Below are 54,619 nucleotides of genomic sequence, written 5' to 3' on the forward strand. Positions count from 1 at the left end.
GGCGTGCTATGTTACATACGGCCGAGGGAGCACCGGCGTTGGCGCTTCCGATGCACCTACCTCCCCGCCAGGAAACCCCGCCTTACACGAGGCCGAACCGATCAAGCACGGAGCTACCCTCAACCCACCCCCTCCCGACCGAGCCACCCCACCGCCGGGCCCCCCCGCCGAGCCGCCCCTCCCCGCCGGTCCGCCCCGCCCGGTCACCCCGCAGCGCATGGTCGACTCGGCTTCCTGAAAACCGCGGCATCAACGCCACGCGGACACCCCGATTTGCAGGAAACCGAGTCGATCAAGGCGCCGGCGCGCCGGGCGGCGCGGGCCGCACGGACAGGCCAGGCCGCACGCGCGGGCGCGGTGGTCAGGGCAGCCAGGTGGGTAGCGGCTCGCGGGCGGCCAGCCACGACTCGGGCACGCCGCCCGCGGCGCCGACACCGGTGTATGCCGCCACCACGGCCCCGGCGATGGCGGCCGTGGTGTCCATGTCCCCACCGGCCCGTACGCACGTCCGGATCGCTGTCGGATAGTCGTCGAGGTGGGTGGCGGCCACCCAGAGGGTGAACCCGACGGTGTCCTGGGCGGTCACCCGGGAGCCGTTGCCGAGCGCCGCCACCACCGGGGGCAGTGGTCGGCCGAGCAGCCCGGCTGCCCGGTTCACGCTCCGGTGCACCTCGGTGCCCGGGTCGAGCGCGACGGCGATCCCGGCCAGCAGCCGCTCCGGGGCTGGGCGGTGACCGTCGAGGCGGGCTCGGGCGGCCATCGAGGCGGCGACCGCGACAGCGACAGCGCCGGCGATGCCCTCGGGGTGCGCGTGCGTCACCTCGGCGGAGGAGCGGGCCTGGGCCGCGGCACGCGCGGTCGAGTCGGCGAAGTAGGCGCCCAGCGGGCCGACCCGCATGGCCGCGCCGTTGCCGCAGGAGCCCTGACCGTCGAAGGCGGAGGCGGCGGCCAGCGGCCACGGGGTGCCGGTGCGGATCAGCCGCAGGATCAGCGTCGCACCGGCGCCGTAGCCCCGCCGCGGGTCACAGCGCTCGGCGAAGGCCAGGGCCAACCGGTCCCGGTCGATGCTGCCGCGGTCGGCAAGCTCGGCGAGGACCGAACACGCCATCTCGGTGTCGTCGGTCCACTCCCAGGGAGACGGCGGCAACGTCTGCAGGGTGAGATCCGCAGGTGCCGACCCCGGCAGGAAATACCGGGCGCCGAGCGCGTCGCCGGTGGAGAGACCGGCGAGGCTGTCCCGGGCGAGCGCCAGGCGGGCATCGGCGAACAGGGTGAACGACATCGTCGTACCAGCTTGCCCGCTCGCCAGGCACGCCGCAACGCGATCAACTTGCCAGGCCAAGTACGGTCTTGTCGTGGCCTCCGTGCTCCTGGTCGAAGACGATCACGTCGTACGCGGCGCGATGCTGCGGTCCCTCACCGACCGGGGGCATGCCGTGCACGCCGTGGGTACGGCGTTGGACGCGCTGCGCCGCGTCGCCGCGGAGACACCCGACCTGGTGGTGCTCGACCTGGGTCTGCCGGACCTGGACGGCTCAGACGCGCTGCGGATGCTGCGCGGCATCACCGACGTCCCGATCATCATCGCCACCGCCCGGGACGACGAGCAGTCGGTGGTCAAGCTGCTGCGTGCCGGCGCGGACGACTACATGGTCAAGCCGTTCACCGGGGCGCACCTGGACGCGCGGATCACCACGGTGCTGCGCCGGGCCGGGCGGGCCAGCCGGACGGTGCAGCCCGCGGTGCACAGCGTCGGTGGGCTCCGGGTGGACGTGGGCGAACGCAGCGCCCAGCTCGACGGGGAGCCACTGGCGCTGACCCGCAAGGAATTCGACCTGCTGGCGTATCTCGCCGCGCGACCGGGGCGGGTAGTGTCCCGCCGGGAACTCTTGGAGGAGGTATGGCGGCAGCCATCGGTCGGCGAGGATCAGACCATCGACGTTCACCTGTACTGGCTCCGCAGAAAGATGGGCGAGTCCGCGGCGAAGCCGCGCTACCTGCGCACCGTGCGGGGGGTCGGGTTCCGGCTGGTGGCACCGGACTGAGGACGGCGCTGGCCCTGCTCACGGCCGGCATGTGCAGTCTCGTCGCGCTCGCGTTCCTGATCCCCCTGGGCCTCAGCCTGCGTGAGCAGAGCCGGGACGAGGCGATCGCCGACGCGGCCCGGCGCAGCGCGCTGGTGACCGGCGCGCTGGCGGTGAGCACCGACCCGGCGGTCGTCGAGCGTGCCGTGGTGGCCAGCGCCGAGGGTGCGCGGACGCGGCCGGTGGTGCACGGGTTGGGCCTGGACGAGTCCGCCGGCCGGGCCGGTGGCAGTGACCTGGACCGGGCCCGTGCCGACCGGCGGTCGCTGGTCGTCGACGTCGACGGCGGTGTGGTCCGGCTCGACCCGGTGGTCCTCGGTGACCGGACGGCCGTGGTCGAGGTGTTCCTCCCGGACTCGACGCTGGGCGAGGGTGCCGGCGGCACCTGGTTGCTGCTGTTCGCGGTCGGCGCGGCGATGGCCGGCGCGGCGGTGCTGGTCGTCGACCGGGTCGCCGCCCGCGCGGTGGACTCGACCCGAGGTCTGGTCAAGGCCGCGCTGTCCATCGGCGACGGCGACCTGGGCGTACGGGTCGAGCCGACGGGTCCCCGCGAGCTGGCCGAGGCCGGGTACGCCTTCAACCGGATGGCCGACCGGCTCGACGCGGCCCGCACCGACGAGCGGGAACTGGTGGCCGACCTGTCGCACCGTCTGCGTACGCCGCTGACGGTGCTGCGGCTGGACGCGGAGGCGTTGGAGTCCGACGACACCAGCGTGGGTTCGTTCAGCCCGGCGGAGTTGGACCGGCTCCGGGGGATCCGGCGGATCCGGCAGGCGATCGTCACCCTGGAGGGTGAGATCGACGTGCTGATCAAGACGACCCGCAAGTCGGTGGCGCACGAGGCCGGCCCGGCCATGTGCGACGTCAGCGAGGTGGTCCGGGACCGGATGGTGTTCTGGGCGGCGCTGGCCGGCGACCAGAACCGGCCGCACCGGGTGAACGGGGCGCAGTTGCGCATCCCGGCGCCGGTGCCGCGGGCCGAGCTGGCCGCCGCGCTGGACGCGGTCATCGGCAACGTCTTCCGCTACACGCCGCAGGGCACCGCGTTCGAGGTCGCCGTGTCGCGACGGGACGGTTACGTGGCGATCCGCATCGACGACGCCGGCCCCGGCATCACCAACCCGGACCGGGCGCTGCGCCGGGGCACCAGTGACCAGGGCTCGACCGGGCTCGGTCTGGACATCGCCAAGCGGGTGGCGTTGCAGGCCAACGGGTCGGTGAGCATCGACCGCGCCCGGCTGGGCGGTGCCAGCGTGGTGATGCTGCTGGCCGACCCGGAGGCCACGCCCCGGCAGGTGAGCCGCTTCGGTCTGGTCGGCCGGATGGCCCGCGACGCCCGGGACACGAAGTCCAGCGGACGTCGGTGGCCACGTCAGCGGCCGACCGACGAGTGACCGCAACGGCCCGGGTTGTGGGCCGGCGCAAGTCTTCCTTAGATCGCGGTTAACGACCGCGTGTGACCGGCCGCGGGCTGACAGGATCAGTGCACGAACCCACCAGTTTCACCGGTCGAGCGCACCACGCACCCACGGCCGGTGAAGCCGCGCGCGCGGCGGGAGTCTCAGGTCCCCCCACACCAACGCTCCCGCCGCGCGCCCCGCTCCCCCCGGACGGCGCAACGCCCGCCCAGAGCAACCCACCGGCTCAGCCGCGTTCCGGCCGTCCAGCTCAACCCGCGGTGCTGAGGTACGCGTCGATCTCGGCGCTGATCCGCTGCTGGCCGGCGGGGTCGAGGAAGGACGCGGTCACCGCGTTGCGGGCCAGCCCGGCCAGACCCTCGCGACCGGCCCCGAGCAGACGGGCCGCCACCGCGTACTCGTCGTTGAGGGTCGTGCCGAACATCGGCGGGTCGTCGGAGTTGATGGTGACCAGCAGCCCGGCCTGCACCAGCTGGGGCAGCGGGTGCTCGTCGAGGCTGGCCACCGCCCGGGTCCGTACGTTGGACGTCGGGCAGATCTCCATCCCGATCTGCCGCTCGGCCAGGTAGGTGAGCAGCTCCGGGTCCTGTGCGGCGGAGATGCCGTGGCCGATGCGCTCGGCGCCCAGCTCGTTCAGCGCGTCCCAGATCGTCTGCGGCCCGGTGGTCTCCCCGGCGTGCGGCACCGAGCGCAGACCGGCCGCGCGGGCCTGGTCGAAGTAGGGCCGGAACTGCGGTCGGGGTACGCCGATCTCCGGGCCACCCAGGCCGAAGCTGACCAGCCCGTCCGGGCGTTCCTCCAGGGCGATGCGCAGCGTCTCCTCGGCGGCGGGCAGACCCGCCTCGCCGGGGATGTCGAAGCACCAGCGCAGTTCGAGGCCGAAGTCGGCCAGGGCGCGCCGGCGGGCGTCCTCGATCGCCTCGCAGAACGCCGGCGCGGGGATGCCCCGACGCACGTGCGAGTACGGGGTGATGGTCAGCTCCGCGTACCGGACCTGCTGGCGGGCCAGCTCCCGGGCCACCTCGTGGGTGAGGATCCAGACGTCCTCCGGGTCGCGGATGAGGTCCACCACGCTCAGGTAGACCTCGATGAAGTGCGCGAAGTCGCGGAACTCGAAGTAGGCGGCGAGCGCCTCCGGGTCGGCCGGGACGGGGGTGCGTCCCTCGTGGCGGGCGGCCAGCTCGGCGACGATCCGGGGCGAGGCGGAGCCGACGTGGTGCACGTGCAGCTCCACCTTGGGCAGGCCGGCGATGAAGGTGGGCAGGTCGGTCACAGGTTCTCCTGGGCATGGTCGCCGGTGCGGGCGACGACGAAGACGCGGCGGAACGGGAAGTACACCTGACCCTGCCGCACCGGGTACGCCGCGATGAGGCGTACCCCCAGCTCGGCCCGGAAGGCCGACCAGCCGGCGGCGTCCAGCGCGGCCCGGACCGGGCGCAGCGCCGTGCCTTCCATCCAGGTCAGCACCGGGTGCTCGGCGGCGGGTCGAGCCGGCAGCAGGTGCACGTAGGTAGTCTCCCAGGCGTCCACCGCGCAGCCGGCGGCGGTCAGCAGCGCCGCGTAGTCGGCCGGGTCGTCGACCGGGTCCGCGCGCAGCAGCGGGGCGATCTGAGCCCGCCAGGCCGGCTGGTCGGCGACCTCCCGCAGGGCCCGGTGCGACGGGGCGGCGAAGTTGCCGGGGACCTGCATGGCCAGCCACGCCCCGGCGGGCAGCTCGGCGGCCCAGCGGCGCAGCAGCTCCTGGTGACCCGGCACCCACTGGAGCGCGGCGTTGCTGACGACCACGTCCTCGTCGCCGGTCGGACGCCAGTCGCGCAGGTCGGCGACCGCGAAGTCGACGGGAGCGCCGAGGGCGACGGCCCGGACGATCATCTCGGGCGAGGAGTCCAGGCCGAGCACCCGGCTGGTCGGCCAGCGCTGGGCGAGGGTCGCGGTGAGCTGGCCGGGGCCGCAGCCGAGGTCGACCACGGCCCGGGGTCGCGCGGCGGGGATCCGCGCGACGAGGTCGTGGAACGGCCGGGACCGCTCGTCGCCGAAGCGCAGGTACGTCGTCGGGTCCCACATCGTCGCCTCCCAAACCGTACGTCCGTCTTGTTTCAAGGTACGGCTCGCGTGGCAGGCCGGCAACCCGATCACTAGGCTCGGGGCATGGAACAGCGCAGCTTCAACCGGCTCGGCCGGACCGTCGGCGCGGTCGGCCTGGGCGCCTGGCAGCTCGGCGCCGACTGGGGCACCGTCAGCGAGGCCGACGCGATGGCGGTGCTCGCCGCCGCCGTGGACTCCGGAGTGACCTTCCTCGACACCGCCGACGTGTACGGCGACGGTCGCAGCGAGCAACTGATCGGCCGCTTCCTGCGCTCCCGACCCGACGCCGGGCTCACCGTCGCCACCAAGATGGGCCGCCGCGTCGAGCAGCGGCCGGAGGCGTACACCCTGGCCAACTTCCGGCAGTGGACCGACCGTTCCCGCGCCAACCTGGGAATGGACACCCTCGACCTGGTCCAGCTGCACTGCCCGCCCACCGCCGTCTTCTCCTCCGACGAGGTCTTCGACGGGCTGGACACCCTCGTCGCCGAGAAGGCCATCGCCGGGTACGGGGTCAGCGTCGAGACCTGCGACCAGGCCCTCACCGCGATCGCGCGGCCGGGGGTGGCGAGCGTCCAGATCATCCTCAACGCGGTCCGCCACAAGCCGCTGGAGCGCGTCCTTCCGGCAGCCGCGGCGGCCGGCGTGGGCATCATCGCCCGGGTGCCACTGGCCAGCGGTCTGCTCTCCGGCCGGTACGACGAGCACACCGAGTTCCCCGCCGACGACCACCGCAACTACAACCGCAACGGCGCGGCCTTCGACGTCGGCGAGACGTTCTCCGGCGTGGACTTCTCGCAGGGCCTTGCCGCCGTACGCCGGCTAGCGCCGCTTGTCGGCACGGACCGCACGATGGCGCAGTTCGCGTTGCGCTGGGTGCTCGACCAGCCGGGCGTCACCGTGGTCATCCCCGGCGCGCGCGACGCTGACCAGGCCCGGCGCAACGCCGCGGCGGCGGACCTGTCGCCGCTGAGCGACGAGCAGCTGGCAGCCGTACGCGAGACCTACGACGAGCTGATCCGCCCGCAGGTGCACGACCGGTGGTGACCCGCACGCCCGGGGTGCTCGCGTCGCGCCGCCCGGCCGACCATGCTGGAGGGCGACGCGCCGCCTCGGGCGACGGAGAGGGGACGCGATGAGGGGCTGGCTTTCGCTCACCCTCGGCCTGCTGGCCGTCGTGATCGGTGCCGTGTGGACGGTGCAGGGCCTCGGCTACGTCAGCGGCAGCGTGATGACCGACGAGAAGATCTGGGCGGTGCTCGGCCCGCTCGTCGCGCTGGCCGGGCTGGTGGTGCTCTGGCTCGGCCTGCGCTCGCGCCGCCGACGCTGACCCGCTGGTCCTGCCCACCTGCAACGGGGAAAGCCCCGCAACCCTTGCGGGATGCGGGGCTTTCCAACGACCCTGGCTGGATCGTCCCACCGGCCGGCGGGGGCCGGCCATCTCACTCAGATGGGACGGACCTGCTCAGCCTGCGGGCCCTTCTGACCCTGAGCGATCTCGAACTCCACCCGCTGGTTCTCCTCCAGCGAGCGGTAGCCGCTGGTCTGGATGGCCGAGAAGTGGACGAACACGTCAGCACCCCCACCATCGACGGTGATGAAGCCGAAGCCCTTGTCAGCGTTGAACCACTTCACGGTTCCCTGAGCCATGTGTATCTCCCTCTAAAAACTGGCGGCCGTGCACGCCGTCCGGCCGATTGGCCGTTTTCGAGCAGCGGTGCCTGAGGCGGCCCCCGAAGGAGACTTCTCTCAACCCACGCCATCTCGCAACAGCGGGGACCAGCAAATCACGGAGGCAAAAAGTCTGTCACGACCTCTCCGACGAATTTCTCCGACATGTGACCTGACGGATGCCTCAGGTCCGCTGGGCGGCGTCCGAAGCCATGCGAAAGCCCCCTTCCCATCGATCTCGGGAAGGGGGCTGAGGTCGCTGTGTGGTCAGTCCGGCCAGCTGCCGGTCATCCGGCGGACGCCGACCGCGCCGCCCCGGTCCACGGCAGCCCGGACGACCGCGAAGATGGCCCCCTGCAACGCCGCGGCGGCCAGGATCTCCCCCCAGCCGCGATCCTCGTCGGTGGCGTTGGGCGCCTCACCGTCGCCCGCGGTGACCTTCCAGACCTGCCGGAAGATCGCCCCGGCCACCGTGCCCGCGGCGATACCCAACAACACGCCGACCGGCCGGTACGCGACCCTGCCGATGCTCCTGCTCACCTACGCCTCCCCCGCACGATCATCAGCACCACCACGGTGGCCACCGCACCGGCGGCGATCGCCGCCCACGGCACCGGGTTGCGTCGCACCAACTCGCCCTTGTCGTGCGCCTGTGCGCGCACCAACTCGCCCTTCTCGTAGGCCTGCGCGCGGGCCAACCCCGCGCCGCGCACGGCCTGCCCGCGAACCCGGGCGACGGTCTGCGCCGCCTGCTCGCGCATCCGCTCCTTCGCCTGTTCGGCGGACTCCTTCAGACGCGCCTTGACGTCGGCCTTCGCGGCCAACGCCTCCATCGTCTCGCCCAACTCGACCCGGGTGCGGCGGATCTCCTCGCGGAGCGCCTCCGTGTCGCCCGTCCCGTTGCCGGTCATTGCCGCCCCCTGTCCTTCACCGCGGCGGTGACGGTGTCCATGTCGGCCCGAAGGCTGCGGACCGTCGCCGCAGGCACCGGTGGGACCGCACGGCTGACCTGCTTCTTGCCCACCAGGGCGAGGATGCCGGCCACCAGGAAACAGGCCACCGCCACGATCAGCGCGGCGGCCCAGGCGGGCAACACCAGGTCGAGCAGCAGGATCGCCGTGGCGACCAGAGCGCCCAGGCCGAAGAACGCCAGAGCGCCGCCGCCGCCGAAAAGGCCGATGCCAATGCCCGCGTGCTTGCCCTTCTGGGTCAACTCCGCTCGGGCCAGCGCCAGTTCGTCCCGTACGAGACGGGAGACCTGCTCGGTGGCCCGCTGCACCAACTCGGCGGTGGAGGGCTCGCTCCCGTTCTGGGATGTGCGGGCGTTCGCCACGTCAGCCATGCTGTCCTCCTTTCCTCATCACCGCGCTGTATGCCCGGAGTCGCCGCCCGTCAATCCTAAAGCGCGCCGAGCAGCTCACCGTCCGCGTTGTCCGGACGCCGCGCCGAGGAGCCGGCACCCCGTCCCACTCTTGATCGCGCCACAGACGTCCGGCAGCACATCCCCCACCCAAGCCCGACCAAACCTCTCGCAACGGACCACCACCCCCGGTTCCGCAGCGATGACCATGGGGGTTGGTGGGGACATACCGGGCGGGGCGGCTCGGCAGGTCCATGGTCATCGCCGCGGTTCCGCCGCCCGGCCGTCGAACTTGCACGCTGCCAGGGTCTGATCGGGTGGTTCGTCCAGAATCTGGTCAAGGCCTCCCACCTGTCGAGAAGGTGGCGATGATCGACTCGGGTTTCGTGAAATCGGGGTGTCCAGGGCAAAGGGATACCGCGATTTCAGCAAACCCGTGTTGATCTAGCTATGTCGATGCTGGTGTCCCCGCCGCCTGCCCACCGACGTCCCCTGTCCTCGGCGACCGCGTCCCGCCGTCCAGCTTTGGGGCATAGCGCGGTCTGACCCGGCGGTCCGTTCAAAACCGGGCAAGATCGCGCTCGATCCTGGTTGTAGTGGCCTTGGCGGGGACGGATGCCACTACAACCAGGATGTTGCACGATCTTGGGGGCGAGACGGACGGACGCGGCGCGGGACGGACGGGCGAGGGGCGGGACGGGCGGACGCGGGGCGGGGCGGACGGACGCGGGGCGGGACGGGCGGGCGCGGGGCGGACGGACGCGGGGCGGACGGACGCGGGGCGGGTCAGGGGCGGGTTTCTTCGGGGCCCACGAAGGCTTCGCTGCGGGCGTCGCCGTCGTCGCTGCCGCCGAAGACGCGCGCGTCGTCGGGTGCCTCGGTGTCGGACAGGCGGCGCACCGGCCGCCTCGGCTGCACCCACTGCCAGGGCAGGTTGCTGCTGGCGTCGCCCAGCTCGGTACGCATCCGGGGCATCGCGGTCGGGCGGTTGTCGCGAATCCAGGCCACCAGGTGCTCGCGGACGAGGCAGCGCAGGTCCCACAGGCTGCCCGCGTCGGCGGCACTGACCAGCGCACGCAGTCGCACCATTCCGCCGATGGCGTTGGTGACCTGCAGAACGCAGACCCGACCGTCCCACAGCTCGGTGCCCTCGACCAGGCGGCGCAGCTCCTCGCGCATGGTCTGCACCGGCACCGCCCAGTCCACGTCGAACTCGGCGGTACCGAGCACCGCCGCCTCCGTGCGGGTCCAGTTCTGGAACGGCTTGCTGGTGAAGTACGAGGTGGGCAGGATCAACCGCCGGTCGTCCCAGATCTGCACGACCACGTAGCTGAGGGTCAGCTCCTCGATCCGACCCCACTCCCCCTCGACGACGACCACGTCGTCGAGCCGGACGGCGTCACTGAAGGCGAGCTGGAGGCCGGCGAAGACGTTGCCGAGCAGGCTCTGGGCGGCGAGCGCGGCCACCACACCGACCACACCGGCCGAGGTCAGCACACCGGCGCCGATGCCCCGCACGCTGGGGAACGTCATCAGCATCACGCCGATGGTCAGGATGACGATCACCGCGATGGTCAGCCGGCGCAGCATCACCACCTGGGTTCGGACCCGCCGGGCGTGCCGGTTGTCCGGCACGTCGACCCGGAAGCGGGCCAGCGCGGTGTCCTCCACGACGACCAGCAGCGAGGCCACCAGCCAGGCCACGGTGGCGATGACGGCCAGGACGAGCAGGTGCAGCAGCAGGCGCCGCCAGGTCTCGCCGACCGCGTACCCGGTGCTGAAACGGACGGCGAACTGCACGGCGAGGACCGTTCCGGCGACCTGGAACGGGCGGTGCGCGTGGTCGGTCAGCTCGGTCATCAACAGCGAGCGACGGCCGAACCGCCGGGTCAACCGGTGGACGACCTCGACCAGGAACAGGGCGACCGCCGCCGCGACGAGCGCGGCGACGGCCGTTTCGAGATAGTTCTGCACGGCTTCGGTGCTCCCCTTCGACAGGCGTCGGGCACTCCGGGCAAAAGCCCAAGAGTGCCCGACATCCGTGGTATCGACCAGCTCAGACCTTGCGGTACCGGGACTGGAGGAAGCAGTAGACGCCGAAGGCGGCGATGCCGAGGGCGACCAGGGTCAGCAGGAACACGCCGTAGGACTGCTCGCGCAGGGCGTGCAGCGCGGCGTCCAGACCGCGGGCCTTCTCCGGGTCGTAGTTCACCGCTGCCACGATGACCAGCAGACCGGCGATGCCGTACGCGACGCCCTTGGCGGCGTAGCCGGCGATGCCGAGGCGGCGGGCCAGCTTGCGGGTCTTCGGGCTCATCTCGCCGGTCTTCAGGTGCTTCTCGAACTTCTTGAGGACGCCGTAGATGACCAGGCCGACGCCGATCGCGGCGAGCACCAGCCCGGCCAGGCCGACCAGCCAGCGACCACCGCTGGAGGTCATCAGCTTGCCGGTCAGCGCCTCCTGCTGGTCGGCGCTGTTCGAGCCGACGTCCTTGAAGACCTTGAAGGCGGTCCAGGCGAAGTAGAGGTAGACGATGGTCCGGCCGGCCGAGGCGAGCCGCTCCACGAGCCGCTCCCGGCCCCGCTCGGCGCGGTGCCCGACCGCCGCCTCCAGCGCCTGCCAGATCGCCATCGCCAGCAGGCCGACCGCGACGGCGATGACCAGGAACTTGCCCAGGGGCTGTTCGGAGAGGGTACGCAGCGCGCCGGACTGGTCGCCGTCGTCGGACGACGTGCCGAACGCGATCTGCAACGCCAACCAGGCGAAGAGGAGGTGCACGATGCCGTAGCCGATGAAGCCGGCCCGGGCGAGGAGTTCCAGCCACCGGCTGTCCGCCGTACGGGAGGCGGTGGCTTCGGCGCTACGGGTAAGTGACATGCCGCCACAATCTCCGATTCTGGAGATCCCCAAACGTCGGCCACCGCCGCCCGCCCAGGTCAGCTGCCCGGGTTGCGCGCTACGCGAATCTTGACCTGTTGGTCGGTCACGCTGTCCAGGGTGACCCCGAAACCCCCGGCCTCGGCGGCCTGCTGGCCGGTGGTGAGGGTGAGCTGTTCGCCGGCGACCTCGACGGTCACCTGGTCACCCTCGGCGCCGACCAGCTTGGCCTCGACGCCCAGGATGGTGGTCCTCGCGTCGACACCCCGATCGAAGGTGACCGTGCAGGCGTCCACCGAACAGTCTGTGGAGGCGCCCTGGGAGCTGCAGCCGCTGAGCACGGCGAGGCCGAGCGCCAGACCGGCGAACAGACCGGCGGCGCGACGGACGGTGGGCATGGGCATGGTGGCGGGTCGGTTCGTCACCTCGCCAACAGTACGAGACGCCCGCGACGTCGGCGCCGATCGGTGATCACCCGGTGGCCGGCCAGGGCCCCGGGAGCACCGGCTAGGGTCCGGGACATGCCGTTCGACATCGCCCGCACCCGGGCCGCGTACCCCGCCCTGACCGAGGGCTTCGTCCACTTCGACGGGGCCGGGGGCACCCAGACCGCCGCCGGTGTGATCGACGCGGTCGCCGACGCCATGCGCGCGGCGGTCGGCAACCGCAGCGCCGCCAACGTGGCGGGCCGCCGGTCGTTGGAACTGGTGGCCGAGGCCCGCTCGGCGGTGGCCGACCTGCTCGGCGCCGACCCGGCCGGGGTGGTGCTCGGCCCGAGTGCCACCGCGCTGACGTACACCCTGGCCCGCACGCTCGGCGCGACCTGGCGCCCAGGTGACGAGGTGGTGGTGTCCCGGCTCGACCACGACGCGAACGTCCGGCCGTGGGTGCAGGCCGCCGAGGCGGCCGGCGCGACGGTGCGCTGGGCCGAGGTCGACCGGCAGACCGGTGAGCTGCCCGCCGCCCAGTACGCCGACCTGGTCGGCGAGCGGACCCGGCTGGTCGCGGTGACCGCCGGCAGCAACGCCATCGGCACCATGCCGGACGTGCCGGCGATCGCCAAGATCGCGCACGCGGTCGGCGCTCTCGTGCACGTCGACGGGGTGCACTCCGTTCCGCACGGGCCGACCGACCTGACCTCGCTCGGCGCCGACGTGCTGGTGACCAGCGCGTACAAGTGGTCCGGGCCGCACCTGGCGGCGATGGTGGCCGACCCGGCCCGCTGGGCGGCGCTGCGCCCGGCGAAGCTGATCCCGTCCTCCGACGCGGTGCCGGACCGGTTCGAGTACGGCACGCCGAGCTTCCCGCTGCTGGCGGGGGTGACCGCGGCGGTCGAGCACCTGGCCGGGCTGGACCCGGACGCGGTCGGGGACCGGCGGGCGCGACTGCGGGCCGGTCTGGCCGCCGCTCAGGCGCACGAGGAGGCACTGCTGGACCGGTTGCTCGCCGGGCTGGCGGAGCGGCCGGCGGTCACCGTCTACGGCTCGCCGGCCCGGCGCTGCCCGACGGTGTCGTTCCGGGTCGCGAGGATGTCGCCGGCGGCCACCCAGGAGGCGTTGGGGGCCGCCGGGTTCTGCCTGTCCGTCGGTGACTACTACGCCTACGAGTACTTCCAGATGATGGGTCTGCGGGACAGCGGCGGCGCGGTGCGGGCCAGCATCTACCACTACAACACCGTCGACGAGGTGGACCGGTTGCTCGGCGAACTCGACGCGTTGACCGCCAGCGCGGGGAGAATGGCCGGATGAGCACCCTGGTCGAGGACAACCCGGCGAAGCACCGCTTCGAGATCCTGGTCGACGACGCGTTGGCCGGCTTCACCGCGTACCTCATGCGCGGGGAGGTCCTGGTCTTCACCCACACCGAGGTGGACCGGGGCTTCCAGGGCAAGGGCGTGGGCGGCGCGTTGGTCAAGGGCACCCTGGACGAGGTCCGCGCCCGGGGCGCCACGGTGGTGCCGCAGTGCCCCTTCATGGCCGCGTTCATCGACAAGCACCCCGAGTACGCCGACCTGGTCGCCGACCTCCCGTAGGCGGGACGTCGGCTCAGCGGGCGCCGGTCAGCACCTCGGCGGCGGCCCAGCCACTGGCCCGGGTCGCGCCGTGGGTGGCCAGGTGCACCGACCCGGTCACCAGCTCCGGCACGCCCAGCTCGACCACGACCGCGTCCGGGCGGGCGGCCAACGCGCGTTGCACGGCGGAGCGCATCCAGTCGTGTCGGTGCAGGTCTCGGACCACCAGGACCAGTGGGCGGGTGCCCGCCCCGGCGCCCGGGTCGGCCGGCACGTCGGGCTCGGCGTAGCGGACCGTGCTCGTGCCGGGCAGCAGCTCACCCAGTGGCGCACCGATGCCCCACGGGGTCTCCGCGCCGATGGCGATGTTGCGCAACGGCTCGAACTCGACGACGTGCGCCGCGCGGGTCAACGGCAGCGCGCCGGCCGAGGGCCGGGCGGAGGTGACCCGGACGGCCCGGCGGGCGGCGACCAGCCCGACGTCGGCGGCGCCGCGCACTCCGGCCGACCCGGCGGTGCGGGCGGCCATCGTCCAGGCGGCGAGTTGCCCGACCCGCTTGGCGGCCTCGGCGAGGCGCTCCTCGGGCAGCTCACCGGAGAGGACCGCGGCCACGATGGCGTCGCGCAGCTCGCGCGCCGCCTGCTCGTCGGCCCGTTCGCCGCCGACGCAGATCGCGTCGGCTCCGGCGGCGAGGGCACGGACCGTCGCGCCGGCGAAGCCGTACCGGTCGGCGACCGCGCGCATCTCCATCGCATCGGTCACCACCACGCCGGAGAAGCCCATCTCGTCGCGGAGCAGACCGCCCAGGATGCGCTGACTCAGCGTGGCCGGCAGCTGCGGGTCGAGCGCCGGCACCAGCAGGTGGCCGGTCATCACCGCCTGCACCCCGGCGGCCACGGCGGCCCGGAACGGGGCCAGCTCGCAGGCGTCCAGCCGGGCCCGGTCGGCGGTGATGCGGGGCAGGTCGTGGTGTGAGTCGACGCGGGTGTCGCCGTGGCCGGGGAAGTGCTTGGCGCAGGCCGCGACGCCGCCGGCCTGGAGGCCGCGTACCCAGGCGGCGGTGTGCCGGGCGACCAGCGCCGGGTCGGCGCCGAAGGACCGCACGCCGATCACCGGGTTCTCCGGGTTGGAGTTGACGTCGGCGTCCGGGGCGTAGTTGAGGGTGACCCCCGCCAGGGCCAGCTCGACGCCGAGGTCCCGGGCGACCGCCTCGGTCAGTTCCGGGTCGTCGACGGCGCCGAGGGCGAAGTTGCCGGGCCGGGTGCTGCCGTGCACCGACTCGAGTCGGGTGACGTCGCCGGCCTCCTCGTCGATCGCCACGATGACGTCCGGCCGCTCGGCGCGCAGCGTCGCGGTGAGTGCCGCCACCTGCGCCGGGTCGACGACGTTGCGGGCGAAGAGCACCACCGAGCCGAGGCCCTCACCGAGCCAGCGACACACCCACGGCGGCGGGGTGGTGCCGACGAACCCGGGTTGCAGGACGGCGGCGGCGAGCGCCGGGAGGTGCCCGGCGGAGGCGGTCACCACGCCCCCTCAGGACGATCGGTCTCGATCGCCGGCGTCGGTGCGCCCCCGTCAGCCCACTGGTCGCGCTCGCTCATGCGGCCCCCGTACCCCATCTCTCGCGCGCCCTCGGCGCACCGCCACCGGCAGGCGGTCATGCCATGGTCACACCGGGCGATTCAATAGTCAATAAACCTTACAGTTGCCTGGCGGCCCACTCCCCGGGAGAGTGCGGGGATGGACCCCGCCCTGCTGGCCGACGCGACGAGCCCGGCCGACATCCCCGGCGTACGCCTGCTCGGCCTGGTGGTCGGCGCGCTGCTGCTGCTGGCCGCGATCCGGGCGATGTTCGGCCGACGCTGAACGGCCCGCACCGATCCGGGTCCGGCGGGCCGCGTGTGGCCGACCACGACCGGGGTACGGCATTCCCCATCAGCAGGTCCGCGCGCCGAAGGGGAAATCATGAAGATCGGATACTTTCTGTCCAGTGAGGAGTTCACGCCAGCCGAGCTGCTGGAGCAGGCGCGCGGCGCCGAACGGGCCGGCTTCGAGGCGCTGTGGATCTCCGACCACTACCACCCCTGGGTGGACGCGCAGGGCCAGAGCCCGTTCGTCTGGTCGATGCTCGGCGCGCTCAGCCAGGTCTGTTCACTACCGGTGACCACCGCGGTGACCTGCCCGACCGTGCGGATCCACCCGGCCGTGATCGCGCAGGCGGCAGCCACCAGCGCCGTGCTGCACGGCGGGCGGTTCGTGCTCGGCGTCGGCACCGGCGAGGCGCTCAACGAGCACATCTTCGGTGACGCCTGGCCCCAGGCCGACGTCCGCCTGGAGATGCTGGAGGAGGCCGTCGAGGTGCTGCGCGCGTTGTGGGCCGGCGGCTTCGTCAGCCACCACGGCAAGCACTACACCGTCGAGCAGGCCCGGATCTACACGCTGCCCGACACTCCCCCACCGATCTACGTCTCCGGCTTCGGGCCGAAGGCCATCGACCTGGCCGCCCGGATCGGCGACGGTTACGTGAGCACCATGCCCGACGGCGAGATGGTCCGGCGTTTCCGCGAGAACGGCGGCGGCGACAAGCCGTGCCAGGCCGGCTTCAAGGCGGCGTACGCGGACAGCGAGGACGAGGGCATGCGCATCGCGTACGAGCGCTGGCCGAACGCGGGGGTGCCCGGCGAGCTGTCCCAGGTACTCCCCTCACCGCGTCACTTCGAGCAGGCCGCAGAGCTGGTCAAGCCGGAGATGGTCAAGGAGGCGTTCGTCTGCGGCAACAGCGTCGACGCGCACCTGGAGATGATCGACCAGTACGCCAAGGCCGGCTTCGACGAGGTGTACGTGGCCAACACCGGCCCGAATTACCAGGGCCTGTTCGACCTCTACCAGCGCGAGGTCCTGCCCCGGCTGCGCTGAGCCCCGGATCAGAGCTGCGCTTTGGATCAGACGAGCCCATGATCGTCCGGGATGCGTTTCGGCGGTCATGGGCTCGGGTACCTCCGGCCCTCGATGAAACTGTCCACGCACTCGATGACGTTGCGCCGCGCCGCCCGCAGCCTTTTCGGCTGGAAGGCGCTGCGGCCCAACCAGTTGGCCGCCATGCGCGCGGTCATGAAGCGACGTGACGCCCTGGTGGTGTTGCCCACCGGCGCCGGCAAGTCGGCCATCTACCAGATCCCGGCCAGTCTGATCCCCGGCCCCACCGTGGTGATCTCTCCACTGCTGGCCCTTCAGCAGGACCAGATCGCCTCCCTCAACGAGCGGCAACGCCCGGAGCTGCGGGCGGTGCGGATCAGCTCGAACGAGTCGCCCACCCAGCAGGCCGAGGCGATCACCGAGATCCGCGAAGGCCGGGCGGAGTTCCTGTTCATCACCCCGGAGCAGCTCAGCAACCCGGACCGGATGGCCGAGGTCGCCGATCTGAAGCCGGCGCTGGTGGCGATCGACGAGGCGCACTGCATCTCCGCGTGGGGGCACGACTTCCGCCCCGACTACCTGGCGCTCGGGCACCTCATCGACGGCATCGGTCGGCCGCCGGTGGTCGCGTTGACCGCCACCGCCTCCCCTCCGGTACGCGACGACATCATCGCCCGACTGCGGCTGCGCGACCCGGAGGTGGTGGTCTCCGGGCTGGACCGGTCGAACCTGTTCCTCGAGGTCGCGCACTGCCCGACCGAGGACTACCGGTGGCGACGGCTGGTCGCGCTGCTGCGCGACGACGAGCGGCCGGGGATCATCTACGTGCCGACCCGCCGCGCCGCCGAGGAGTTGGCCACCCGGTTGACCGACGCCGGCTTCCCGGCGCAGTTCTACCACGGTGGAATGGCCGCCGGCGCGCGCCACGAACTGCACGAGGCCTTCCTCGCCGACCAGGTTCCGATCATGGTGGCGACCTCGGCGTTCGGCATGGGCATCGACAAGCCGAACATCGCCTGGGTGGTGCACATGGCGCTGCCCGACTCGCCGGACAGCTACTTCCAGGAGATCGGTCGGGCCGGTCGCGACGGGCAACCGGCCCGGGTGCTGCTGCTCTGGCAGGCCGAGGACGTGGGTCTGCAACGGTTCTTCAGCGGGGGCCTGCCCGACGTCGACGAACTGCGCGACCTGGCCGCGTTGCTGCGCCGCAAGCCGGCCACCAAGACCGAGCTGCGCGAGACCACCGGCCTCGGGCCGCGCAAGCTGGGCCAGTACCTCTCGCTGCTGGAGCAGATCGGCGCCGCGGAGCCGCGGGCACGGCAGCGCATCGGCGCCCCCCGCTACTCCCCCGCCCCGGTGGACGCCGCCGCGGCGGCGCTGGCCGAGGCGGAGCGTCAGCAGACGGTGACCCGGTCCCGCACCGACATGATGCGGGCCTTCGCCGAGACCACCGCCTGCCGGGGGCAGACCCTGCTGGCCTACTTCGGCGAGCAGATGACGCAGGTCTGTGGCCACTGCGACAACTGCCACAACGGCACCAGCGTGGCCGACCAGGGTGCCGTCGGGCCGTTCCCGGTGCACAGCCAGGTGCGTCACCCGGAGTGGGGACGCGGCATGGTGCTCTCGTACGAGGAGGACAAGATGACGGTTCTCTTCGATGAGGTCGGGTACAAGACCTTGTCGGTGCGCGTGGTGTCCGAACAGGGCCTGTTGACCCTGGACTAGCCTGACCCGGGCGCCGGTGTCGGGCCCGGTGGATCGACAAGCGCAGCACCGAGTGACCAAACAGAGCAGGGCGGAAGGGGCATTGCCGTGATCGAGCAACCGGCGTACACCGGTTTCGGTTTCTCCGACGGGGAGTGGGGGTTGCTGGTCGGCCTGCCGCAGTCGGTTCTGACCGCGGCGAGCGCCGCCGAGTCCGACGGCACCCGCCGGACGATGGCGGAGACCGCGGCCGGCCTGGAGACCATCGCCGCCGGCCGGGAGTCGGCCAGCCCGCTGGTCACAGCCGTCGCCGGCGAGATCGTCACCCGGGTCGGTGACCCGGAGACCGGTGAGGAGCTGCCGGTCATCGCGCCCGCCGACCCTCGGGCGTACATCGACGACGTGCTGCTGCGCGCCGGTGAGGCCTCCGCGCTGCTGGCCGCCCGCGTCGACGAGGGTGAGGCCGGCGCGTACAAGCACTGGCTCGTGAAGATCGCCGAGCAGGTGGTGGGCGCCGCCTCCAGCGGTGGGCTGCTGGGCATCGGGGGCGAGTCCGTCAGCGACTCCGAGCGGCGCTTCCGCGACCGACTCGCGCACGTGCTCATCGACTGACGCGCCCCCGCAGGTGGCGCAACCGGCGCTACCGCCGGGTGGAAGCGGTGCGCAACGTTGATCGACTCGGTTTCCTGGAAACCGTGGCATCCCCACGTCTGGGACGCCCCGACTTCCGGGAAACCGAGTCGATCATCCAGGCTCCTACGCCTTGGCCGGCGCCGGGCGCGAGGTCGGCTCCGGGTCGCCCGGCAGCGCCTCGGTCGTGGCCGCGTCGGCCGGCCGGACGCCGCGCAGCGCGACCAGCGCGGTGACCGCGCCCAGCACCATCGCCACCATGGCGGCGACCGCCGCGAGGTGCAAGCCGTCGGTGAACGCGACCCGGGCGGCGTGCAGCACCGTGTCGGCCAGGTCCGCCGGCAACGCCTGGGCCACCGCGAGCGCTCCCCCCAGGGTCTCCCGGGCGGCGTCGACGCTGTCGGCGGGCAACCCGGCCGGCAGGCCGTCGAGGGTCTCGCGCCGGTAGACCGCCGCACCCACGCTGCCGAGGATCGCCATTCCGAGCGCGCCGCCCAGCTCACTGCTGGACTCGGTCAGCGCGGACGCGACTCCGGCCTGCTCGGGCGGCGCCGCGCCGAGGACCAGCTCGGTGACGAGCGACATCACCATCACCAGACCACCGGCGTAGACACTGGCACCGACGAGCAGCAGCCACAGCGGCGACTCCGGCGTGACGCGGGTCAGCACCGCGAAGCCGAGCACCGCGATCCCGAACCCCGCTCCGATCAGGTACGCCCGCTCGACGCGCTGGGCGAGCGCGGCGGCGGCCGGCGCCACACCGCCCACCGCGAGGGACGGCACCAGGCTCCACAGCGCCGCGCGCAGCGGGCTCAGGCCGAGCACCAACTGGAGGTGCTGGGTGGTGAAGATGGCGAAGCCGACCAGCGCGAACATCGCCAGCAGGTTGACCGCGAGCGACCCGGCGAAGCCGCGGCGACGGAACAACGCGAGGTCGATCATCGGGTACGCCCGGGTGTGCTGTCGGTGCAGGAACAGCGCGCCCATCAGCAGGCCGGCGACGATGGCGAGCACCCGCGCCGGGCTGAGGCCCTCGCGGGCCATCTCCTTGATGCCGTAGATCACCGGCAGCAGCGCGCCGAGGGACAGGGCGGCGCTGAACAGGTCGAACCGCCCGGTCGTCGGGTTGCGCGACTCCGGCACCAGGAGCGGGGCGAGCAGGAGCAGCATCAGCATCGCCGGGATGTTGATCAGGAAGATCGAGCCCCACCAGAAGTGCTCCAGCAGGATGCCGCTGAGCACCGGGCCGAGCGCGATGCCGCCGGTGAGCGTGGCCGTCCAGATGCCGATGGCGGCGCCCCGCTGCTTGGCGTCGTGGAACAGGTTGCGCACCAGCGCGAGCGTGGACGGCATCAGGGTGGCCCCACCGATGCCGAGGACGGCACGTGCGGCGATCAGCGTCGCGGCGCTGTCGGCGTACGCGGCCAGCAGCGACGCCGCCCCGAACGCGGCGGCCCCGATCAGCAGGAGCCGACGGCGGCCGATCCGGTCGCCCAGGGCACCCATGGTGATGAGCAGCCCGGCCAGCACGAAGCCGTAGATGTCGAAGATCCAGAGCTGTTGGGTGGCGGTGGGACTGAGCTCTTCGCTGATGAACGGGACGGCGAAGTAGAGCACCGACACGTCCATGGAGACCAGGAGCAGCGGCAGCATCAGCACCGTGAACCCGATCCACTCCCGTCGGCCCGCCCGCGGTGCCGGTCTGGTCGTCGTCATGATCAGCTTCCTTTCTGCGTATGTCGTACGCTGTTATGCGTAGACCATACGCAGAACTAGGATGGCGAGGCAAGGAGGAAATGTGGCGGCACAGACAGACGACAGCGGGCCAACGATCCCGGCAGCCATCGAGAGCGCCTGGGGGCTGCGGGAACGACCACCCAAGGGCCCCCGGCCGGGCATGAGCGTGCCCGCCATCGTGGACACCGCCGTACGGGTGGCCGACGCCGACGGGCTGGCAGCCGTCTCCATGAGCCGGGTCGCCAAGGAGCTGGGCGCCGCCACCATGGCCCTCTACCGCTACGTCGGCTCGAAGGACGAGCTGCTGATGCTCATGGTGGACACCGGCTACGGCCCGTCACCCGGGCCGCCCCCACCGGACACCGACTGGCGCGCCGGCCTGACCCGGTGGGCCTGGGCCGAGCACGAGGTGCTGCGGCACCGCGGCTGGCTGCTGCACGTGCCGATCACCGGCCCGCCGATCACCCCGCAGCAGCTCGGCTGGATGGAGGACGGGCTGCGCTGCCTCGACGGCACCGCCCTCGGCGAGGGCGAGAAGATGTCCGTGCTGCTGCTGCTCACCGGGTACGTCCGCAACGAGGCCACCCTCACGTCGCAGGTCGCCGAGGGCGGCAGGGCGGCCGGCGTCGAGCCCAGCGAGATGATGCCGGCATACGGTCGGACGGTGGCCCGCCTCATCGACCCGGCCCGCTTCCCGGCCCTGCACCGGGTGCTGACCGCCGGCGTGCTCAGCCAGGACGACGACCCCGACGACGAGTTCGCCTTCGGCCTGGACCGGATCCTCGACGGCATCGAGGCCCTGGTCCGCAGACGAGCGGCCTGAGGGCACCGGGTTCTCCGACCGGGCCCACGTCAGCCGGGGGTTCCGGGCGGCGTACGGGGTGAGCCCGCAGGACCATCGCGACGGCGGCTCGCATCCGGCACGGATCGTCAACCGGCCGGCATCAATGGTCAACCGACTGCCGGCAGACTGACACCAGCGCGCCCACCGATGCTTGGTGGGCCGCCAACGGGGGCCGTGGCGCGGCGCCCGCCGCGACAGCGGCGGGCGGCCGCCCGGTGCACCCCGTCACGCCTGAGGCCCCGGTCCCGCCACTTCCCCCCAGGATCGTCGGCGGGGCCGGTCAGGTCTTCTCCAGCAACTCCAGGACGACCCGCTCGGCCTCCTCGCGTGGCGCCCGCGGATCGACCGACGCCACCACCCCGTCGTGGTAGAGGTCCACGACCCGCGGATCCACGTAGGACGTCCGCGCCACCGTCGGGGTGTTGCCCAGCAGCTCGGCCACCTCACGCATCACCGCGACCACCGCCTTTCGGCGGGCGGTGACCGAGCGGGCCGGGCCTGCGGTGGCCAACTCGGTGGCGGCGAGCACTGTGGCGTGCCAGGTGCGGAAGTCCTTGGCGGTCATCTCCCCGCCACTGGCGTCCCGCAGGTAGCCGTTGACCTCGTCGCTGCGCACGTCGCGCCACTCCCGGCCGTCCCAGTAGCCGAACAGCCGGTCCGCCCACCGCCGACGACGGCGCAGATTGACCAGCACCTGGCACAACTCCGGGTCCTCGATCCGGCGCACCTGCTCGATGCCACCCTTCGCCGGAAACACGAAGACCACGCAACCTTTCCGGGAGCGGGCATGCTCGGGGCGCAGGGTGGACACCCCGTACGTCGGGTCGTCACCGGCCGCGTACTGGTCGCTGCCGACCCGGAACATCCCCATGTCCAGCAGCCGGGCCACCGTCGCCAGCACCCGGTCCCGGCCCAGCCCCCGGCCGTCCAGGTCACGCCCCACCCGCTCGCGCAGCACCGGCAGCCGGCGTGCCACCTCCAGCATGTGGTCGAACTTCGCCTCGTCCTGCTTCTCCCGCCACCGGGGGTGGTAGACGTACTGCTTGCGCCCCGCCGCGTCGATCCCGATCGCCTGGATGTGCCCGTTCGCGTGCGGCGAGATCCAGACGTTCTGCCAGGCCGGGGGGATGACCAGTTCCTTCAGCCGGGTCAGCACCTCCGGGTCCCGGACCGGATCGCCGGACGGGTCGACGAAGAGCCAGCCCCGCCCGCGCCGACGCCGCCCGTACCCCGGTCGACCCGGGTCGCTACGCCGCAACCGCACCGGAGACACGCACCAGCCTTTCCACCTCAGCCACGGCGGCCAGCACCTCGTCGAGACGCAGGGCGGCCATCGTCGGGTGGCTTCCTACCCCGTCCCACCTGGGCCAATCTCCCTCGCCGGCCCAGAGCACCCGGTGCCGGGGCCGGTCCGGAGGCGGCCCCCACCACGTCGGAGGCACCGGCCCGAAGAGGACGACCGACGCGGTGCCGTACGCGGTGGCCAGGTGGGCGACCCCGGTGTCCCCGCTGACCACCAACCGGGCGTGCGCCACCAGCGCGGCGAGCGCGCCGAGGTCGGTCCGGCCGGCCAGCACGGCGTCGGGCGGCAGGCCGGCCGCCTCGGCCACCCGTTCGGCCAGCGCCCGCTCGTCGGCCGAGCCGGTGAGCAGCACCCGGTGCCCCTGCTCGGTGAGCGCCCTGGCCAGCGCGGCGAACCGCTCGGCGGGCCACCGCTTGGCGGGAACCTTGCTGCCCGGATGCAGCACGGTGACACCCGTGGGCGACCCGGCCACCCCGGGCCGACGCAGGTCGAGATCGGATCGGTCGGCCGTGATGTCGTACCAGGACAGCAGCCGGCACCACCGGTCCACCTCGTGTTCGTCGGCGGACCACCGCGGACCGTCGGTGTGGCCGGCCTCCGGATTGGCGAAGGCGAGCAGCCGGCCGGGCCGGGTGGCCGCGAGCAACCGGTGCGACTGCGGGCCGCGCCCGTGCAGGTTGACCGCGACCTGCGGGGCCGCCGTGACCCGGACGGGCCGGTCCAGCCCGGCCGTGTCCACCAGCCGGTCGACGCCACCGACCAGATCGACCAGCGGGGCCAACCAGGCGGGAGCGGCGAGCGCCAACTCCCGGGACGGGTACGCGGCCCGCAGCGCCCGCAACACGGGCACCGCGGTGACCAGGTCGCCGACGCCGAGGGCGCGCAGCACGAGGATCACGGGTACGACGTCTCCTGCTCGGCGCAGACCACCAGCTCGCGAACCGCGCAGCCGGGCGGCTGGTTGAGGGCGAACATGACGGCGGCGGCGGTGTCGGCGGGATCGTTGAGGATCGCGTCCGGCCCCGGCTTGTACTGCGGGTCGCGCTCGTCGAAGAACGCGGTGCGCATCCCGCCCGGGATCAGCAGGGTGACACCGACCTGCCCGGCGAGCTCGGCGGCGAGGGCACGGGTGAAGCCGACCACGCCAAACTTGGCCGCGCAGTACGCGGTGGCGTCACTGACCGCCTTGACGCCCAGCGTGGAGGCGACCGTGACGATGCGCCCCCGAGACGTCAGCAGGAACGGCAGCGCCGCCCGGATCACCGCGGCAGTGGCCAGCAGGTCCACCGCGACGATCCGGTCCCAGGTCTCCCCCGGCACGTCGGCGAGTCGACCCGGCACGTCCGTGCCGGCCGCGGTGACCACCGCGTCCAGCCCGCCGGCCTGCTCGGCGAGGTGCTGGGTGGCCACCTCGGCGGCCCGCGTGTCGGCCAGGTCGCACTCGGTCCAGGACACCCCGTCGGCCGGCGGCTGCCGGTCGAGCACGATCGGTCGGCCACCGGAGGCGGCCACCGCCGCGACCACCGCCGCGCCGAGCCCGCTGGCGCCACCGGTGACCAGGACGGTGGGCCCGGCTCCGGGCCGCGTGGCGGTCATCGGACCCGCTCCGCGAGCGTACGGACGATCATGTCGGTGGTGGAACGACCGTCCAGGTAGGGCACCACGACCGTGTTCCCGCCCCACCTGCGCAGGACCTCCGCCTCCGGCAGGGTGGCTGCGGTGTCCCCACCGCCGGTGGCGTAGTCGCCGCCCTTGACCCAGACGTCCGGTCGTATCCAGGACAACGCCGCGTCCGGGGTCGGCTCGTCGAAGACGAGGACCGCGTCGACACAGCTCAGAGCGGCCAGCAGCCGACTGCGGTCACCCTCGGACATCACCGGCCGCTCCGGCCCCTTCAACCCGGTCACGCTGGCGTCGGAGTTCAGGCAGACGATCAGGCAGTCGCCGAGCTGCCGGGCAGCCTCCAGGGTGGCCACGTGCCCGGCGTGCAGCAGGTCGAAGCAACCACCGGTCGCCACCACCGTGCCGCCTGCGGCCCGTACCTCACCCAGGAGCGCGGCGACCGCCGCGACTCCGACCCGGTCGGCAACCGGGCTGACCACGCCGGCGTTCGTGCGGCCGACCCTCGTTGGTGCCTGCGGGGATCGCAACCCGGACTCCCTCCTCGCGTTCGCCGCCGGAAGCGCCGCGGCCACTCCTCCACCCGCCACGAACCGGGACGCCTCGGCGACCGCCACCTGCACCGCCTCGGAGACCAGGGCGCCCTGAGCCAACGCGAGGCTGGCGGCGGCCGCGAAGCGGTCCCCGGCGCCGCAGGTGTCCCCCTCGGCGCTGCCGGGGGTCGGCACCACCAGCGGCGTCGACCCGGCGTGGCAGAGCAGTGCGCCGTCACCGCCCAGCGTCACCGCGACCGCGCCGGCCCGCCAGCGCCGCCGGAGCCCCTGCGCACCGCGGGACGCGGTGGCCAGCCGGGAGGCGCCGGGCAGTGCGGGAACCAGCTCGCGCACCTCCGACTCGTTCGGGGTGGCCAGGTGGACGCCGGGCACCGCCGCCGGGCCGCGCGGATGGGGATCCCACACCACCGGCGCGCGGGTCGCGGCCAACGCGTCACGCAGCGCGGGTTGCCGGGCCACCCCCCGCCCGTAGTCGCTGACCAGCACCGCCGACGCCCCGGCGATCACCCGCAGCACCTCGTCGGAGGGCTGGCCCGGCTCCCCGGACGCGCCGCCGCGGTCGTGGCGCAGCAGCACCCGGCCCCGAGCCCGAAGCCGGATCTTCTCCGGCGTCGCACCGGAGAGGGCCAGGGGATACACCTGCACGCCCGCGGCGGCGAGCAGCGCGCTCAGTCGGGCCCCGCCGGCGTCGTCGGCGAGCGCGGTCACCAGCACCACCTCGGCGCCCTGCGCGGCGGCGAACACCGCCGCCAGGCCGGCGCCACCGGGTCGGTCGGTGGCCACGGTCTCGTCGAGCACCGGCACCGGTGAGTCCGGGCAGAGCCGGTTCACCACCCCTTCCACGTCCCGGTCGAGCAGGGTGTCGCCGAGCACCACCACGGGTCCTCTCACGCTTGCCTCCTCATCCTCACGCGTCGACCTGCTGTCCGGTCCCACCGTCGAGCACCACGTCGACCCCGGCGCGCACCGACCGGGCCGGGACCCGGCCCGCCGACGCGGGCTCCCCCGGGTCGCCGTGGACGGCCACCGGGTCGGCGGACGCGGCCAGGGCGGCGGGCAGTTCCTGTTCGAGGTACTCGCAGAGCAGATGGCTGGTCACGAGGTGCAGCTCCTGGACGACCTGGGTGTCGGGGGACGCGACAGCCAGCACCTCGTCGCAGGCGTCGGCGAGGGGATTGGGGGCCGCCCCGGTGAGCGCCCAGCTGGTAAGGCCGACCTCCCGGGCGGCCCGCGCCGCGGTGACCAGGTTGGCGCTGGTGCCGCTGGTGCTCAGCAGCAGCAGGACGTCACCGGGACGGCCGTGTGCGCGCACCTGGCGGGCGTAGACGTCGGTGTAGCCGTAGTCGTTGGCGATGGCGGTGAGCGCGCTCGTCTCGGCGTGCAGCGCGATCGCGGACAGCGGCTGCCGGTCGTGGTGGAGCTTGCCGACCAGCTCGGCGGTGAGGTGCTGGGCCTCGGCGGCACTGCCGCCGTTGCCGGCGACCAGCAGACGACCCCCGGCGGCCAGCCGGTGGGCCAGGTCCGCACCCCAGCGGGCCAACTGCGACTCACAGCCCCGGTACGACACCAGTGCCGCGGCGAGGTTCGTCAGATGGGTGTCGAGCAGGCTTCCCGTCGGCATCAGGCCACCACCCGGGTCGGACGGCGCACGGCGGCCACCTCGCTGTAGACCTCGACCAGCCGCTCGGCGGTGGCCGCCCACGAGTACCGCACCCGGGCCCGCTCGCGCGCCGCCGTCGCGTACGCGAAGCGCCTGATCCGGTCGTCGAGCAGCCCCTGGATCGCGGCGGCCAGCGCCTGCGGGTCGCGCGCCGGCACGAGGTCACCGGTCGTCCCGTCGACCACGGTGTCCCGGATGCCGCCGACGGCGGTGCCGACGACCGGAACGCCACAGGCCATCGCCTCCAGCGGGGTCAACCCGAAGGGCTCGTACCAGGGCGCGGCGACCAGCAGGTCCGCCGAGCGGTACCAGCGGCCCATCTCCTCCCGGGGCACCGCGCCGACCAGGTGCACCCGGTCGGCCACCCCGCACGACTCGGCCAGTGCCCGCAGCCGCCGGGCGTACGGGTCGGTCTCCAGCAGCCCTTCGGGCGGGCCGCCGACCACCAGGCACTCCGCGTCCGGGACCAGGGCCATCGCACGAACCACGGTCTGGAAGCCCTTGCGTTCGACCAGTCGGCCCACGGTCAGGATCCGGGCCCGACCCGGCTCGCGCTCGGCGGCCGGCCCGAGCGGGGCGAACGTGGCGAGGTTGACCCCGGAGGGCACGACGGTCATCCGGGACCGGGGCACGCCCATCCGGACCAGTTCGCCCACCTCGTCGCGGCACTGCGCGACGATCCGGTCCACCGAGCGGCCCAGCTCGCGCTCGTAGGACACCCGGCGGGCCGGGCTGGTGTCCTGCACACCCTGGTAGCGGCGCTTCACCGTGCCCAGCGCGTGGAACGTCTGCACCACCGGCACCCCGGTCTGCCGGCCGGCGGTCAGCGCCGCCAGGCCACTCATCCAGAAGTGCGCGTGGATCACCTCGGGCACCCAGTCCCCGCCCCGCCACCGCTCGATCAGCCAGGCACTGAACTCCCGCATGTGCGGCAGCAACGCGTCCTTGGCCACCGGCTCGGCCGGGCCGGCGGACACGTGCACCACGTCGTACCCGTCCGGGCTTCGCACGGTCACGGGCAGGTCGGGCGCGTCCCGGCGGGTGTAGACCCGTACCTCGTGCCCGGCGGCGGCGAGCGCGGCGGACAGCTCCGCGACGTGCGTGTTCTGGCCGCCGGCGTCCTCCCCTCCGAGGACGGCGAGCGGGCTGGCGTGCTCCGAGATCATCGCGATCCGCATACTTCCTCCTCCAGCAGCCGGTCCCAGTCAGCGAGGAAACGGTCGAGGCCGTACCTGTCGCGTGCGGCGGTTCGCGCCGCCGCGCCGGCCTGGCGCGCGGTCGCCGGTTCGGTGATGAACCGGCGGGCGGCGTCGAGCAGGGTGTCCGTCCGGGTGGCGAGGGCTCCCGCCTCCGGCGGCACCGCCGTCACCGCCTCGGTGGTGGCGAGCGCGACGACCGGCATACCGATCGCCATCGCCTCGATGAGGCTGAGCCCGAGCGAGGTCCACCGGCACAGGTGCAGGTACGCGCGCCGCCGCGCCAGCTCGGCGTGCATCCGGTGCTGGGGCACGTCGTCGTGGCTGATGAGCCGGTCGGCGGGCAGCCCGAGGTGGTCGGCCAGGCCGGCGACGCCCATGCCGAACACGTCCAGCGGCGCGATCTCGGCGAACCGGGGCAGCAGGTCAGTACCGGTGACCCGACCTCGCCGGATCGGCTCGTTGATCACCACGGCGAGCCGGTCGAGTTCGCCGGTGTAGGAGGCGTTGGGGGCGACGATGCCGTGGTCGACGACGGTGGTGCGGGTGGCGCCGGTGTCCCAGAAGATCTGGTTGAACCCGGTGACGTGGGCGATGAGCAGGTCGTCGCGGTCCGCCATCGGGTGGCGCGTGTTGGGCACGTCGCCCTTCGGGGTGTTGTGTTCGACGTAGATCGCGGGGAGGTCGCGGCCGGGGCGGCGGCGCAGCCACGCCTCGGCCCGGTCGATCTCCTCCGGCCGTTGCAGGATGACCAGGTCGACGTCGGCGCCCGGCAGATCCTCCGGGGTGACCTCGACCGCGCTGTCCGGCCAGGGGTAGGTGCGGGCCCGGCCGAGGCCGTAGGGGCCGCGGTCGGGTGTGGTGGGGATCAGATAGCGATGGCCGCCGTGCACGAACGACGTGGTCCACGAGCCGTGCACGTGCCAGAGCAGGATGTTCATCGGCCGCCACCACCACTGACGGCGAGCGTCCGCAGCGCGTCGACCACCTGGTCCGGGTCGATGCCGCTGAGGCAGGGGTGCCCGGGGACCGGGCAGCTGGCGGCCCGGGTGTCCCGGCAGGGCGCGGCGGCGTCGCCGAGCCGGACGGTGGGCACCCGGTAGGGCCCCCACTGACCGAACGGGACGGTCGGCGCGAAGAGACTCACCACCGGCACGCCGGCCGCGGCGGCCAGGTGCGCGGGCCCGGTGTTGCCGACCACGACCGCGCTGGCGTCCGCCACGATCCCGGCCAGCCCGGCCAGGTCGGTCCGCCCACCCAGGTCGGTGCCGCCGGCCGCCGCCACCCGGGCGGTGACGTCCCGCTCGTCGGAGCTGCCGGTGACCAGCACCCGGTGCCCGGCGGCGGTCAGCGCCCCGGCGATCCGGGTCGCCACCTCGGGTGGGCAGGCCCGGCTCGACGCGGCCGAGCCGGGGTGCAGCACCACGTATCCCGGGTCGCCGAGGTCGGACGGGCGCGGCGGCACGGCGTCGCGCCGGAGCCGGAGGACGGGTTCGTCGCCGTCGGGCAGCCGGTGGCCGGCGGCGGCGGCGAGGGAGAGGGCACGTTCCGGTTCCGGGACGCCCACCGGCACCCGGTGGCGGATGTCCAGCAGCGAGCCCGGGTAGTCGTCGCTGATCGCCGCTATCCGGCCGACACCCGCCATCCGCAGCAGCAGCGCCAGCGGCAGGGCGGACTGGTGGAACGAGGTGAACACCACCGCCTCGTCCGCGCCGAGCGCGCCCAGGCGGGCAGTGAGACTCCGCACCGCCTCCGGGTCGACCGGTCCCGGCGTGGGGTCGATCCAGGGCAGCGGGTGCTCGATGATCTCGTCGACGCCGGGCAGCAGGTCGGCGGCGGCGCGGCCACGCGGCCCGCACAGCAGCACCACCCGCTGCGCCCCGGCCGCGACCGCGCGGATCGCCGGCCCGGTGACCAGCACGTCCCCGGCCGAGTCCGACCGGACCACCAGTGCGGTGCGCACCGGGTCACCGGTCCGGGCCGCCGGCCGCACGGCCTGTTGGCGGCGCAGGATCTCGTCCACCGCCGCCGGCAGATCGGTGGCCACCCACCCGGCGGCCGCGATCTCCTCCGGTCGGGTCACCGGCGTCGGCACCAGCACCCCCGCCGCCCCGGCGGCGAGCGCGGCGGCGACGTCCCGGCCGATGTCACCCACCAGCACACATCGGGACGCGGTCGTGCCCAGTTCCCGCGCGGCGGCGTACACCAGGCCGGGCGCCGGCTTGCGGCAGTCGCAGCGGTCCTCGTCGTCGTGCGGGCAGACCAGCCACGCGTCGAAGCGACCCAGCAGCTCCTCGACGCGGGCGTGCACCGCCCGCATCTGTTCTTCGGTGAAGTAGCCCCGGGCGAGGCCCGACTGGTTCGTCACGACCGCCAGCCGCAGCCCGGCCGCCCGTAGCCGGTCCAGCGCCGCCCGCGCCCCCGGCACCGGCCGCACCTTCTCCGGGTCACCGTTGTACGGGACGTCCTCGATCAGCGTGCCGTCACGGTCCAGCAGCACCGCGTCGTACAGGACCGGTCGGGGGCTTTCGACAGTGCGACGGGACCTGGCGGAACGGGCGCGGTCAGCAGCGGCGTAAACCGTGGCTGACCTGCGCTGATACGGATCCTCCTGGTCCTGTCGCACAGCCGGCGGGTTCCCTGCGCCCCGAGGAGTAAACGTCGCCGTCGAGGGGGTGGACCAGCGCTGTCGGCGGTGCCCCGCGTCGGCCTTACCCGCCGCGCCGGAGAAGCTAACCCGCCTGCCGTTAGCCCGTGCCGGCCGGGGGTATGAAAGCCCAGTGGCGATTGTGGAGAAAGTGATCGACGCTCCCCCGCAGCAGGTGTTCGACGTGCTGGCCGACGGGTGGACGTACAGCGACTGGGTGGTCGGGACGGCACACGTACGCGACGTGGACGACGCCTGGCCACGGGTGGGCACACAACTGCACCACCGCGCGGGGCCGTGGCCCTTCTCGTTGCAGGACGCGTCGACGGTGCTGGTCTGTGAGCCGCCGCACCGGCTCGTGCTCAAGGCGGGTCTCTGGCCGGCCGGGGAGGCGATCGTGGCCTTCACGCTGGAGCCGGTCGGCGAGAACGCCACCCGGGTACGCCTCGGCGAGGACTTCGCCGCCGGCCCGCTGCGCCGGGTCCGCAACAAGGTCAACGACCTGGTGCTGCACCTGCGCAACCGGGAGACGCTGGACCGGCTCGCCGACATCGCCACCCGGCAGAAGGGGTGACCGTGACGCAGACCGTGGTGGTGACCGGGGCGAGCGCCGGCGCCGGTCGGGCCGTCGCCCACGCGTACGCGGCCCGGGGCGCCCGGGTCGCACTGCTGGCGCGGGGCGAGGCGGGCCTAGCCGCCGCCGAGCGGGAGTGCCGGCTGCGGGGCGCGACCGACGTGCGCGCGTACCGGGTCGACGTGGCCGACGCGGGCGCGGTGCAGCAGGCCGCCGACGACGTGGTGCACCGGTGGGGCGGCATCGACGTGTGGGTCAACAACGCCATGGCGTCGGTGTTCGCGCCGGCCTGGGAGATCCCGGCACGCGAGTTCCGCCGGGTCACCGAGGTCACCTACCTGGGCACGGTGCACGGCAGCCTGGCGGCACTGCGGCACATGCGGGCGCACGGGCGGGGCACGATCGTGCAGGTGGGCTCCGCGCTGGCCTACCGGGGGATTCCGTTGCAGTCGGCGTACTGCGCGAGCAAGCACGCCGTGCAGGGTTTCAACGACTCGTTACGCGCCGAGCTGCTGCACGACTGCCCGGGGGTGAAGCTGTCGATGGTGCAGCTGCCCGCCGTCAACACGCCGCAGTTCTCCTGGGTCCGCACCCGGCTGCCCCGGCATCCGCAGCCGGTGCCGCCGATCTTCACGCCGGAGCTGGCCGCCCGGGCGATTCTGTGGGCCGCCGACCGTGGCACCAGGGAGCTGAACGTGGGCGGCCCGACATGGCAGGCGCGGCTGGCCGACATCCTGTTCCCCGGCCTGCTCGACCGGAAGCTGGCCCGCGACGGTTACGAGAGCCAGCAGACCGACGAGAAGATCGATCCGGCCACCTGGCAGGACAATCTCGACCATCCCGGCGACGAGGACACGGATCGGGGCACGGCGGGCGTGTTCCAGGACCGGGCCCGCGACCGCTCGGCGGCGCTCTGGGTGGGCACCCACAAACCGGCACTGTCCGGCGTCGCGCTCGCCGCTGCGGGGCTGACCCTCGCGGCCGTGGCCCGTCGCTGGCGCTGAGGTGCTGGCCGGCGGCTGAGGCGAACCGGGGTGACCGAGCGCGGCAACGCCGGGACCGGCGGATCGAGGGCGGGGCCCTGCGGGTCGCCGTCGTCCGCAACGCCCGACAGGGGTGCCTCTTCAAACCGAATGTGACAACTGGATACCCTTTCCGGTGAACCCCCCTGTCCGCGAACCGAGGATGTCCCGCATGATCGAGCCTGTGCAGCTGCCGTCGCCGTGGCAGGACGCACGTCTGACCGTCGTCGTGCCCACCTACAACGAGGCGGGCAACCTGCCCACACTGGTGGAGCGGCTTGTCGCACTGCCGCTGCCCGGCCTGCGCATCCTCGTCGCCGACGACAACTCCCCCGACGGCACCGGCGACGTGGCCGACAAGCTGGCCATCGAGCATCCGGACCGCATCGAGGTCGTGCACCGTGCCGGCAAGGAGGGCCTTGGCCGCGCGTACGTGGACGGGATGACTCGCGCCATCGAGGGCGGCGCCGAGTACGTGGCGCAGATGGACGCCGACCTGTCGCACCCGCCGGAGGCTCTGCCGGGAATGCTGGGCGCGCTGCTCTCCACCCAGGCCAGCGTCGTGATCGGTTCCCGATACGTGCCCGGTGGCGAGCTGGACGAGAACTGGCCGCTGTACCGCCGGGCCCTCAGCGGCTGGGCGAACCTCTACGTGCACACCCTGCTGCGGGTCCGCATCCGGGACCTGACCGCCGGCTTCAAGATCTGGCGTGCCGACGCGCTTCGCGACATCGGTCTGAACCGGGTGCAGTCCAACGGCTACAGCTTCCAGGTGGAGATGCACTACCTCGCCACCAAGCTGGGGCACACCATCCTGGAGGTGCCGATCCGCTTCGAGGAGCGGCAGGAAGGTCTCTCCAAGATGACCACCGCGACCAAGGTGGAGAGCGCCCTGATGCCGTTCCGCCTGCGCAGCAAGCACCGCAACATCACCCGCTAACCCCCGCACCCCACCCCACCCCACCGCCTCCGCCCCACCCCACCCTCCGCCCCACCCCACCCGCGCCCGCCTCGGTGATCAAGAGATTTGCGTCATCCGCATCCCGGAATCTGACGCAAACTTCTTGATCACCGAGCGCGGGGGCGGTGGGGCGGGGGGCGGTGGGCAGGGGGCGGGTGGTCAGTCGGGATAGACGGCTCGGTGGGCTGTTGCGATGGCTGCGGCGTAGGCACGCCCGGTCAGTGCGCGGTCACGGGCCAACGCCGCGCGGGCGGCGTTCGCACCGGGCGCGCCGTGCACGCCGCCGCCGGGATGCGCCGAGGCGCTGGCCAGGAAGAGCCGGTCCACCGGGGTGTCCGCCCGGCCCAGGCCGGGGATCGGGCGCAGGAAGAGCTGCTGGTACGCGGCGGCGGTGCCACCGCCGAGGGTGCCACCGACCAGGCTCGGGTTGCCCTTCTCCAGGTCGGCCGGCCCGGCCACGTGCCGGCCGACGATGAGCTGCCGGAAACCCGGGGCCGCCTGCTCCAGCACGTCCTCCATGCGCTGCACGTGCCCGGCGACGTCCTCGGCCCGCCAGTCGCGGCGAAACGGCAGATGGGTGTACGACCAGAGCGACTCGGTGCCCGGCGGGGAGTGGCTCGGGTCAGCCACGGACATCTGCCCGACCAGCAGAAACGGGTCCCGGGGCAGCTCACCTCGGGCCAGCTCGCCCGCGTAGTGGGTCAGCCCGTCCAGGTCCGCGCCGAGGTGCACGGTGCCGGCCCCGGCCAGCTGCTGGTTCGTCCAGGGCATCGGCGCGGACAGCGCCCAGTCGACCTTGAGCGTCGAACCGTCCCAGCGGAAGTGCGCCAGGTCCTCCACCAGCCGCGACGGCAGGGCCGCCGCGCCGACGAGGTCGAGGTAGAGCGCTGGCGCCGGCACGTCGGCGAGTACGGCCCGTCGGGCCCGCCACAGCGCGCCGCCTCGCGTGCGTACCCCCATCGCCCGGCCCCGGGCGGTGAGCACCCGGTCGACGTGGGCGCCGTAGAGGATCGCGCCGCCGCGCTGCTCCAGCCGCGACACCAGCGCGTTGGTGATCTGCTGTGCACCGCCGGCGGGCACCGGCCAGCCGACCTGCTGGCCGAGCATGGCCAGCAACCAGCCGTACACCCCGGAGCCGGCCTCCTCCGGGGACAGGTCGGTGTGCAGGGCGCAGCCGGCCAGCAGGGCCGGCCCGCCGGGGCCGTCGAAGAGTTCGTCGCCGAGCTTGCGCACCGGCACCACCAGACGCCGGGCCAGCCGGAGCGCGCCGGCGACCCGCAGCTGGCGCAGCAGCCCCAGCCCTCCGCGGACCGGCGGGAACGGCGTGGTGATGGTCTCCAGCATCGGCTCGGCCACGTCGAGCCAGTCGGTGTACGCGTTGAGCCAGCGCTTGCCGTCACCCGGGGCGAACTGCTCCAGTGAGGCCGCCGTGACGTCCGGATCTCGGTTGATCACCGCGGCGCGGCCGTCCGGCAGTAGGTGCGCCAGCACGTCCGGTGAGTGCCGCCAGGACAGCCCCTGCTGACCCAGGTCCAGCCCGGCGAGCACCGGTGAGGCGTACCCCAGGGGGTAGAAGGAGCTGTAGAGGTCGCTCAGATAGCCGGGCGCGGTCACCTCGGCGGAGCGGACCGCGCCCCCGGGTGCCGAGGTGGCCTCCAACACCACCACCTCCCAGCCGGCGTCCGCCAGCAGGTTGGCCGCCACCAGGCCGTTGTGACCGGCACCGACGACGACAGCGTCCGCGCTCTGCGCGGCGGTGGTAGTCATCCGATCCGCCTACCCTGCGCACAACCGGGCGAAACGCGTTTGCCTCGCCGAGCCGGGGGCATCCACCGCCGCATGTACACGGTTGCGCAGTTGGTGGGTGGGGTGTGGGGCGCCGGCGGCGACGGCGGCGAACTGGTGGTGCGTGACCCGGCGGACGACTCGCCGGTCAGCACCGTGCCGGTGGCCACCGCCGACGAGGTGGGCAAGGCGACCCAGGCGGCCCGCAACGCGGCGGCCCAGTGGGCGGCGACCGCGCCGGCCGAGCGGGCGGCGGCGCTGCACCGGGCCGCGGACGCGGTGGCGGAGGCCACCGAGGAGCTGGCGGCGGCGGTCACCGCGGAGATGGGCAAGCCGTTGGCGGACGCCCGCGGCGGCGTCGAGGCGGGCATCGGCACCCTGCGACAGTACGCGGAGCTGGCCCCGCTGCGCGGCGGCAGGACGCTGAACGGCGACGCCGACGCGCTGGACTTCCTCACCCCGCAGCCGCGCGGTGTGGTCGCCGCGATCACCCCCTGGAACGACCCGGTGGCGGTTTCCTGCGGGCTGCTCGGCGCGGCCCTGGTGACCGGGAACGTGGTGCTCTACAAGCCGAGCGAGCGGGCGCCGGCGACAGGTTGGCTGTTGGCCCGCGCGCTGGACCAGGCCCTGCCGCCCGGTGTCCTGTCACTGCTCACCGGAGGCCCGGAGGTCGGTGCGGCGCTGGCGGCGCAGGACGTCGACGTGGTGGCGCACGTGGGCTCCACCGCGACCGGGCGGGCGATCGCCGCCGCCGCGGCCCGCACCGGCGCCAAGGTGCTCCTGGAGAACGGGGGCAGCGACCCGTTGATCGTCGACGCGGGCGTCGACCCGGAGTGGGCGGCCGGTCAGGCCGCGATGGGCGCGTTCGCCAACGCCGGGCAGATCTGTGTGGCGGTGGAGCGGATCTACGTGCACCGGGAGGTGGCCGGGGAGTTCGTGGCCGCGCTCGTGCGACACGCCGAGGCGCTGCGCGTCGGGCCGGGTCGGGACCCCGGCACCGAGCTGGGCCCGCTGGTCGACCGGCGGCACCGCGACCACGTGCACGGGCAGGTCGCGGCGGCGGTGGCGGCCGGCGCGCGGGCGATGGTCGGCGGTGAGATGCCGGACGGCCCGGGGGCGTTCTACCCGGCCACCGTCGTCACGGACTGCCGCCACGACATGCCACTGGTGCGGGAGGAGACATTCGGGCCGGTCGCTCCGGTGGTGGTCGTCGACTCGTTCGACGAGGCGCTGCGCTGCGCTGCGGACTCCCCGTACGGGCTGGCCGCCACGGTGCTGACCGCGTCGATGAGTCACGCGCAGCGGGCCTGGCGCGAGCTGCCGGTGGGCACCGTCAAGGTCAACGCGGTGTTCGGGGGGGCACCCGGTGGTGCCGCGCATCCGCGTCGCGCCAGTGGGCAGGGCTTCGGGTACGGCCCGGAACTGCTGGACGAGTTCACCGCCACGAAGGCGGTGCACATCGAGGCACCGGGCGGCGGGCACTGGTGAGAACGGTACGGACGGACGCAGGGGTGGTGCGTCCGCCCGTACCGTCGTCTGCTGCGGTCAGTCGCCGCGAGCCTTGCGGGTGGCCCGGTCGTTGGCCTTCTCGATGGCCTTGACCAGGTCCGGCTTGGTCATGCTGGACCGGCCGGGTACGTCCAGTTTGCGGGCCACCGACATCAGGTGGTCCTTGGTGGCGTTGGCGTCCACCCCACCGGCGGTGGGCGCTCGTCGTTCCGGCCCGCCACCGGCGGCCTGCTGGTCGCTCGGGCCCTTGCGGCCCTTCGGCTCCCAGTGGTCGCCCACCTTCTCGAACTGGTGCTTCACCGCGGCGAAGGCGGTGCGGTGCGACCGCTCCCCCTCGCCGTAGGTCTCGACCGCCGAGTCGTGCGTCTTCTCCCACGTGCGCTGCGCCTTGTCCGGGGAGCGCCGCAGCGTGCTGGGCAGGTCTTCGCGCCCGGGCATCTCGTCCTCCTCCGTGTCGAAAGGTTCTCTGAGACCGTTCCCCGGTGTCGCGGCGGCAAACCCTAGGCGTCGGCGCACGACGCCGGGCGGGTTTCTCGATTTCCCGATCGGGGTACCGGTGGCCAGGCCCGACCGGACGACCGGTCATCCGGTGGCCGGGGCGCAGGGAGCGGGCATGACGACCACGGAGCCCGGTACGACGCGCGAGGGCACACCCGACACGCCTGTTCCCCGCCGGATGCGGCAGTTGAGCTGGCGGACCTGGCGCGGGGTGCTGGTGCGCAGCGTGCAGAACTTCGTCAACGACAACTGCTCCGACTGGGCCGCCGCGCTGACCTACTACGGGGTCCTGGCGCTCTTTCCGTCCGCCATCGTGGTGGTGGCCCTGGTCGGTCTGGTCTCCAGTGGCGAGAAGACCGTCGACACCATCGTCGAACTGGCCAACCAGGTGGGCGCCGGGTCGGTGCTGAGCGATGGCGAGAACGGCGTGGTCGGGGTGATCCGCACCGTGGTGCTCGACCAGAGCAACCCCAAGTTGCTGCTGAGCTTCGGCCTGCTCGGTGCGCTGTGGTCCGCGTCGGGTTTCATCGGCGCGTTCACCCGGGCCTCCAACGCCGTCTACGGGGTGACCGAGGGCCGGCCGGTGTGGAAGCTGCGGCCCATACAGATCGGCCTGGCCGCGGTGACGCTGGTGCTGCTGGCGGTGGTCGCCCTCGGGTTGATCGTCAGTGGCCCGGTCACCGACGCGGTCGGCGATCTGATCAACGCCGGTGGTCTGGCGCGCACGGTGTGGAGCGTGGCGAAGTGGCCGGTGCTCGCCATGATCATGATGGCGCTGCTGTCCCTGCTGTTCTGGATCGCGCCGAACGTGCGCCAGCCCCGGTTCCGCTGGCTCACCCCGGGTGGCGCGGTGGCCCTGGTCTCCTGGGCGGTGGCCTCCTTCGGTTTCGGCCTCTACGTGGCCAACTTCGGCTCGTACAGCACCACCTACGGCAGCCTCGGAGCGGCCATCGCGTTCCTGGTCTGGCTCTACCTGTCCAACTCCGCGCTGATGCTGGGCGTGCAGATCAACGCCGAGGTGCAGCGCGGGCGGCAGTTGCAGGCCGGTGACGCGGACCCGGAGGAGCCGGTGCTGCCACCCCGGAAACCGGCCGACGACTGAGCCGGTTCGGCGCCGGCCGTCCGGTTCGGGGTCGGACCATGGGCCCGTTCGTGGCCCGGTGCCGGTTTAGCGGGCGGGGTGCCGGGTAGCGCAGAAGGCATGGAGCGTGGCAACAGCAAGCACGGACCGAGGATCGACGAACAGATGAGTCAGGAGGTCAGCGGCCTCGTGCAGGGGCCGGGGACCGGCGGCTCTCGGGTCGACGAGTCGCGGGTGCCGGAACCGGCTGGCGAGGACCAGCCGGAGACGACCACCGCCCCGGCCGGCGACCTGCGCACCGGCACCCCACAGGGGATGAGTTCCACGGACGTCGAGCAGCGCAGCCGGCTGGGCCGGTTCATCTCGATGAGCGCGCTGCCGGGCGACCGCCTGGTGCTCATCGCCAGCGCCCGCGAGAACGAGGCGCCGGACGACATCGTGGCGGCTCTGGAGCGGCTGCCCGAGGGCACCGTCTACCAGACGGTCTCCGAGGTGTGGGCCGCGCTCGGCAACAAGAACGAGACAACTCGCTGGTGACCGGATCACCCCCCGATCCGACAACCATTAGCGACTGAAGGAGGTTCTCTGATGAGTGGCGTAACCGAACATGTCGACGTTGCCGTGCCCGTACGCACCGCGTACGACCAGTGGACGCAGTTCGAGGAGTTCCCGCAGTTCATGGAGGGCGTGCAGGAGGTCCGGCAGCTCTCCGACACGATGACCCACTGGACGGTGGACATCGCCGGGGTGAAGCGTGAGTTCGACGCCGAGATCACCGAGCAGCTCCCCGACGAGCGGGTGGCCTGGCGCTCGACCGGCGGCACCCAGCAGGCCGGTGTGGTGACCTTCCACCGGCTCGACGAGGACAAGACCCGGGTCACCCTCCAGCTCGAGTTCGAGCCGCACGGCGTGGTCGAGCAGGCCGGTGACAAGCTCGGCATCGTCGACCGGCGCGCCAAGGGCGACCTGGAGCGGTTCAAGACCTTCATCGAGCGGCGCGGTCAGGAGACCGGCGCCTGGCGCGGGTCGGTGGACCGTCCGCAGCCGTGACCTGAGCAGTGACACCGATGGCCGCCAGGATCCTGGCGGCCATCGCCGTGTCCGAGCCTTGTCGCACGGCCCCGTTTGCGATCATCGCGCCCGGGTACCGCTGAAGACATGACCGACGACAACATCAGGGTGTGGCGGGACGAGGAACGGCTTCCGTTGGAAGAGCTGGAGAAGGCCGTGGCCGGCTCCAGCATCGACGGGCAGGCCGACGACGTGACCGGCAACGACGCGGGGGAAGAGGCGACGTTCGGCCACGGGCCGGCAGCGGACGACCGTTCGGGGCAGGCCCAGGGCAACAGCCGGGAGGACACCGACCCGGAGCGCCGTTACCGCCCGTCCACCACCGGGCGGACCGGCCCGGACGTCTGACCATCCCCGCCGGGCTGAGCGGGCACCGGCGATGCGGTGGGCCGACCGGTCGAGCGACGGGCGCCCCACTCGTACAGCACGACCAACGCCAGCGCGAGCACCAGCAGACCCGAGCCCAGCACCTGCACGGACGTGTTGCCGATCAGCACGCCGAGGCCGGCCGGAACGAGCGCGGCGCCGATGCCGGACGCGCCGATCTGCAGCCCGATGGCCCGGTCCGCGTGCGCCGCGCCGACCCGGTCGGCGGTGGTGAGGGTGAGCAGCGGAAACACCGGCGCGGCGGCGAACCCCACCACGACCAGGCCGAGCACCGCCAGCCCGGCCGGCCCGGGCACGGCGATCAGCGCCGCGCCCACGGCCATCCCGGCCAGGCTGGCGCGCAGCACCAGGCCAGCGCCCAACCGCTCGGCCACCAGCCCCTGCACGACCCGGCCGACGAAGAGACTGCCCCAGTACGCGGAGACGCAGCCGCCCGCCACCGCCGCGCTCAGCCCCCGCCCCTCGGTCAGCAGCAGGAACGCCCAGAGGCCGGCGGACACCTCGATGCCGACGTACAACACGAAGGCGACCGTCCCCGACCACACGGCCGGCAGTCGCAGCGTCGCCCGGACCGGGAGCCGGACGACGGTCGGCGTCTCGGCAGGTGTCGCGCCGGCCGCCTCGGTGCTGGCCGGCACGTCGCGGCGCCAGGCTCGCACGGTGAGCGCGAACGCGACGGCGAGGACGAGTTGGACGACGGCCACGATGCCGTAGCCCCAGCGCCAGGCCAGGCCGGCGCTCAGCACCCCGGTCATGATCAGCGGACCGATCGCCACGCCCAGGCCGAAGAAGGCGTGCAGCCAGTTCATGTGCCGCGGCCCGAACTCGGCGGCGGCGTACGCGTTGAGCCCGGAGTCGACAGCGCCGGATCCGAGCCCGAGCAGCAGCGCACAGCCCACCAGCACGGCCAGTGCGGGGCTCACGGAGAAGCCGACCAGCGCCAGGCTGGCCAGCAGGGTGCTCCCGGCCAGCAGCGCGCCCACGCCGACCCGGGCCAGCGTGAAGCCGGCCAGGACGCTGGAGGTGAGATAGCCGATGGTGCCGGCGGTCAGCACCAGGCCGACCGCCTCGGTCGGGACACCGAAGTCGCCCCGGATCGACGTCCAGCCGACGCCGAGCAGGCTGTCGGGCAGGCCGAGGCTGACGAACGCGAGGTAGGACAGCAGGAGCAGCGCGGCACGGGGGCGTGGGGGCGTGGTGGACACGAGGCACCATCCTGCCGCAGGCGCACCCTAGCGCGGTCAGCACCCAAACGCCCCCTGCGGTAAGAAGTCGTGTCCGGACGGTCGAGAAAACGGACAGCTCATCCAGAATCGGCCGATCGGAGGACGGCAAGTGGGTTCGTTCGCGTAAGAATTTCGGGATGCATCAAGGCTCCGGAATCCTCTCCACGCGTCAGCGCCGGCTCGCCTGGCTCGGCTTCATGCTCGCCGCGCTGCAGGCACCCGTGTCCGCCTGGCTCGTCGCCGACGAGTCGTGGCTGTTCAGCCTCTGCGTCGCGCTGATGGTGGCCACCGTGATCATCGCCGACGACGCGGCGCGGCGACGCCCCGCCAACGCGACGGACTAGCCTAGCTAGCCGCCGCTGGCCGGTCGGGCCTCGTGCCCCGGCCGGCCCCTACTGCGGCGGCGTTCCTTCATCTCCGCCTCGTAGAGGTGGCGTCGCCCGCCCACCAACTCGTCACGGGCCTGCTGGTCCAGCTCGCGGAACAGCGCGTGGTAACCGTCGTCGAAGTCCTCGACGATCTGGAACGTCCACCGCCCGGCGATGACGTTACGACCCCGCAACTCGGTACCGATCCGCTCGGCGAGCTGCTGATGCCCGGCGGCGCGGAACTGCTCCACCGCGTCGTCGAGCATCAGGTCCGCGTGGCCGATCAGCTGGTGCAGGGAGTACAGGTGCCCCCGGGCCCGCTCCACGCACTCCAGCGCCTCGCTGAGCTTGCCGAGCGCGGCGATCGTCTCGTCGCTCACCCCAACTGGCCGCCGGTGCTGCTCGTCCGGTCCGTCCGCCTGCTGTCCCATCCGTGCCTCCGTGCCGTCTGCCGTCACCTGCGGGTGTTCTCCTGCTGCCCCGTCTGTGCCGGATCAACCCCCGAGGTCAGCACCGGTCACCCAGTGGCGCAGCCGACATCCGCCGAGCGGCCGAGGTCGACCCGGTCACCGGTCGGTTAGCCTCGGTCACCATGCGTGTGCCGTTCAACCGGGTCGCCCCCCGTACCGCCGTCGACTCGGCGCGGTCCACCCTGGCCGCCCTCACCGTCTCCATCGGCACTGTCGGGCTGACCGCCGCCGCCTCGCGACCGGGGCTGCTGGCCCTCGTCGACCAGCACGCGGCCGCCGTCCGGGACAGCCTCGACGGGGACCGCCAACCGCTGACCGCCGCGACGCTGGCCGGCTACGCCGAGGGGGTCCGCGCGGCTGCCCTGGAGCACGGGTGGATGCCGCCGGGTGGGCCGGTGGACTGGAGCCAGCCGGAATGGCTGCTCACCCGGCTGCTCGCGGTCTGCGCGCTGGCCCGCTCGCTCGACGGGGCCTGACGCGCGGGGAGGGCACCCCGCGTCGTCCGCGGAACACCCTCCCCACCCGCCGTGCCGTTGTGCAACCGTTACGAGCGGTACTGCTGGGCTTCGTCCACCCGAGGCATGGCCTGGGTGCGGTCGCCCCCGCGGTCGGCCATCTGCCGCTCCACGTCGCTCCGCCCGGCCGACGCGGCCTGACGTTGCTGCTGCACCGCCCGAGCCTCCTGGGCCGCCCGGTCCAGCCAGCCGTCCCAGCGTTTCTGCATCGGCTTCACGAGGCCGCCGCCGACACCGACGATCAGGATGCCGGCCACCGTGGCGAGCACCGCGATCAGCACCGGAGTCGTCACCGTGGTGGCGATACCCACCTGGTTCAGCGCGGCGATCACGCCGAGAGCGATGATGAAGATCGCCGTCAGGTCGGCCAGGACCTTGCCGTACGAGAGCCCTCCCAGCGCCCCGGTGACCAGATCCCGGACGGCGTTGGCAATCGCAGCCGCCACCACCACGATGACGATCGCGATGAACGCACGTGGCAGCCAGGACACCACGCCGCTGATCAGGTCACTGATCGCGTTGGGCCCCCAGACTCCGAAGGCGAACTGCAGCGTGAACAGCAGTACGGCGTAGTACGCCAGTCTGGCCAGGATGTCGCTGGCGTCGTACTTCGTTCTCTCCAGGGCCCGTTTGATGCCGCCACGTTCGACCGCCTGGTCGAAGTGCACCCGTTCCAGCACCGTATCCACGATCTTGAGGACGGCTCTGGCGATGAGCCAGCCGACCACGAGGATGACGATGAAGGCCACTGCCTTCGGGATGAAGAGCAGCACCGACCTCCAGGTGTCGGCGATGGCATCGCCGATGTCGGCCTGCCGGACCGCGAGGGTTTTCAGCATGATGTCCCTCCTGTCGCATGGACTGCGCCGGGCGCATACCCGGCAACCGGTGCCGCAGTCCGCGCGGAGCGCGGCGTTTTTTGCGACAAGCCGCCGAACAGGGCCCCTGAACTGCCCGAACGACCACCGTGACCGGGTCGGCGACGGCCCACGGCCATGATCGGATGCCTTTTCCGGTCGGCCGACTAGGCTGCGGACATGCCAGGAACGGTCGGGCGAGTCCCCATGCCAGCAACGCCGGGCCCGGGCGCACCCACCGGCTCCGGTGCGGCCGCTGCCGTGCTCGCCCACGACTGGGCCGGCACCCCGCTGGGCCCACCCGAGAGGTGGGACACGGCGATCCGGGCCGTGGTCGAGCTGATCCTCGCCTCACCGATGCCGATGGCCCTGGCGTACGGCGACGACCTCGTCCTGCTCTACAACGCCGGCTACGCCGAGTTGCTGGGCAGCAAACACCCGAGCGCCCTCGGCCGTCCGGCGGCCGAGGTGTTCGCGGAGATCTGGGCGCTGCCCGGTGTCGGTGAGGTGATCGAGCGCAGCTACCGGCAGGGCGTGCCGTTCCTGGAGAAGGAGTCCACCCTGCCGCTGGTCCGGGGGCACTCCCCAACCGTGGAGCAGGCGGTCTTCACCCGGGGCTACTCGCCGGTGCGCGACAGCGCCGGACAGATCGTCGGCGTGTTGACGGTCGCGGCCGAGACCACCCACGTCACCGAGCAGTTGCAGAGCCTCAGCGAGGTGGCCGCGGCGCTCGCCGGCACGCTCACCCTCGACGACGTTGCCCGGGTCACGCTGCGCTACGCGATCACCACGTTCGACCCCGACCAGGTCTCGTTCGCGGTCGACGAGGGCGGCGGCGGTTGGCGCATGGTGCGCCGGGTCCGCGGTGAGTTGCTCGATGAGGCCGACGAGCGACTTCCCCCGCTCTGGCGACGCGCTCCGGCGGACTGGTCGGCGCCGGTGGTGCAGGCGGCACGCTCCGGCGGCCCGTCGTTCGTCCGGGACGGGCAACCGCTGCGGGAGACCGCGGTGGACCGCCACGACCAGAAGCTCCGCTCGATGGCGGCCCTGCCCCTGGGCACCTCGGTGGTGCACGGCGGGCTGGCGGTCGGCTACCAGGTCCCGCACACGTGGTCGCCCGCCGAGCGGGCACTGCTGGCCGCCTCGGCCGAGCTGATCGGCCAGGCCGCGGAGCGGGCCCGCCGCTTCGAGACCCAGCACGGCACGGCCCAACTGTTGCAGCGCAGCATGTTGCCGGAGCACCTGCCCGACCTGCCCCGGCTGCGGATCGCGGCCCGTTACGACCCGGGGGTCGACGGCAACGCGGCCGGCGGCGACTTCTACGACGCGTTCCTGCTGCCCGACGGCACGCTGGGCGTGGTGCTGGGCGACGTCGCCGGGCACGACGTGCAGGCCGCCGCCCGGATGGGGCAGGTCCGGGCCGCGCTGCGCGCGCTGGCCCTGGCCGACCCGGCGCCGGGCGCGGTGCTGGCCGGGCTGGACCGGCTGGTGACCAGCCTGGGCGTGGAGGCCGGCACCCACGAGCTGTTCGTCACCGTCGTGTTCGGGGTGATCGACGCGGAGCGGCGGGAGCTGACCCTGGCCAGCGCCGGCCATCCCGCGCCGCTCATCCGCCGCGGCGACCCGGAGGGCCGTTCCCACGCCGAGTACGTCGACGTTGCGGCTGGGCCCCCGCTGGGTCTGGGCGGCCGGCCGGGCACCACGACTGTCGAGTTCCGCCCGGGCGACACCCTGCTGCTGTTCAGCGACGGGGTGGTGGAACGTCGCCGGCAGAGCCTGACCGCCGGGCTGGCCACCCTCAGTGACGCCGTCGCGAAGGCCGGCAGTGGCGACCCGCGGGCCCTCTGCGCGGTGGCCACCGCCGCGGTGCCGGGCGGCACCGAGGACGACGTGGCCGTGCTGGCGGTCGAGCACGCGCTCAAACCGAGTCGCTCGGCGAGCATGGAGGTGCCCGCGGAGCCGACCGCGCCCAGCCGGGTCCGGCACTGGCTGACCGGCCAGCTCACCGAGTGGCAGGTGCCCGAGTCGGTGATCGGGGCGGCGGTGCTGTGCACCAGTGAGCTGACGACCAACGCGCTGCTGCACGCCGGCACCGCCGCCCGGGTGGAGATCGACCTCAGCGCCGAGCGGCTGCTCGTCTCGGTCGCCGATTCCGGCACCCGGGGCACCGTGACCCGGGCCCGCACCGACACGTTGAGCAGTCGTGGGCGCGGTCTCGGCCTGATCGAGGAGCTCAGCGACGCCTGGGGCACCGACCCGTCGGTCCGCGGCTCCACGGTCTGGTTCGAGATTCTCACGCCGCCAACCGCGCATCCCTGAGACACCCGAAGGGTAGGAGGTCGCCATGCGTACCGACGAGCCCGCCGGAGTCCTCTTCGACGTCGACGGCACCCTGGTCGACACCACCTACCTGCACACCGTGTGCTGGTGGGAGGCGCTGCGTCAGACTGACCAGCCGGTGCCGATGGCGATGGTGCACCGCTCGATCGGGATGGGTTCCGACAAACTCCTGGATCACCTGCTCGGCCCGGAGCGGGACCGCGACGCCGACACGAAGCTGCGCGACGCGCACGACACCCTGTACGCCGAGTACTGGGAACGGCTCACGCCGCTGCCCGGGGCTGTGGACCTGCTGCGCGCGTGTGCCGAGCGTGGGCTACGGGTGGTGCTCGCCACCTCCGCCTCGGAGTCGGAGGTCGACGCGCTCCTTCGGGCACTGGGCGCCGACGACGTGATCGACACGGTCACCTCCTCGGCGGACGCGAAGCAGAGCAAGCCCGCACCGGACATCCTGGTCGCCGCGTTGGAGCAGTCCGGGTTGGCCGCCGAGCGGGTGGTCTTCGTCGGCGACTCGGTGTGGGACGTCGTCGCGGCGGGGGCGGTCCACATCCCCTGTGTGGGGTTGACCTGCGGCGGCACCAGCCGAGGGGAGCTGGCCGGCGCCGGCGCGGTGGCGGTGTACGACGACCCGGCCGCCCTGCTGGGCGAGTTGGCGAACTCGCCGCTCACCCGACCACGGTGAGGATCAATCGGGTTCGCCCACCCGTCCGCGCATAGCGAACGGCCCTGCGGGGCATGGTCTGTCACCACCTGCCCGCGCGTCGCGGGTGCGGCTGAGAGGTGGTGCCGTGGAGCCGGTAGATGTGGCGTTCGCACTGGTGGGCGTGGGTGCTCTGCTCGCGGGCATCCTCCCGAGGGTGTTGGAGCGGCGTCCCCTGTCCATGCCGATCGCCTTCCTCGCCCTCGGCATGGTGGTGTTCCTGCTGCCGGTGGGGCTGCCGACACCGGATCCACTGGCCCACCCGGAGCTGACCACCCACCTCACCGAGATCGGGGTGATCGTCGCGCTGATGGGTGCCGGGCTCAAGATCGACCGACCGTTGAGTTGGCGGCGGTGGTCGTCCACCTGGCGGCTGTTGGCGATCGCGATGCCGCTGTGCATCGCGGCGGTGGCCCTGCTCGGGTGGTGGTGGGCGGGGTTGGTGCCGGCTGCCGCGCTGCTGCTGGGCGCCGCGTTGGCCCCGACCGACCCGGTGCTCGCGGCCGACGTGCAGGTCGGCGAACCGACGGACGTGGAGGATTCCGAGGACGAGGTCCGCTTCGCGTTGACCTCCGAGGCCGGCCTCAACGACGGGCTGGCGTTTCCGTTCGTCTACGCCGCCATCGCCATCGCCTCGACGAGTCTCGCCCCCCGTGAGTGGTTCGCCGAGTGGTTCACGGTGGACGTGCTCTGGAAGGTGGGCGTCGGCGTCGGCGGTGGCCTTCTCATCGGCTGGCTGCTGGGCAAGTTGTTCTTCCGCGCGCCCAGCGAGCTGCGGCTGGCCCGGCACGCCGAGGGCTTCCTGGCGCTGGCCGCCACGTTCCTGGCGTACGGGCTGGTGGAGGTGGTCGGCGGGTACGGCTTCCTGGCGGTGTTCGTGGCCGCCCGGGCGATCCGGGCCGCCGAGCGGACCCACGAGTTCCACTCCGTGCTGCACGACTTCGCCGAGCAGGTCGAACGGCTGCTCACCCTGGTGCTGTTGCTGCTGCTCGGCGGCGCGATCGTGGGTGGCCTGCTGATCCCGCTGACCTGGCCGGCCGCCGCCGTCGGGCTGGCGCTGGTGTTCCTGATCAGACCACTGATCGGCTGGCTGTCGCTGCGCGGCGCGCCAGGACGGCCGACCGAGCACTGGGTGATCTCGCTGTTCGGCATCCGCGGCGTCGGCTCGTTCTACTACCTCGCGTACGCCACCACGAAGGCCGACTTCCCGCAGGCCGAGCTGCTCTGGGCCACCGTCGGGCTGGTGGTGCTCGTCTCCGTGGTGGTGCACGGCATCACGGCGACACCGGTGATGCAACTGCTGGACCGCAGGGGCGAGCGGACCTCCGACCAGGCCGAGCGGCACACCGACGACGCCCGGCCGGTCGCGGCGGCCGGGCACGCCTAGGGTCTGCGTCCCGGCCCCGGCCGGCCTGCGGCGGGCCCAGGCTCGACCGAGGACGTTGACCAGACCCCGACGATCTGTTCCAAGGCCTCGGTGAGCGCGGGCGTTGGTCCGTCGAGTGGTCCCCACCGTGCCGGCGACGCCGGTCGGGGCGTGCGACGGAGCCGGCAGGGCAGATCTTGGACAGTTTCCGTTCAGGCAGAACGGTAACTGTCCAAGATCTCCAGGCGTGCCGGACGAGTCGGGCCCGGGCAAGGTTGGTCTGCGGGGGACTGCCCGCCGCCCAGGCCGGGCGGCCCGGAAAGGTCGAGCCGGGGGCGCGGTCATCCCGCGCCGGAGCATCCTCCGCTCGGGCCCGGCGACCAGGGCACGGCCGGAAGCGCGTTGATCCGAGCCGGAGCATCCTCCGCTCGGGCCCGGCGACCAGGGCACGGCCGGGAGCGCGTTGATCCGCGCCGGAGCATCCTCCGCTCGGGCCCGGCGACCAGGGCACGGCCGGGAGCGCGTTGATCCGCGCCGGAGCATCCGCCGCTCAGGCCAGGCGGGCGGCCAGGGCACGGCCGGAAGCGCGTTGATCCGCGCCGGAGCATCCTCCGCTCAGGCCAGGCGGGCGACCAGGGCACGGCCGAGGTCCCGGCCGGAGCGCCAGGCGCTCTGCACCCGGGGCTTGCCGAACGCGTCGCCGGCCAGACCGATCCCCTCGGGGTCCAGGTGGTAGGTGTCGCCGGCGGCGTCGCTGGTCGGCTTCGCGTACGTCCAGCGGTGCACGTGCACGTCGGCGGCCTCGTCGGGAAGTCCCAGCAGGTCCCGGACGGCCTGCTCGATGGCCGGGCCCGCCCCGGTGGGTTGGGCCAGGTGCCCGGCGGCGAACTCCGGCAGAGTGTGCGCCACGAGCACCGGCGCGCCGTCGCCGCGCCGGTCTCCGTCGTCGCAGACGAGGTTGAGGACCGGGTGGTCGTTGACGAACGCGCCCCGGAAGTCCGGCCAGCGGCGGGTCGGGAACCTCAGCACCGCGGCCAGAGTCGGCGACCAGCGTTGCGCCTGCACGGCGTGGGTGGCGGCCGTCAGGGCCGGGTCCAGCAACAGGGCGGCCTGCGGGCCCGGCATGGCCAGAGCGACCGCCCCGCACGACTCGCCGTCCACGGTCGGCCCGGGCTCAACGGTCAGCACCAGCCGGTCGACGGTGACGGGCACCTCGCCGGCGAGGTGTTCGACCAGGGAGCGCAGCCCACGCGGGGCGGCGAAGCGCATCGGCCCGGACACCTCCTGGCGGCCGGAGCGGTCGTAGGCCTGGAAGGTGTCGGTCCATTCGCGGACCAGCCCGGCGGCGCGCCACTGCTCGACCAGCTCGGCGAAATCCGGGTCGCTGGCGGTGAAGTACGCGGCGCCGATGTCCGCGGGGCGACCCTCGAAGCGTTTGCTGGCCATCCGGCCGCCACACACGTGCCCTCGCTCCCGGACCTGCACCGGCACCCCGGCCCGGGTTAGCTCGACCGCACAGGCCACTCCGGCGATGCCCGCCCCGACCACCACCACACGCGAACGGTCCACAGTCATTCGGTGATCGTAGGTGCCGGCGACCGGGCATGAACCACCGACGACAGGGGTACTGGCACACCTGTTCGAAGAAAGGATGACGACAATGACGGACCGCCGCAACGAGCAGGCCGACCAGAATGCCGCGATCAAGGACCCGGACGAATGGGTCACCGGGGACGAGCCGCCCACCGCTGCTCAGGAGTCCTACCTGAACACGCTTGCCCGGGAGGCCAACGCGGACCTTCCGGACGACCTGACCAAGGCCGAGGCGTCCAAGCGCATCGACGAGCTCCAGGCCGAGACGGGCCGAGGCCAGTAATCCGTGGTCGACTCCGCTTCCCACAGCGGCGGGGTGTCCGCGACAGCGGGGAAGCGGAGTCGACCATCTGAGCCAGCACCCGTGGCCGCTGGTCAGTCGCGGGTCAGACGGTGCAACTCCACCTCGGTCAGGCGGCCGGCGCTGATGCTGGCACTGAGGTAGGTGGCGTGCGGTTGGGAGCGCCGGTCGGTGGGTGAGCCGGGGTTGAGCAGCCGCAGCCCGCCGGGCGCCTCGGTGTCCCAGGGAATGTGCGAGTGCCCGAAGACCAGCAGGTCGACATCGGGAAACCGGGCCGCACACCGGTTCTCGCGACCGGTCCGTGGCCCGGTCTCGTGCACCACGGCGACGCGCAGGCCGTCGAGGTCGACCCGGGCCACCTCCGGCAGCCGGGCGCGCAGCGCCGGCCCGTCGTTGTTGCCGTACACCCCGACCAGTCGGCGCGACCGCGCGGTCATCGCGTCGAGCAGCGCCTCGTCCACCCAGTCACCGGCGTGGACCACCACGTCCGCCGCCTCGATGGCCGCCCAGAGCGGCCCGGGAAGATCCCGGGCCCGCTTCGGTACGTGGGTGTCCGCCGTGAGCACCAACCGCATCCCGGCATTCTCCCCCGTGCCCCGGCCGCCCGCCCGGGGACGCGGGCGGGCGGCGGGACACGGAACCGGTCAGGCGCCGGTCACGGCAGGGCCCACCGTTGCGCCCCGGTGCCGTTGCAGGTCCAGATCCGCAACTGCCGGCCGTCGGTGAGGTCGGAGTTGGGGATGTCCAGACACCGGCCCGACTGGGGATTGCGCAGGCTGCCGTCCGGCTGGGCGGCCCACTGCTGGGCCCCACTGCCGTTGCAGTCGTAGAGCTGCACGACCGTGCCGTCGGTGGTCCCGCTCGCCTTCACGTCCAGGCACTTGGCGAAGCCGCGGACCGTGCCGTCGCCGGGCAGGGTCCACCGCTGGGCGGCGGTGCCGTTGCAGGTCCAGGTCTGCACCGGGGTGCCGTTGGCGGTCTGGCTGGCGGCGATGTCCGCGCACTTACCGAGGGCCTTGACCTCACCGGTACGGGCACCGCCGGTGCCGACACCCGGGCCGGTGAAGGTGTAGCTGTCCACGTCCAGCAGGGCGCCGCTGCCGCCGGTGAAGACCAGGTACAGGTCGTGGGTGCCATCGTCGGGCCTGGTCACCGTGGCGCTCAGCTCGGTGTAGTTGTCCCAGCCGCCGGTGTTCGGCACCGCGATCCGGGCGACCTCGGTGCCGGTCGGTGAGTCGTACCGGAAGGAGAGGGTGCCCCCGGGGCCGCCGGAGGAGACGCGGGCCCGGACGCCGGTGATGCCCTTGAGGCTCACGGCGTGGTGTCGGACGTTCTCGCCGCTCTGGATGTCACCCAGCCGTTTGCCGCCCTCGGCCGCGGCCTGGTCGATCACCTTGGGCCCGTTGAGCTGGACCAGGTGCTCGGCCTGCCACTGCTTCGGGTAGAGGATGATCTCCTTCTCGCCGGTCAGGCCGGCCGAGCCGGTCGCGCCGCGATCGGTGTAACTGCCCCGCAGGACGAAGAACAGCACCGAGTCGGGGCCGGCGTGCACCGGGCCGGTGTTGAAGGTCGCGCCGCAGCCGGTCCCCTCCCCCTCCTCGTGGGCGTGCTCCTGGTGGCCGAGCGCGGCCCGGACGACCACCGCCGAGCAGGCCGGGGTGCCGTCCTGCGGATCGCTGGCGGTGGCGCTCACGCTCAGGTCCTGCCCCCAGTCGAAGAGACCACCGGCGGGCAGTCCGTTCATCGTGACCGTCGGCCGGTTGTTGCCGACCACCACCGGCACCAACGTGGTCGCGCTGCGGCCGGTGCCGTCGTTGACGGTGAGTCGGGCGTTGTAGGTGCCGTTGGCGGAGTACGTGAAGGACGGGTTCGCGGCGGTCGAGTCGGTGCTGCCGTTGTCGGTGAAGTCCCAGGCGTACGTCAGCGGGTCACCGTCCGGGTCCGAGCTGCCGGCGCTGGAGAAGCTTACGGCCAGCGGCGCCAGGCCGTTGTCCCTGTTGACGGTGGCCTTGGCCAGCGGCGACCGGCCACCCTGAACGTAGTTGATTTTGTAGAGCCCGGCGTCGGCGGCGCCGGAGAAGTAGCCGCTGCCGTATTCGAGCAGGTAGAGGGAGCCGTCCGGGCCGAACTGCCAGTCGATCGGGTGGACGAACTTCATCCCGGCGAGCACCGGCTCGATCACCGTCGGCGCGCCGGTGGCCGGGTTGCCGTTGTCGAACTGGACTTCCTTGATCCAGTTGCGGCAGTACTCGGAGATCAGCCACTTGTTGTCGTAGTAGGCCGGCCACTTCACGTCCGAGACGAGGTTCGGGTCGTAGTGGTAGACCTCGACGTGGTTCGGCGAACCGCACCCACCCGGGTTGTCCAGCGCGGGCCAGTCCTCACTGCCGCCGTGCTGCTCCCAGACCAGCGCCGGCTTCGTCGCCGGAAGCTGCTGGAGACCCGTGTTGCGGGGCGAGTTGTTGACCGGCCCGGTCGAGCCGCCGCACGGGAACCAGCCGCGCGGCGAGGCGGTGGCGAAGTCCCAGTCGTTGTAGGCGACGTTGGGGCCGCCGCAGTACGGCCAGCCGTAGTTGCCGGGCCCGGCGGCCCGGTTGAACTCGTCGTACGCCGCCGGGCCACGGTTGGCGAGGTCGACGCCCGCGTCCGGGCCGACCTCGCCCCAGTAGAGGGTGTTGTTGGCCTTGCGGTCCACCCAGATCCGGTACGGGTTGCGCACACCCATCACGTAGATCTCCGGCCTGGTCCGCGCGGTACCGGCGGCGAAGAGGTTGCCGGAGGGGACCGTGTAGCTGCCGTCGTTCTCCGGGTGGATCCGGTTGATCTTGCCGCGCAGGTCGTTGGTGTTGCCCGAGGTGCGCTGGGCGTCGTACTGCGCGTTGCGGCTGGTCCGCTCGTCGATCGGGGCCATCCCGGCCGAGTCTCCACCGGAGTTGGTGTTGTCGCCGACGGCGAAGTACAGGTTGCCGGCAGTGTCCCAGCTCATCGAACCGGCCGAGTGACAGCACAGGTCACGTTCGGTCGGCCACTCGATGAGCAGGTCCTCGCTGCCCGGGTCGAGCAGCAACGTGGACGGGTTGAAGGTGAACCGGCTGATCCGGTTGACCAACGGGGTGACCTTGGGCGAGTAGAAGAGGTAGACCCAGCGGTTGCTCGCGAAGCTCGGGTGCAGCGTGATCCCGATCAGGCCGTCCTCGAAGCGGGCGTCCAGTGGCAGGGTCAGCGCGACAGTGGTGGATCTCGTCGCCGGGTTGTAGAGGCGGACCTGGCCGCCGCCGCTGCTGGTGCCCCGGTTGATGTAGAAGACCTTGCCGTCGGGGGCGACGGCCAGCTCGATCGGCTCCCCCATGGAGAGCCCGCCGTCGAGGGCGATCTTCTCGAACCCGACGGTGGCCGGCGGTGCCAGGGCCGCGGCGGCCCGGGCCGGAGACACGGTGGCCGGCGGGGCGAGGCTGAGGGTGGCGAGGACGGTGAACAGGGTGGTGGCGGCGACCAGACGTCGACGCAGAGTGCGGGACACGAGACCTCCAGCTGTCCGGGGGATCTCGGTGCCGCTCCCGCCGACTGGAGGAGCACCGCGGTGTGTCCCGGACATTAACGTCTTTCACTGGAAGGCGATAGAACTTCACGTCACCAGATCGAAAGTCGTCAAGGTTTGGACGAAAGTACGGCCTCAGTCTCGCGTCGGGGTGAAGTGCGCCGGGGGCATCCCGCACTCACGCAACCTCGGGTCCTGCTCGACGTCGGTGAGCACACCGGCGGCATTGATCAGGCCGATGTGCGAGAACGCCTGCGGGAAGTTGCCCAACTGCTCGCCGGTCTGCTGGTCGATCTGCTCGGCGAACAGGCCCAGGTCGTTGACCCGATCCGCCAGACTGCGAAACAACTCGTGCGCCCGGTCCCGCTCACCGGCCAACGCCAGGCAACTCACCAGCCAGAACGAACAGATGACGAAGCCCGCCGGGTCGCCGTCCCAGCGCCGCAGCAGGCCGTCGTGCGACAGCCCCCGCTCCACCGCGCGGACCGTCGAGCGCATCCGGGGGTCGTCCGCCCGCAGGAAACCCACCAGGGGCATCACCAGCACCGACGCGTCCAGCTCGTCGGAGTCGAAGATCCCGGTGTACGACTGGAGCCGCTCGCTCCACCCCCGCTCGAGGATCGCCGCGCGCACCTCGTCCCGGGCCGCCGTCCAGCGGGCCAGGTCCTCCGGCCCGCCGAGCTGGTCGCCGAAGCGGACCGCCCGGTCCAGCGCCACCCAGCACTCCACCTTCGAGGACACGTGGTGGTGTTGGACGCCACGCTCCTCCCACATCCCCGCGTCCGGTTGTTTCCAGTCCTGCTCGGCCTGGTCGGCAAGCACCCGCAGCAGGTGGTAGACGTCCGGGTCGAACGGCTCCAGCTGGTCGCGCATCAGCCAGGCGGCGTCCATGGCCGCGCCGTAGATGTCGTTCTGCCGCTGCCGCCACGCGTCGTTGCCGGTCACCACCGGCGGGCTGTCGCGGTAACCACCGAGCTGGTCGAGCCGATGCTCGGTGAGGTCCCGCTCCCCCAGCACCCCGTACATGATGGGCACCGGCTGGTCGTCGACCCGGCCCATCGCCCGACCCAACCAGGCGAACTGCCGCCGAACCTCGTCGAAGCACGCCGACCGCCACAACGCCCGCAGGGTGTGGCTGAAGTCGCGCACCCAGACGTAGCGGTAGTCGTAGTTGCGGTCCCCGCCGAGTTCCTCCGGCAGCGAGGTGGTCACCGAGGCCACCACGGCACCGCTGGGCCGGTACGTCATGCCCTGCACCACCAGCCCGCTGCGCCGCACCTCCTCGGCGTAGAGCCCCTGGTAGTCGTGCTCGTCGGCCCAGGACTGCCAGCCGGCGACGGTGTCGGCGATCGTCTGGTCGGCGTCCGGTACCTCCGGCAGTGGGGCGTCATAGGTCGGGGCGTACCCGAGTGTGAAGTTGTGGGTGGTGCCGGCGCGGACGGTGAACGTCGCTGTGGCATCGGCGTCGTCGCCGCACTCCAACCGCACGCTGCTGCGGAACGTGAGCCGCGCGGCCCCGGCGATGGCCTCGAGCATGTCCTCACGCTCGACCAGGTACGCGATGGTGCGCCCGTACTCGAAGCGCGGCCGGTAGTGCACCCGCATCGGCACCGCACCGGAGAGTCCCTGCACGCTGCGGACCAGCACCTGCGGTGGGTGCATCCCGATGTCATGACCCCGTGAGCCGGGCTCGAAGGCGAGCGCGTCGGTGAGCGCGACCTCCCCCTGCGCGGTACGGAAGACGGTCCGCAGCACGAGGGTGTTGTCGAGATAGCTGCGTTCGACGGTGTAGTCGACCTCCGGTCGGATCGACCAGTGCCCTGCGCCGTCGTCGAGCAGCCGCCCGAACACCGACGGGGCGTCGAACCGGCCCGGGCACCACCAGTTCACCGAGCCCGAGGCGTCGACCAGCGCCGCGCTGCGGCCGTCGGCGAGGAACCCGTGGTCACTGATCTGTCCGCTCTCCACCTGACTGGCTACCCGGGCCGCCCGCGCCCATTCCTCCCGTTCGGGATGGCACTCACCGTGCCGTCGCCGTGTTACCGCTCGCCATGGGCGGGAACGCGGGGAGCTGACGAGGGAGGATGCTCATGACGTCAGCTTCGGAGCCGACCGCCGCATGGCGGCCCGGCACACAG

The 54,619-nt window shown here is 72.8% G+C and carries 55 protein-coding genes (1 of these 55 cut by a window edge); 26 read left to right on the forward strand and 29 right to left on the reverse strand.

The window, feature by feature from the left end; translation table 11 throughout:
- Positions 1–361 precede the first annotated feature (361 nt).
- Positions 362–1,282, reverse strand: coding sequence for an ADP-ribosylglycohydrolase family protein (locus LADH09A_RS16345; protein ID WP_238646080.1), 921 nt, complete (start codon positions 1,280–1,282; stop codon positions 362–364).
- Between the two features lie 73 nt (positions 1,283–1,355).
- On the opposite strand from LADH09A_RS16345, the gene LADH09A_RS16350 reads away from it, so the two are divergent.
- A complete protein-coding gene (locus LADH09A_RS16350; RefSeq protein ID WP_030489108.1) occupies positions 1,356–2,045 on the forward strand; it encodes a response regulator transcription factor in 690 nt (229 codons plus the stop codon).
- 29 nt (positions 2,046–2,074) lie between these two features.
- Complete coding sequence (locus tag LADH09A_RS16355) at positions 2,075–3,478, forward strand: HAMP domain-containing sensor histidine kinase (protein WP_238646081.1); 1,404 nt, start codon at positions 2,075–2,077, stop codon at positions 3,476–3,478.
- Between the two features lie 274 nt (positions 3,479–3,752).
- Here LADH09A_RS16355 and LADH09A_RS16360 read toward each other — a convergent pair whose 3' ends face one another.
- Both LADH09A_RS16360 and LADH09A_RS16365 read right to left on the reverse strand, forming a co-directional pair.
- The gene (locus LADH09A_RS16360) at positions 3,753–4,775 is read right to left on the reverse strand and encodes an adenosine deaminase (protein ID WP_238646083.1); all 1,023 of its coding nucleotides are present in this window, start codon (positions 4,773–4,775) and stop codon (positions 3,753–3,755) included.
- Entirely contained in the window at positions 4,772–5,566 is a 795-nt protein-coding gene (locus LADH09A_RS16365) for a trans-aconitate 2-methyltransferase (RefSeq protein ID WP_238646085.1), read from the reverse strand. Before LADH09A_RS16365 ends, LADH09A_RS16360 begins: the two co-directional genes overlap by 4 nt.
- Positions 5,567–5,650: 84 nt before the next feature.
- Between LADH09A_RS16365 and LADH09A_RS16370 the strand changes: the two genes are divergently transcribed.
- Together LADH09A_RS16370 and LADH09A_RS16375 are read left to right on the forward strand one after the other, a co-directional pair.
- Complete coding sequence (locus LADH09A_RS16370) at positions 5,651–6,634, forward strand: aldo/keto reductase (protein WP_238646087.1); 984 nt, start codon at positions 5,651–5,653, stop codon at positions 6,632–6,634.
- A gap of 88 nt (positions 6,635–6,722) precedes the next feature.
- Positions 6,723–6,917 (forward strand): hypothetical protein, encoded by a 195-nt coding sequence (locus LADH09A_RS16375; protein WP_238646090.1) that lies wholly within the window; start codon positions 6,723–6,725, stop codon positions 6,915–6,917.
- Between the two features lie 116 nt (positions 6,918–7,033).
- On the opposite strand, the gene LADH09A_RS16380 is transcribed toward LADH09A_RS16375, so the two are convergent.
- From LADH09A_RS16380 to LADH09A_RS16410, 7 genes are all read right to left on the reverse strand, one after another.
- Positions 7,034–7,237 (reverse strand): cold-shock protein, encoded by a 204-nt coding sequence (locus LADH09A_RS16380; protein WP_030338233.1) that lies wholly within the window; start codon positions 7,235–7,237, stop codon positions 7,034–7,036.
- A gap of 288 nt (positions 7,238–7,525) precedes the next feature.
- Entirely contained in the window at positions 7,526–7,786 is a 261-nt protein-coding gene (locus LADH09A_RS16385; protein ID WP_372492296.1) for a DUF4235 domain-containing protein, read from the reverse strand.
- Positions 7,787–7,794: 8 nt separating this feature from the next.
- Positions 7,795–8,169: a DUF3618 domain-containing protein gene (locus tag LADH09A_RS16390; protein ID WP_238646094.1), complete on the reverse strand. Its 375-nt coding sequence runs from the start codon at positions 8,167–8,169 to the stop codon at positions 7,795–7,797.
- Entirely contained in the window at positions 8,166–8,600 is a 435-nt protein-coding gene (locus tag LADH09A_RS16395) for a phage holin family protein (protein WP_238646096.1), read from the reverse strand. The genes LADH09A_RS16390 and LADH09A_RS16395 overlap by 4 nt, the downstream gene beginning before the upstream one ends.
- An 804-nt stretch (positions 8,601–9,404) precedes the next feature.
- Positions 9,405–10,592, reverse strand: coding sequence for a mechanosensitive ion channel family protein (locus LADH09A_RS16400; RefSeq protein ID WP_238646098.1), 1,188 nt, complete (start codon positions 10,590–10,592; stop codon positions 9,405–9,407).
- Between the two features lie 82 nt (positions 10,593–10,674).
- Positions 10,675–11,496 carry a DUF1206 domain-containing protein gene (locus LADH09A_RS16405; protein WP_238646100.1) on the reverse strand — a complete coding sequence of 274 codons (822 nt, stop codon included), beginning with the start codon at positions 11,494–11,496 and terminating at the stop codon, positions 10,675–10,677.
- Positions 11,497–11,555: 59 nt separating this feature from the next.
- The gene (locus tag LADH09A_RS16410) at positions 11,556–11,921 is read right to left on the reverse strand and encodes a hypothetical protein (protein ID WP_238646101.1); all 366 of its coding nucleotides are present in this window, start codon (positions 11,919–11,921) and stop codon (positions 11,556–11,558) included.
- A gap of 96 nt (positions 11,922–12,017) precedes the next feature.
- On the opposite strand from LADH09A_RS16410, the gene LADH09A_RS16415 reads away from it, so the two are divergent.
- Both LADH09A_RS16415 and LADH09A_RS16420 read left to right on the forward strand, forming a co-directional pair.
- A complete protein-coding gene (locus LADH09A_RS16415) occupies positions 12,018–13,244 on the forward strand; it encodes a cysteine desulfurase-like protein (protein WP_238646103.1) in 1,227 nt (408 codons plus the stop codon).
- Entirely contained in the window at positions 13,241–13,528 is a 288-nt protein-coding gene (locus LADH09A_RS16420) for a GNAT family N-acetyltransferase (protein WP_238646104.1), read from the forward strand. Before LADH09A_RS16415 ends, LADH09A_RS16420 begins: the two co-directional genes overlap by 4 nt.
- Positions 13,529–13,541: 13 nt before the next feature.
- On the opposite strand, the gene LADH09A_RS16425 is transcribed toward LADH09A_RS16420, so the two are convergent.
- On the reverse strand, positions 13,542–15,032 hold the full coding sequence (locus LADH09A_RS16425) for a glycoside hydrolase family 3 protein (RefSeq protein ID WP_238646105.1): 1,491 nt from the start codon (positions 15,030–15,032) through the stop codon (positions 13,542–13,544).
- 216 nt (positions 15,033–15,248) lie between these two features.
- Here LADH09A_RS16425 and LADH09A_RS31680 point away from each other — a divergent pair, with 216 nt between their 5' ends.
- The 4 genes from LADH09A_RS31680 to LADH09A_RS16440 all read left to right on the forward strand — a co-directional run bounded on the left by LADH09A_RS31680 (position 15,249) and on the right by LADH09A_RS16440 (position 18,740).
- On the forward strand, positions 15,249–15,374 hold the full coding sequence (locus tag LADH09A_RS31680; RefSeq protein WP_255421242.1) for a hypothetical protein: 126 nt from the start codon (positions 15,249–15,251) through the stop codon (positions 15,372–15,374).
- Between the two features lie 99 nt (positions 15,375–15,473).
- Complete coding sequence (locus tag LADH09A_RS16430) at positions 15,474–16,424, forward strand: TIGR03557 family F420-dependent LLM class oxidoreductase (RefSeq protein WP_238646106.1); 951 nt, start codon at positions 15,474–15,476, stop codon at positions 16,422–16,424.
- 93 nt (positions 16,425–16,517) lie between these two features.
- A complete protein-coding gene (locus LADH09A_RS16435; protein ID WP_238646107.1) occupies positions 16,518–18,149 on the forward strand; it encodes a RecQ family ATP-dependent DNA helicase in 1,632 nt (543 codons plus the stop codon).
- Between the two features lie 87 nt (positions 18,150–18,236).
- A complete protein-coding gene (locus LADH09A_RS16440) occupies positions 18,237–18,740 on the forward strand; it encodes a hypothetical protein (RefSeq protein WP_238646108.1) in 504 nt (167 codons plus the stop codon).
- 144 nt (positions 18,741–18,884) lie between these two features.
- On the opposite strand, the gene LADH09A_RS16445 is transcribed toward LADH09A_RS16440, so the two are convergent.
- Positions 18,885–20,474, reverse strand: a complete 1,590-nt coding sequence (locus tag LADH09A_RS16445) for an MFS transporter (protein WP_238646110.1) — start codon at positions 20,472–20,474, stop codon at positions 18,885–18,887.
- A gap of 82 nt (positions 20,475–20,556) precedes the next feature.
- Between LADH09A_RS16445 and LADH09A_RS16450 the strand changes: the two genes are divergently transcribed.
- On the forward strand, positions 20,557–21,318 hold the full coding sequence (locus tag LADH09A_RS16450; protein WP_238646111.1) for a TetR/AcrR family transcriptional regulator: 762 nt from the start codon (positions 20,557–20,559) through the stop codon (positions 21,316–21,318).
- Positions 21,319–21,619: 301 nt separating this feature from the next.
- Here LADH09A_RS16450 and LADH09A_RS16455 read toward each other — a convergent pair whose 3' ends face one another.
- The 8 genes from LADH09A_RS16455 to LADH09A_RS16490 are packed head-to-tail and all read right to left on the reverse strand — an operon-like array spanning position 21,620 to position 30,298.
- The gene (locus tag LADH09A_RS16455) at positions 21,620–22,603 is read right to left on the reverse strand and encodes a DNA topoisomerase IB (RefSeq protein WP_238646113.1); all 984 of its coding nucleotides are present in this window, start codon (positions 22,601–22,603) and stop codon (positions 21,620–21,622) included.
- The gene (locus LADH09A_RS16460; RefSeq protein ID WP_238646114.1) at positions 22,587–23,540 is read right to left on the reverse strand and encodes a glycosyltransferase family 9 protein; all 954 of its coding nucleotides are present in this window, start codon (positions 23,538–23,540) and stop codon (positions 22,587–22,589) included. Before LADH09A_RS16460 ends, LADH09A_RS16455 begins: the two co-directional genes overlap by 17 nt.
- Complete coding sequence (locus tag LADH09A_RS16465; RefSeq protein ID WP_099852115.1) at positions 23,537–24,238, reverse strand: SDR family oxidoreductase; 702 nt, start codon at positions 24,236–24,238, stop codon at positions 23,537–23,539. Before LADH09A_RS16465 ends, LADH09A_RS16460 begins: the two co-directional genes overlap by 4 nt.
- Positions 24,235–25,707: a PfkB family carbohydrate kinase gene (locus LADH09A_RS16470; RefSeq protein WP_238646115.1), complete on the reverse strand. Its 1,473-nt coding sequence runs from the start codon at positions 25,705–25,707 to the stop codon at positions 24,235–24,237. Before LADH09A_RS16470 ends, LADH09A_RS16465 begins: the two co-directional genes overlap by 4 nt.
- A gap of 16 nt (positions 25,708–25,723) precedes the next feature.
- Positions 25,724–26,440: a D-sedoheptulose-7-phosphate isomerase gene (locus tag LADH09A_RS16475; RefSeq protein WP_238646244.1), complete on the reverse strand. Its 717-nt coding sequence runs from the start codon at positions 26,438–26,440 to the stop codon at positions 25,724–25,726.
- Positions 26,437–27,654 carry a glycosyltransferase gene (locus tag LADH09A_RS16480; protein ID WP_238646117.1) on the reverse strand — a complete coding sequence of 406 codons (1,218 nt, stop codon included), beginning with the start codon at positions 27,652–27,654 and terminating at the stop codon, positions 26,437–26,439. The genes LADH09A_RS16475 and LADH09A_RS16480 overlap by 4 nt, the downstream gene beginning before the upstream one ends.
- Positions 27,639–28,613, reverse strand: coding sequence for a glycosyltransferase (locus LADH09A_RS16485; RefSeq protein ID WP_238646119.1), 975 nt, complete (start codon positions 28,611–28,613; stop codon positions 27,639–27,641). The genes LADH09A_RS16480 and LADH09A_RS16485 overlap by 16 nt, the downstream gene beginning before the upstream one ends.
- Positions 28,610–30,298, reverse strand: a complete 1,689-nt coding sequence (locus LADH09A_RS16490; RefSeq protein ID WP_372492290.1) for an HAD-IIIA family hydrolase — start codon at positions 30,296–30,298, stop codon at positions 28,610–28,612. Before LADH09A_RS16490 ends, LADH09A_RS16485 begins: the two co-directional genes overlap by 4 nt.
- Positions 30,299–30,452: 154 nt before the next feature.
- On the opposite strand from LADH09A_RS16490, the gene LADH09A_RS16495 reads away from it, so the two are divergent.
- From LADH09A_RS16495 to LADH09A_RS16505, 3 genes are all read left to right on the forward strand, one after another.
- Positions 30,453–30,893 (forward strand): SRPBCC family protein, encoded by a 441-nt coding sequence (locus tag LADH09A_RS16495; protein ID WP_238646121.1) that lies wholly within the window; start codon positions 30,453–30,455, stop codon positions 30,891–30,893.
- Between the two features lie 2 nt (positions 30,894–30,895).
- Entirely contained in the window at positions 30,896–31,897 is a 1,002-nt protein-coding gene (locus tag LADH09A_RS16500) for an SDR family oxidoreductase (RefSeq protein WP_238646122.1), read from the forward strand.
- 190 nt (positions 31,898–32,087) lie between these two features.
- Positions 32,088–32,855, forward strand: a complete 768-nt coding sequence (locus tag LADH09A_RS16505) for a polyprenol monophosphomannose synthase (protein WP_238646123.1) — start codon at positions 32,088–32,090, stop codon at positions 32,853–32,855.
- Positions 32,856–33,035: 180 nt separating this feature from the next.
- Here the strand turns inward: LADH09A_RS16505 and LADH09A_RS16510 are convergent, their stop codons facing one another.
- Positions 33,036–34,643 (reverse strand): phytoene desaturase family protein, encoded by a 1,608-nt coding sequence (locus LADH09A_RS16510; protein ID WP_238646125.1) that lies wholly within the window; start codon positions 34,641–34,643, stop codon positions 33,036–33,038.
- Positions 34,644–34,715: 72 nt separating this feature from the next.
- On the opposite strand from LADH09A_RS16510, the gene LADH09A_RS16515 reads away from it, so the two are divergent.
- A complete protein-coding gene (locus LADH09A_RS16515) occupies positions 34,716–36,149 on the forward strand; it encodes an aldehyde dehydrogenase family protein (RefSeq protein WP_238646127.1) in 1,434 nt (477 codons plus the stop codon).
- Positions 36,150–36,206: 57 nt separating this feature from the next.
- Here LADH09A_RS16515 and LADH09A_RS16520 read toward each other — a convergent pair whose 3' ends face one another.
- Entirely contained in the window at positions 36,207–36,608 is a 402-nt protein-coding gene (locus LADH09A_RS16520) for a ChaB family protein (protein WP_238646129.1), read from the reverse strand.
- A gap of 175 nt (positions 36,609–36,783) precedes the next feature.
- On the opposite strand from LADH09A_RS16520, the gene LADH09A_RS16525 reads away from it, so the two are divergent.
- From LADH09A_RS16525 to LADH09A_RS16540, 4 genes are all read left to right on the forward strand, one after another.
- Positions 36,784–37,770: a YihY/virulence factor BrkB family protein gene (locus tag LADH09A_RS16525; protein ID WP_238646131.1), complete on the forward strand. Its 987-nt coding sequence runs from the start codon at positions 36,784–36,786 to the stop codon at positions 37,768–37,770.
- 99 nt (positions 37,771–37,869) lie between these two features.
- Positions 37,870–38,286, forward strand: a complete 417-nt coding sequence (locus LADH09A_RS16530; protein ID WP_088947320.1) for a DUF2795 domain-containing protein — start codon at positions 37,870–37,872, stop codon at positions 38,284–38,286.
- A gap of 51 nt (positions 38,287–38,337) precedes the next feature.
- Entirely contained in the window at positions 38,338–38,799 is a 462-nt protein-coding gene (locus LADH09A_RS16535; protein WP_088947319.1) for an SRPBCC family protein, read from the forward strand.
- A 108-nt stretch (positions 38,800–38,907) separates the two neighbouring features.
- On the forward strand, positions 38,908–39,168 hold the full coding sequence (locus LADH09A_RS16540; protein WP_238646132.1) for a hypothetical protein: 261 nt from the start codon (positions 38,908–38,910) through the stop codon (positions 39,166–39,168).
- Here LADH09A_RS16540 and LADH09A_RS16545 read toward each other — a convergent pair.
- Positions 39,126–40,412: an MFS transporter gene (locus tag LADH09A_RS16545; RefSeq protein WP_238646133.1), complete on the reverse strand. Its 1,287-nt coding sequence runs from the start codon at positions 40,410–40,412 to the stop codon at positions 39,126–39,128. The genes LADH09A_RS16540 and LADH09A_RS16545 overlap by 43 nt on opposite strands.
- Before the next feature lie 158 nt (positions 40,413–40,570).
- On the opposite strand from LADH09A_RS16545, the gene LADH09A_RS16550 reads away from it, so the two are divergent.
- Positions 40,571–40,777: a hypothetical protein gene (locus LADH09A_RS16550; RefSeq protein WP_238646134.1), complete on the forward strand. Its 207-nt coding sequence runs from the start codon at positions 40,571–40,573 to the stop codon at positions 40,775–40,777.
- Between the two features lie 5 nt (positions 40,778–40,782).
- Here the strand turns inward: LADH09A_RS16550 and LADH09A_RS16555 are convergent, their stop codons facing one another.
- Positions 40,783–41,232, reverse strand: coding sequence for a hypothetical protein (locus tag LADH09A_RS16555; RefSeq protein ID WP_238646135.1), 450 nt, complete (start codon positions 41,230–41,232; stop codon positions 40,783–40,785).
- 161 nt (positions 41,233–41,393) lie between these two features.
- Here LADH09A_RS16555 and LADH09A_RS16560 point away from each other — a divergent pair, with 161 nt between their 5' ends.
- The gene (locus tag LADH09A_RS16560; RefSeq protein WP_238646136.1) at positions 41,394–41,747 is read left to right on the forward strand and encodes a DUF6401 family natural product biosynthesis protein; all 354 of its coding nucleotides are present in this window, start codon (positions 41,394–41,396) and stop codon (positions 41,745–41,747) included.
- Positions 41,748–41,815: 68 nt separating this feature from the next.
- On the opposite strand, the gene LADH09A_RS16565 is transcribed toward LADH09A_RS16560, so the two are convergent.
- A complete protein-coding gene (locus LADH09A_RS16565) occupies positions 41,816–42,625 on the reverse strand; it encodes a mechanosensitive ion channel family protein (protein ID WP_238646138.1) in 810 nt (269 codons plus the stop codon).
- A gap of 198 nt (positions 42,626–42,823) precedes the next feature.
- Between LADH09A_RS16565 and LADH09A_RS16570 the strand changes: the two genes are divergently transcribed.
- From LADH09A_RS16570 to LADH09A_RS16580, 3 genes are all read left to right on the forward strand, one after another.
- On the forward strand, positions 42,824–44,962 hold the full coding sequence (locus LADH09A_RS16570; RefSeq protein WP_372492291.1) for an ATP-binding SpoIIE family protein phosphatase: 2,139 nt from the start codon (positions 42,824–42,826) through the stop codon (positions 44,960–44,962).
- A gap of 25 nt (positions 44,963–44,987) precedes the next feature.
- Entirely contained in the window at positions 44,988–45,665 is a 678-nt protein-coding gene (locus tag LADH09A_RS16575) for an HAD family hydrolase (protein ID WP_238646140.1), read from the forward strand.
- Positions 45,666–45,771: 106 nt separating this feature from the next.
- Complete coding sequence (locus LADH09A_RS16580) at positions 45,772–47,070, forward strand: cation:proton antiporter domain-containing protein (RefSeq protein WP_238646141.1); 1,299 nt, start codon at positions 45,772–45,774, stop codon at positions 47,068–47,070.
- A 594-nt stretch (positions 47,071–47,664) separates the two neighbouring features.
- Here LADH09A_RS16580 and LADH09A_RS16585 read toward each other — a convergent pair.
- A complete protein-coding gene (locus tag LADH09A_RS16585; protein ID WP_238646246.1) occupies positions 47,665–48,603 on the reverse strand; it encodes an NAD(P)/FAD-dependent oxidoreductase in 939 nt (312 codons plus the stop codon).
- 106 nt (positions 48,604–48,709) lie between these two features.
- On the opposite strand from LADH09A_RS16585, the gene LADH09A_RS16590 reads away from it, so the two are divergent.
- Positions 48,710–48,925, forward strand: coding sequence for a DUF3072 domain-containing protein (locus tag LADH09A_RS16590; protein ID WP_172861994.1), 216 nt, complete (start codon positions 48,710–48,712; stop codon positions 48,923–48,925).
- A 92-nt stretch (positions 48,926–49,017) separates the two neighbouring features.
- On the opposite strand, the gene LADH09A_RS16595 is transcribed toward LADH09A_RS16590, so the two are convergent.
- From LADH09A_RS16595 to LADH09A_RS16605, 3 genes are all read right to left on the reverse strand, one after another.
- Positions 49,018–49,518, reverse strand: coding sequence for a metallophosphoesterase family protein (locus LADH09A_RS16595; protein WP_238646142.1), 501 nt, complete (start codon positions 49,516–49,518; stop codon positions 49,018–49,020).
- A gap of 80 nt (positions 49,519–49,598) precedes the next feature.
- Complete coding sequence (locus LADH09A_RS16600; protein WP_238646143.1) at positions 49,599–52,463, reverse strand: ricin-type beta-trefoil lectin domain protein; 2,865 nt, start codon at positions 52,461–52,463, stop codon at positions 49,599–49,601.
- Positions 52,464–52,616: 153 nt separating this feature from the next.
- Entirely contained in the window at positions 52,617–54,449 is a 1,833-nt protein-coding gene (locus tag LADH09A_RS16605) for a glycoside hydrolase family 15 protein (protein WP_238646144.1), read from the reverse strand.
- Positions 54,450–54,571: 122 nt separating this feature from the next.
- Between LADH09A_RS16605 and LADH09A_RS16610 the strand changes: the two genes are divergently transcribed.
- Positions 54,572–54,619, forward strand: partial view of a YflT domain-containing protein gene (locus LADH09A_RS16610; RefSeq protein WP_238646145.1) — the start only. Its footprint extends 540 nt past the window's final position; only the first 48 of its 588 coding nucleotides appear in the window; its start codon is at positions 54,572–54,574; its stop codon lies beyond the right edge, outside the window.

This window comes from Micromonospora cabrerizensis, from assembly GCF_022230955.1.
Taxonomy (GTDB): domain Bacteria; phylum Actinomycetota; class Actinomycetes; order Mycobacteriales; family Micromonosporaceae; genus Micromonospora; species Micromonospora cabrerizensis.

Bases quoted from the DNA above. Each gene is read 5' to 3' on its own strand.
- LADH09A_RS16345 (WP_238646080.1), bottom strand. From the start codon at position 1,282: ATGTCGTTCACCCTGTTCGCCGATGCCCGCCTGGCGCTCGCCCGGGAC.
- LADH09A_RS16355 (WP_238646081.1), top strand. From the start codon at position 2,075: ATGTGCAGTCTCGTCGCGCTCGCGTTCCTGATCCCCCTGGGCCTCAGC.
- LADH09A_RS16365 (WP_238646085.1), bottom strand. From the start codon at position 5,566: ATGTGGGACCCGACGACGTACCTGCGCTTCGGCGACGAGCGGTCCCGG.
- LADH09A_RS16370 (WP_238646087.1), top strand. From the start codon at position 5,651: ATGGAACAGCGCAGCTTCAACCGGCTCGGCCGGACCGTCGGCGCGGTC.
- LADH09A_RS16375 (WP_238646090.1), top strand. From the start codon at position 6,723: ATGAGGGGCTGGCTTTCGCTCACCCTCGGCCTGCTGGCCGTCGTGATC.
- LADH09A_RS16380 (WP_030338233.1), bottom strand. From the start codon at position 7,237: ATGGCTCAGGGAACCGTGAAGTGGTTCAACGCTGACAAGGGCTTCGGC.
- LADH09A_RS16390 (WP_238646094.1), bottom strand. From the start codon at position 8,169: ATGACCGGCAACGGGACGGGCGACACGGAGGCGCTCCGCGAGGAGATC.
- LADH09A_RS16395 (WP_238646096.1), bottom strand. From the start codon at position 8,600: ATGGCTGACGTGGCGAACGCCCGCACATCCCAGAACGGGAGCGAGCCC.
- LADH09A_RS16405 (WP_238646100.1), bottom strand. From the start codon at position 11,496: ATGTCACTTACCCGTAGCGCCGAAGCCACCGCCTCCCGTACGGCGGAC.
- LADH09A_RS16415 (WP_238646103.1), top strand. From the start codon at position 12,018: ATGCCGTTCGACATCGCCCGCACCCGGGCCGCGTACCCCGCCCTGACC.
- LADH09A_RS16420 (WP_238646104.1), top strand. From the start codon at position 13,241: ATGAGCACCCTGGTCGAGGACAACCCGGCGAAGCACCGCTTCGAGATC.
- LADH09A_RS31680 (WP_255421242.1), top strand. From the start codon at position 15,249: ATGGACCCCGCCCTGCTGGCCGACGCGACGAGCCCGGCCGACATCCCC.
- LADH09A_RS16430 (WP_238646106.1), top strand. From the start codon at position 15,474: ATGAAGATCGGATACTTTCTGTCCAGTGAGGAGTTCACGCCAGCCGAG.
- LADH09A_RS16435 (WP_238646107.1), top strand. From the start codon at position 16,518: ATGAAACTGTCCACGCACTCGATGACGTTGCGCCGCGCCGCCCGCAGC.
- LADH09A_RS16445 (WP_238646110.1), bottom strand. From the start codon at position 20,474: ATGACGACGACCAGACCGGCACCGCGGGCGGGCCGACGGGAGTGGATC.
- LADH09A_RS16465 (WP_099852115.1), bottom strand. From the start codon at position 24,238: ATGACCGCCACGCGGCCCGGAGCCGGGCCCACCGTCCTGGTCACCGGT.
- LADH09A_RS16480 (WP_238646117.1), bottom strand. From the start codon at position 27,654: ATGCGGATCGCGATGATCTCGGAGCACGCCAGCCCGCTCGCCGTCCTC.
- LADH09A_RS16485 (WP_238646119.1), bottom strand. From the start codon at position 28,613: ATGAACATCCTGCTCTGGCACGTGCACGGCTCGTGGACCACGTCGTTC.
- LADH09A_RS16505 (WP_238646123.1), top strand. From the start codon at position 32,088: ATGATCGAGCCTGTGCAGCTGCCGTCGCCGTGGCAGGACGCACGTCTG.
- LADH09A_RS16510 (WP_238646125.1), bottom strand. From the start codon at position 34,643: ATGACTACCACCGCCGCGCAGAGCGCGGACGCTGTCGTCGTCGGTGCC.
- LADH09A_RS16515 (WP_238646127.1), top strand. From the start codon at position 34,716: ATGTACACGGTTGCGCAGTTGGTGGGTGGGGTGTGGGGCGCCGGCGGC.
- LADH09A_RS16520 (WP_238646129.1), bottom strand. From the start codon at position 36,608: ATGCCCGGGCGCGAAGACCTGCCCAGCACGCTGCGGCGCTCCCCGGAC.
- LADH09A_RS16525 (WP_238646131.1), top strand. From the start codon at position 36,784: ATGACGACCACGGAGCCCGGTACGACGCGCGAGGGCACACCCGACACG.
- LADH09A_RS16530 (WP_088947320.1), top strand. From the start codon at position 37,870: ATGGAGCGTGGCAACAGCAAGCACGGACCGAGGATCGACGAACAGATG.
- LADH09A_RS16535 (WP_088947319.1), top strand. From the start codon at position 38,338: ATGAGTGGCGTAACCGAACATGTCGACGTTGCCGTGCCCGTACGCACC.
- LADH09A_RS16540 (WP_238646132.1), top strand. From the start codon at position 38,908: ATGACCGACGACAACATCAGGGTGTGGCGGGACGAGGAACGGCTTCCG.
- LADH09A_RS16550 (WP_238646134.1), top strand. From the start codon at position 40,571: ATGCATCAAGGCTCCGGAATCCTCTCCACGCGTCAGCGCCGGCTCGCC.
- LADH09A_RS16555 (WP_238646135.1), bottom strand. From the start codon at position 41,232: ATGGGACAGCAGGCGGACGGACCGGACGAGCAGCACCGGCGGCCAGTT.
- LADH09A_RS16560 (WP_238646136.1), top strand. From the start codon at position 41,394: ATGCGTGTGCCGTTCAACCGGGTCGCCCCCCGTACCGCCGTCGACTCG.
- LADH09A_RS16565 (WP_238646138.1), bottom strand. From the start codon at position 42,625: ATGCTGAAAACCCTCGCGGTCCGGCAGGCCGACATCGGCGATGCCATC.
- LADH09A_RS16570 (WP_372492291.1), top strand. From the start codon at position 42,824: ATGCCAGGAACGGTCGGGCGAGTCCCCATGCCAGCAACGCCGGGCCCG.
- LADH09A_RS16575 (WP_238646140.1), top strand. From the start codon at position 44,988: ATGCGTACCGACGAGCCCGCCGGAGTCCTCTTCGACGTCGACGGCACC.
- LADH09A_RS16590 (WP_172861994.1), top strand. From the start codon at position 48,710: ATGACGGACCGCCGCAACGAGCAGGCCGACCAGAATGCCGCGATCAAG.
- LADH09A_RS16595 (WP_238646142.1), bottom strand. From the start codon at position 49,518: ATGCGGTTGGTGCTCACGGCGGACACCCACGTACCGAAGCGGGCCCGG.